Source organism: Thiomicrorhabdus immobilis (assembly GCF_021654855.1).
GTDB classification, from domain to species: Bacteria; Pseudomonadota; Gammaproteobacteria; order Thiomicrospirales; family Thiomicrospiraceae; genus Thiomicrorhabdus; species Thiomicrorhabdus immobilis.
Genome location: NZ_AP024202.1, coordinates 1,441,784 through 1,499,454 on the forward strand (window position 1 = coordinate 1,441,784; position 57,671 = coordinate 1,499,454).

General features: G+C 42.4%; 58 protein-coding genes (2 of these 58 running past the window's edge). 11 read left to right on the forward strand and 47 right to left on the reverse strand.

All coding sequences use genetic code 11. From position 1 onward, the window contains the following. The 3 genes from L6421_RS06525 to L6421_RS06535 form a co-directional block, all read right to left on the reverse strand. A protein-coding gene (locus tag L6421_RS06525) for a dUTP diphosphatase (protein ID WP_237260671.1) crosses the window boundary here: on the reverse strand, positions 1 to 633 show its 5' portion. The gene continues 66 nt to the left of window position 1, outside the view; 633 of the gene's 699 nt are visible here — the first part of the coding sequence; its start codon is at positions 631 to 633; its stop codon lies beyond the left edge, outside the window. An 89-nt stretch (positions 634 to 722) separates the two neighbouring features. Continuing rightward, positions 723 to 1,373, reverse strand: a complete 651-nt coding sequence (locus L6421_RS06530) for a hypothetical protein (protein ID WP_237260673.1) — start codon at positions 1,371 to 1,373, stop codon at positions 723 to 725. Between the two features lie 36 nt (positions 1,374 to 1,409). Then, positions 1,410 to 2,144, reverse strand: a complete 735-nt coding sequence (locus L6421_RS06535) for an MBL fold metallo-hydrolase (protein ID WP_237260675.1) — start codon at positions 2,142 to 2,144, stop codon at positions 1,410 to 1,412. Between the two features lie 283 nt (positions 2,145 to 2,427). Here L6421_RS06535 and L6421_RS06540 point away from each other — a divergent pair, with 283 nt between their 5' ends. Both L6421_RS06540 and L6421_RS06545 read left to right on the forward strand, forming a co-directional pair. Then, a complete protein-coding gene (locus L6421_RS06540; protein WP_311195297.1) occupies positions 2,428 to 3,579 on the forward strand; it encodes a flagellin N-terminal helical domain-containing protein in 1,152 nt (383 codons plus the stop codon). Between the two features lie 273 nt (positions 3,580 to 3,852). Next, positions 3,853 to 4,503 (forward strand): class I SAM-dependent methyltransferase, encoded by a 651-nt coding sequence (locus L6421_RS06545; RefSeq protein ID WP_237260677.1) that lies wholly within the window; start codon positions 3,853 to 3,855, stop codon positions 4,501 to 4,503. 108 nt (positions 4,504 to 4,611) lie between these two features. Here L6421_RS06545 and L6421_RS06550 read toward each other — a convergent pair whose 3' ends face one another. From L6421_RS06550 to L6421_RS06605, 12 genes are all read right to left on the reverse strand, one after another. Next, positions 4,612 to 5,076 (reverse strand): gamma-glutamylcyclotransferase family protein, encoded by a 465-nt coding sequence (locus L6421_RS06550; RefSeq protein ID WP_311195271.1) that lies wholly within the window; start codon positions 5,074 to 5,076, stop codon positions 4,612 to 4,614. 81 nt (positions 5,077 to 5,157) lie between these two features. Continuing rightward, positions 5,158 to 8,433, reverse strand: a complete 3,276-nt coding sequence (locus tag L6421_RS06555) for an EAL domain-containing protein (protein ID WP_237260681.1) — start codon at positions 8,431 to 8,433, stop codon at positions 5,158 to 5,160. Between the two features lie 259 nt (positions 8,434 to 8,692). Further along, on the reverse strand, positions 8,693 to 9,370 hold the full coding sequence (locus tag L6421_RS06560) for a potassium channel family protein (RefSeq protein WP_237260683.1): 678 nt from the start codon (positions 9,368 to 9,370) through the stop codon (positions 8,693 to 8,695). After that, positions 9,367 to 10,824: a TrkH family potassium uptake protein gene (locus L6421_RS06565; protein ID WP_237260684.1), complete on the reverse strand. Its 1,458-nt coding sequence runs from the start codon at positions 10,822 to 10,824 to the stop codon at positions 9,367 to 9,369. The genes L6421_RS06560 and L6421_RS06565 overlap by 4 nt, the downstream gene beginning before the upstream one ends. A 43-nt stretch (positions 10,825 to 10,867) precedes the next feature. Further along, on the reverse strand, positions 10,868 to 11,119 hold the full coding sequence (locus L6421_RS06570) for a GlsB/YeaQ/YmgE family stress response membrane protein (RefSeq protein ID WP_237260686.1): 252 nt from the start codon (positions 11,117 to 11,119) through the stop codon (positions 10,868 to 10,870). Between the two features lie 13 nt (positions 11,120 to 11,132). Next, complete coding sequence (locus L6421_RS06575; protein WP_237260689.1) at positions 11,133 to 11,324, reverse strand: DUF3185 family protein; 192 nt, start codon at positions 11,322 to 11,324, stop codon at positions 11,133 to 11,135. A 361-nt stretch (positions 11,325 to 11,685) separates the two neighbouring features. Next, complete coding sequence (locus L6421_RS06580; protein WP_237260691.1) at positions 11,686 to 12,543, reverse strand: GGDEF domain-containing protein; 858 nt, start codon at positions 12,541 to 12,543, stop codon at positions 11,686 to 11,688. Between the two features lie 305 nt (positions 12,544 to 12,848). Next, the gene (locus L6421_RS06585; protein WP_237260693.1) at positions 12,849 to 14,132 is read right to left on the reverse strand and encodes a TlpA family protein disulfide reductase; all 1,284 of its coding nucleotides are present in this window, start codon (positions 14,130 to 14,132) and stop codon (positions 12,849 to 12,851) included. Between the two features lie 256 nt (positions 14,133 to 14,388). Beyond that, positions 14,389 to 15,054, reverse strand: a complete 666-nt coding sequence (locus tag L6421_RS06590) for a rhodanese-like domain-containing protein (protein WP_237260695.1) — start codon at positions 15,052 to 15,054, stop codon at positions 14,389 to 14,391. Positions 15,055 to 15,390: 336 nt separating this feature from the next. Further along, a complete protein-coding gene (locus L6421_RS06595; RefSeq protein ID WP_237260697.1) occupies positions 15,391 to 16,740 on the reverse strand; it encodes a diguanylate cyclase in 1,350 nt (449 codons plus the stop codon). 17 nt (positions 16,741 to 16,757) lie between these two features. After that, on the reverse strand, positions 16,758 to 17,564 hold the full coding sequence (locus tag L6421_RS06600) for a substrate-binding periplasmic protein (protein WP_237260699.1): 807 nt from the start codon (positions 17,562 to 17,564) through the stop codon (positions 16,758 to 16,760). 357 nt (positions 17,565 to 17,921) lie between these two features. Next, positions 17,922 to 18,590, reverse strand: coding sequence for a response regulator transcription factor (locus tag L6421_RS06605; RefSeq protein ID WP_237260701.1), 669 nt, complete (start codon positions 18,588 to 18,590; stop codon positions 17,922 to 17,924). A 141-nt stretch (positions 18,591 to 18,731) separates the two neighbouring features. On the opposite strand from L6421_RS06605, the gene L6421_RS06610 reads away from it, so the two are divergent. After that, positions 18,732 to 19,298 (forward strand): diguanylate cyclase domain-containing protein, encoded by a 567-nt coding sequence (locus L6421_RS06610; protein WP_237260703.1) that lies wholly within the window; start codon positions 18,732 to 18,734, stop codon positions 19,296 to 19,298. Between the two features lie 118 nt (positions 19,299 to 19,416). Here L6421_RS06610 and L6421_RS06615 read toward each other — a convergent pair whose 3' ends face one another. The 16 genes from L6421_RS06615 to L6421_RS06685 form a co-directional block, all read right to left on the reverse strand. Next, complete coding sequence (locus L6421_RS06615; protein ID WP_237260705.1) at positions 19,417 to 19,629, reverse strand: hypothetical protein; 213 nt, start codon at positions 19,627 to 19,629, stop codon at positions 19,417 to 19,419. A gap of 57 nt (positions 19,630 to 19,686) precedes the next feature. Beyond that, the gene (locus tag L6421_RS06620) at positions 19,687 to 20,679 is read right to left on the reverse strand and encodes a sensor domain-containing diguanylate cyclase (protein WP_237260707.1); all 993 of its coding nucleotides are present in this window, start codon (positions 20,677 to 20,679) and stop codon (positions 19,687 to 19,689) included. A 285-nt stretch (positions 20,680 to 20,964) separates the two neighbouring features. Further along, complete coding sequence (locus L6421_RS06625) at positions 20,965 to 21,891, reverse strand: IS3 family transposase (RefSeq protein ID WP_237264432.1); 927 nt, start codon at positions 21,889 to 21,891, stop codon at positions 20,965 to 20,967. Next, positions 21,801 to 22,313, reverse strand: coding sequence for a helix-turn-helix domain-containing protein (locus tag L6421_RS06630; protein ID WP_237260710.1), 513 nt, complete (start codon positions 22,311 to 22,313; stop codon positions 21,801 to 21,803). The genes L6421_RS06625 and L6421_RS06630 overlap by 91 nt, the downstream gene beginning before the upstream one ends. A gap of 82 nt (positions 22,314 to 22,395) precedes the next feature. Beyond that, positions 22,396 to 22,524: a hypothetical protein gene (locus tag L6421_RS11505; RefSeq protein WP_255695475.1), complete on the reverse strand. Its 129-nt coding sequence runs from the start codon at positions 22,522 to 22,524 to the stop codon at positions 22,396 to 22,398. Between the two features lie 244 nt (positions 22,525 to 22,768). Beyond that, a complete protein-coding gene (locus L6421_RS06635) occupies positions 22,769 to 24,010 on the reverse strand; it encodes a DEAD/DEAH box helicase (protein WP_237260712.1) in 1,242 nt (413 codons plus the stop codon). Between the two features lie 98 nt (positions 24,011 to 24,108). Then, positions 24,109 to 24,318, reverse strand: coding sequence for a DUF3820 family protein (locus L6421_RS06640; RefSeq protein WP_237260714.1), 210 nt, complete (start codon positions 24,316 to 24,318; stop codon positions 24,109 to 24,111). A gap of 258 nt (positions 24,319 to 24,576) precedes the next feature. Then, complete coding sequence (locus L6421_RS06645) at positions 24,577 to 26,019, reverse strand: dicarboxylate/amino acid:cation symporter (RefSeq protein WP_237260716.1); 1,443 nt, start codon at positions 26,017 to 26,019, stop codon at positions 24,577 to 24,579. A gap of 325 nt (positions 26,020 to 26,344) precedes the next feature. Continuing rightward, positions 26,345 to 26,626 (reverse strand): hypothetical protein, encoded by a 282-nt coding sequence (locus L6421_RS06650; RefSeq protein WP_237260717.1) that lies wholly within the window; start codon positions 26,624 to 26,626, stop codon positions 26,345 to 26,347. Between the two features lie 209 nt (positions 26,627 to 26,835). Then, positions 26,836 to 27,294, reverse strand: a complete 459-nt coding sequence (locus L6421_RS06655; RefSeq protein WP_237260719.1) for a hypothetical protein — start codon at positions 27,292 to 27,294, stop codon at positions 26,836 to 26,838. A 297-nt stretch (positions 27,295 to 27,591) separates the two neighbouring features. Next, the gene (locus L6421_RS06660) at positions 27,592 to 27,828 is read right to left on the reverse strand and encodes a transposase (protein WP_237260721.1); all 237 of its coding nucleotides are present in this window, start codon (positions 27,826 to 27,828) and stop codon (positions 27,592 to 27,594) included. A 96-nt stretch (positions 27,829 to 27,924) separates the two neighbouring features. Then, positions 27,925 to 28,257: a DUF1840 domain-containing protein gene (locus L6421_RS06665; protein WP_237260723.1), complete on the reverse strand. Its 333-nt coding sequence runs from the start codon at positions 28,255 to 28,257 to the stop codon at positions 27,925 to 27,927. A 382-nt stretch (positions 28,258 to 28,639) separates the two neighbouring features. After that, positions 28,640 to 30,412, reverse strand: coding sequence for a dihydrolipoyl dehydrogenase (gene lpdA, locus L6421_RS06670; RefSeq protein ID WP_237260725.1), 1,773 nt, complete (start codon positions 30,410 to 30,412; stop codon positions 28,640 to 28,642). Between the two features lie 12 nt (positions 30,413 to 30,424). Next, positions 30,425 to 31,759 (reverse strand): dihydrolipoyllysine-residue acetyltransferase, encoded by a 1,335-nt coding sequence (gene aceF / locus L6421_RS06675; RefSeq protein ID WP_237260728.1) that lies wholly within the window; start codon positions 31,757 to 31,759, stop codon positions 30,425 to 30,427. Positions 31,760 to 31,886: 127 nt separating this feature from the next. Continuing rightward, entirely contained in the window at positions 31,887 to 34,547 is a 2,661-nt protein-coding gene (gene aceE / locus L6421_RS06680; RefSeq protein ID WP_237260730.1) for a pyruvate dehydrogenase (acetyl-transferring), homodimeric type, read from the reverse strand. A gap of 523 nt (positions 34,548 to 35,070) precedes the next feature. Then, complete coding sequence (locus L6421_RS06685) at positions 35,071 to 35,562, reverse strand: RNA pyrophosphohydrolase (protein WP_237260732.1); 492 nt, start codon at positions 35,560 to 35,562, stop codon at positions 35,071 to 35,073. Positions 35,563 to 35,783: 221 nt separating this feature from the next. Here L6421_RS06685 and L6421_RS06690 point away from each other — a divergent pair, with 221 nt between their 5' ends. Next, positions 35,784 to 36,437, forward strand: a complete 654-nt coding sequence (locus L6421_RS06690; protein WP_237260733.1) for a histidinol-phosphatase — start codon at positions 35,784 to 35,786, stop codon at positions 36,435 to 36,437. Positions 36,438 to 36,598: 161 nt separating this feature from the next. Here the strand turns inward: L6421_RS06690 and L6421_RS06695 are convergent, their stop codons facing one another. Beyond that, positions 36,599 to 37,114: a flavodoxin gene (locus tag L6421_RS06695; protein WP_237260735.1), complete on the reverse strand. Its 516-nt coding sequence runs from the start codon at positions 37,112 to 37,114 to the stop codon at positions 36,599 to 36,601. Positions 37,115 to 37,331: 217 nt separating this feature from the next. Between L6421_RS06695 and L6421_RS06700 the strand changes: the two genes are divergently transcribed. After that, positions 37,332 to 37,544: a uracil-DNA glycosylase gene (locus tag L6421_RS06700; protein ID WP_237260736.1), complete on the forward strand. Its 213-nt coding sequence runs from the start codon at positions 37,332 to 37,334 to the stop codon at positions 37,542 to 37,544. Between the two features lie 221 nt (positions 37,545 to 37,765). After that, positions 37,766 to 39,778, forward strand: coding sequence for a cache domain-containing protein (locus L6421_RS06705; protein ID WP_237260737.1), 2,013 nt, complete (start codon positions 37,766 to 37,768; stop codon positions 39,776 to 39,778). Positions 39,779 to 39,831: 53 nt separating this feature from the next. Here the strand turns inward: L6421_RS06705 and ampD are convergent, their stop codons facing one another. After that, entirely contained in the window at positions 39,832 to 40,428 is a 597-nt protein-coding gene (gene ampD, locus L6421_RS06710; RefSeq protein WP_237260738.1) for a 1,6-anhydro-N-acetylmuramyl-L-alanine amidase AmpD, read from the reverse strand. A gap of 150 nt (positions 40,429 to 40,578) precedes the next feature. On the opposite strand from ampD, the gene nadC reads away from it, so the two are divergent. Together nadC and L6421_RS06720 are read left to right on the forward strand one after the other, a co-directional pair. Beyond that, the gene (gene nadC / locus L6421_RS06715; RefSeq protein ID WP_237260739.1) at positions 40,579 to 41,427 is read left to right on the forward strand and encodes a carboxylating nicotinate-nucleotide diphosphorylase; all 849 of its coding nucleotides are present in this window, start codon (positions 40,579 to 40,581) and stop codon (positions 41,425 to 41,427) included. Between the two features lie 60 nt (positions 41,428 to 41,487). Then, positions 41,488 to 43,482 carry a cation:proton antiporter gene (locus tag L6421_RS06720; RefSeq protein ID WP_237260740.1) on the forward strand — a complete coding sequence of 665 codons (1,995 nt, stop codon included), beginning with the start codon at positions 41,488 to 41,490 and terminating at the stop codon, positions 43,480 to 43,482. Positions 43,483 to 43,576: 94 nt separating this feature from the next. Here the strand turns inward: L6421_RS06720 and L6421_RS06725 are convergent, their stop codons facing one another. From L6421_RS06725 to rluD, 6 genes are all read right to left on the reverse strand, one after another. Next, a complete protein-coding gene (locus L6421_RS06725; protein ID WP_237260742.1) occupies positions 43,577 to 43,981 on the reverse strand; it encodes a CBS domain-containing protein in 405 nt (134 codons plus the stop codon). After that, positions 43,978 to 44,328 (reverse strand): P-II family nitrogen regulator, encoded by a 351-nt coding sequence (locus L6421_RS06730; RefSeq protein WP_237260744.1) that lies wholly within the window; start codon positions 44,326 to 44,328, stop codon positions 43,978 to 43,980. Before L6421_RS06730 ends, L6421_RS06725 begins: the two co-directional genes overlap by 4 nt. Positions 44,329 to 44,383: 55 nt before the next feature. Then, positions 44,384 to 45,208, reverse strand: coding sequence for a DUF1538 domain-containing protein (locus tag L6421_RS06735; protein WP_237260747.1), 825 nt, complete (start codon positions 45,206 to 45,208; stop codon positions 44,384 to 44,386). Between the two features lie 14 nt (positions 45,209 to 45,222). After that, the gene (locus L6421_RS06740) at positions 45,223 to 45,957 is read right to left on the reverse strand and encodes a DUF1538 domain-containing protein (protein ID WP_237260749.1); all 735 of its coding nucleotides are present in this window, start codon (positions 45,955 to 45,957) and stop codon (positions 45,223 to 45,225) included. Between the two features lie 144 nt (positions 45,958 to 46,101). Next, positions 46,102 to 46,845: a peptidoglycan editing factor PgeF gene (gene pgeF, locus L6421_RS06745; protein ID WP_237260751.1), complete on the reverse strand. Its 744-nt coding sequence runs from the start codon at positions 46,843 to 46,845 to the stop codon at positions 46,102 to 46,104. A gap of 78 nt (positions 46,846 to 46,923) precedes the next feature. Next, on the reverse strand, positions 46,924 to 47,967 hold the full coding sequence (gene rluD, locus L6421_RS06750) for a 23S rRNA pseudouridine(1911/1915/1917) synthase RluD (RefSeq protein ID WP_237260753.1): 1,044 nt from the start codon (positions 47,965 to 47,967) through the stop codon (positions 46,924 to 46,926). 165 nt (positions 47,968 to 48,132) lie between these two features. On the opposite strand from rluD, the gene L6421_RS06755 reads away from it, so the two are divergent. Beyond that, complete coding sequence (locus L6421_RS06755; protein WP_237260755.1) at positions 48,133 to 48,999, forward strand: outer membrane protein assembly factor BamD; 867 nt, start codon at positions 48,133 to 48,135, stop codon at positions 48,997 to 48,999. A 134-nt stretch (positions 49,000 to 49,133) separates the two neighbouring features. Here L6421_RS06755 and L6421_RS06760 read toward each other — a convergent pair whose 3' ends face one another. From L6421_RS06760 to sucC, 3 genes are all read right to left on the reverse strand, one after another. After that, positions 49,134 to 50,765, reverse strand: coding sequence for an NAD+ synthase (locus L6421_RS06760; protein WP_237260757.1), 1,632 nt, complete (start codon positions 50,763 to 50,765; stop codon positions 49,134 to 49,136). Positions 50,766 to 51,029: 264 nt separating this feature from the next. Continuing rightward, complete coding sequence (sucD, locus tag L6421_RS06765; RefSeq protein ID WP_237260759.1) at positions 51,030 to 51,911, reverse strand: succinate--CoA ligase subunit alpha; 882 nt, start codon at positions 51,909 to 51,911, stop codon at positions 51,030 to 51,032. Positions 51,912 to 51,914: 3 nt separating this feature from the next. Then, the gene (gene sucC / locus L6421_RS06770; protein WP_237260761.1) at positions 51,915 to 53,078 is read right to left on the reverse strand and encodes an ADP-forming succinate--CoA ligase subunit beta; all 1,164 of its coding nucleotides are present in this window, start codon (positions 53,076 to 53,078) and stop codon (positions 51,915 to 51,917) included. Between the two features lie 371 nt (positions 53,079 to 53,449). Here sucC and L6421_RS06775 point away from each other — a divergent pair, with 371 nt between their 5' ends. Beyond that, positions 53,450 to 53,737: a PP0621 family protein gene (locus tag L6421_RS06775; RefSeq protein WP_237260762.1), complete on the forward strand. Its 288-nt coding sequence runs from the start codon at positions 53,450 to 53,452 to the stop codon at positions 53,735 to 53,737. Positions 53,738 to 53,811: 74 nt separating this feature from the next. Here L6421_RS06775 and L6421_RS06780 read toward each other — a convergent pair whose 3' ends face one another. The 5 genes from L6421_RS06780 to L6421_RS06800 form a co-directional block, all read right to left on the reverse strand. Then, positions 53,812 to 54,267, reverse strand: coding sequence for an FKBP-type peptidyl-prolyl cis-trans isomerase (locus L6421_RS06780; RefSeq protein ID WP_237260764.1), 456 nt, complete (start codon positions 54,265 to 54,267; stop codon positions 53,812 to 53,814). A gap of 51 nt (positions 54,268 to 54,318) precedes the next feature. Then, positions 54,319 to 55,467, reverse strand: a complete 1,149-nt coding sequence (locus tag L6421_RS06785) for a GGDEF domain-containing protein (protein WP_237260766.1) — start codon at positions 55,465 to 55,467, stop codon at positions 54,319 to 54,321. A gap of 209 nt (positions 55,468 to 55,676) precedes the next feature. Then, complete coding sequence (locus L6421_RS06790; RefSeq protein WP_237260768.1) at positions 55,677 to 56,102, reverse strand: hypothetical protein; 426 nt, start codon at positions 56,100 to 56,102, stop codon at positions 55,677 to 55,679. Between the two features lie 285 nt (positions 56,103 to 56,387). Beyond that, positions 56,388 to 56,714 carry a DUF5052 family protein gene (locus tag L6421_RS06795; RefSeq protein ID WP_237260769.1) on the reverse strand — a complete coding sequence of 109 codons (327 nt, stop codon included), beginning with the start codon at positions 56,712 to 56,714 and terminating at the stop codon, positions 56,388 to 56,390. A 102-nt stretch (positions 56,715 to 56,816) separates the two neighbouring features. After that, positions 56,817 to 57,143 carry a hypothetical protein gene (locus tag L6421_RS06800; protein WP_237260771.1) on the reverse strand — a complete coding sequence of 109 codons (327 nt, stop codon included), beginning with the start codon at positions 57,141 to 57,143 and terminating at the stop codon, positions 56,817 to 56,819. A 210-nt stretch (positions 57,144 to 57,353) separates the two neighbouring features. Here L6421_RS06800 and L6421_RS06805 point away from each other — a divergent pair, with 210 nt between their 5' ends. Continuing rightward, positions 57,354 to 57,671, forward strand: partial view of a glycosyltransferase gene (locus L6421_RS06805; RefSeq protein WP_237260773.1) — the start only. The gene runs 1,065 nt beyond the window's last position; only the first 318 of its 1,383 coding nucleotides appear in the window; it begins with the start codon at positions 57,354 to 57,356; its stop codon lies beyond the right edge, outside the window.

Genomic DNA, 57,671 nt, shown 5'->3' on the forward strand with positions numbered 1-57,671 from the left:
CATCTCGGCAATGATTTCAAACATCACCACATTATCCTCTTTGCCATGCCACTCTTTAATGTAAGTCCCCTCTTTATATCCGTGGTCTTGGCGGAATTGATTCAACACATTCTTGGCCATGTAGATTTGATACAGCTGTGTAAAGCTCAAGTCGGCCATGCTGCATGAATCGACAAAAGCCTTTGTCAAACGCTCTAAATAGCCCTCAGAAACCTCACCAGCTTCTAACGCGGTGGCCAGCATCTTTTCATGCACTTCTACTTGTTCAATCACCGACAAAGAAGCGGTATTTTGAGCTGGGTTCCCTTTTGAGGATAACACCTGCGCCAGGATGGTTGCGGCTCTCTCCAACTCAAAATGCTCAAGTACCAGGCTCTGCAGAAAATGCCAAATATCCACCAGCTCAACCCGCACGTTTTCCATATCGGTTTTTGCATCCACTGCCTTCCAGTGCTTCCAAGGGTAGCTGTCAATCAACTCTGCAGTCTCCATGACGATACAGCGACGCCAATTGATTGGTTTACCCAACACAGTCACACCTGAACGCCAATCCACGCCATTGGTGGCCTCATTTAAGGTATTTTGCATAGTGAGCATTTCATTGATTGAGTCTACGATTTGTGGGTTTTGCATAAAATTCCTGAGTATCTAGTTAACTGGCACACTTAAAATTTTAAGTGTGCTTCAGTGTGGTAATTCACCTTTGAGTGGATCAAATCGCATTAGGCTCTTAAGGGTTTTACATTCAGTAAAGAGACAAAAAGCGAGATGACAATCGTTCCAAACACAAAACAAAACATGCCTTGTGCGGTGGTTAACCACCAAGTAAAGAGGTTATCGGGTGTGAATGCGCCGGACATGGTAAATTGCACATTCAAGGAATGCACTAGGCCAGCCACTGGCCAAGCATTCTGCAAATAGTCAGGCGCATCGTTGAACACGCCGTTCATCTGATACAAGCCAGCAAACAGAAACATCGCGGTTAAAAAATTGACCATCGCCAATACGATGACTCGACCCGTGGCTGAGACCATCGAACCTTCGGTGATTTTACAAATGCCAAACAGTATCACCCCCAACTCTTTATTGACGATTCCAAAGATTCGCACCATCATCAACAGCATTATCCATTGCGGCCAATGAATCGATGGAAACAAGACGGTTGCCACCGTCACCACCACGGACAATCCCAACCAACCCACGATATAAAACTCAGACAAGAACAGACGTTTATCGCGGATTTTTTGCCATGCGTCAGATTCGGCAACAAACTCACTCTCTCGGCGTTTGTAATAGCTATCCAACCAAAAGTACGGTGAAAATGAATAGAAGAAACGAATCAGCTGCTTTACGAATTCTGCGGTATTTAACATCAAATTGACCTTTAAGAACTTTAGATTAATGAGTGATTAAAATGTGATACGTTGCGAGGCCACTAATAATGGCAAGGATAAAAATTCCTGTTGAACCTGCGATGCAGTCAACCCATGACCGATGATATAAGCATTGGCCTTAAGAACGTCTTTTAATTCAGCAAAACTGGCATGCCAGGTATTGGGCTTCAGCCTTGCATCGAAAATACAGACCTGGGCTTGTTGTATAAAATCATATAGACCGCTATCCACACAACTGTCTCCGGTGTAACCCAAGCGCGCTTGACCTTGCTGGTCGCGTAATACAAAACCATAACTCAGTTCAGAATGAAACCCCGGATAAAATTCAATCGTAAGACCATGACTTAATTCAACACTTTGGAAAGGTTCGATTTCAGGCCAATCCGCCAACTCTTCAACGGAAAGTTGTTGTAAGTGTTCCGCCATACGATAGGTTTGCAATCGCCTAGAAACCTCTTTAGCGGCAAAGACTTGCATCTTGTTACCACGGGCTTGCTCAACCCGCAACACCACAGGTAAATCACCAGAGTGATCAGAATGGTTATGGGTGATGATGACATTACGCGGAAATTGCGAAAACTGCGGAAATTGTGTAACCACTTCTCGTCCAACCCCCAGCCCCAAATCTACCAGGCAAAAAGGTGTTCCCTGATGTAACAACATAAAACTGCTACTGGCCAAGCCATCATAAATAGCCGACGCTCCACCACCGGTTCCCAATACCACTAATTCAAATTGACTGTCTTGCAAAAGGCTCTCTCTAAGTTAAAGAAAATATTAAATTTCAATGCAATTCTACTCGATTAATACCGCTCGGTCTTAAGTAATCCCCCCCATATCCATATAAAAATACTTAAAGAAATGTCCTTTTCGGCCGAAACAGAACTCAGGAATATCTAAATTATAAATAAACGGAACTTTTTTAACATGCCACTCATTATAAATACCAATGTACAATCCTTGAGTGCAATCAATGTGTTGAATCAGACTCAATCCGGCCTAAATCAAAGTATGCAAACCCTAAAGCACAGGTCTGAGAATTAATGCAAGCAGGGATGACGCTGCTGGGTCAAACATCATTTCAGGCCTGACCCGAATGGTGATGGGGAATCAACAAGCTCAAGTCAATACACTGCATGGTGTTTCCGTCGCCCAAACCATGGATGGCAGTGTTCAAGAAGTTAACACCCTCTACCAACGTATGCGAGAACTTGGCATTCAGTCGCTCAACGGCACCTACAGCAATGACGATCGTGAACAGATGGATTTAGAGTTCCAAGCACTCTATAAAGAGATTGGTCGAATTGGCAACAGCGTGACGTTCAATGGGCATAATCTACTCAATACCGATGGTGAAATAGGCATTCAAGTTGATTTTGAAGTTAGTCAAGGCAATAAAGTGCCGGTTAAAACCATCAATATCGGTAACTTAGACGCCCTATCAAGCAATCCGACACCGACTAGCTTTGCCAAAAGCCAAATCAATCAACCAACCGGCTTTGATGGGATAATCAACGTTCTCGGGATTCCATTAGGTGACAGTGTCAATATATCTTTGGCAGGTGAAACCTTAAACATCAGTTACGATATTGCCAATGGTTTATTGGCTCCCAATACCGCAACCGCCAACAATGGTGCTGGGTTTAATAGTGTCCTTGCCAACTGGGTCAATACCAACTCCGCATTACAAACCGCTGGTTACAGCGCTGCTTTCAATAGTGGTGATGGTTCGATTGTACTCAGTAATAGTAATGGCGATGTCTCCACTGGCGCGATGAGTTTTAGTGCGATTGATGGCCCATTGGGTGCACCGTTTAGTATTTCACAAACCTCAATTCCCGCTGGCACACCACCACCGGAACCTGAACCACCCGGTTCAGCAATGGATATCCGTACCCAAGCGAGTGCCACGACTTCAATCGATACCATCGATCGGCGTTTAGGGGTTTTGACCGACTTCTTAACTGAAACCGGTAGCACACTTAACCGCTTGCAGCAGGTTCACCATAGCTTACAAAGCAAAATCGAAATCGACAAAGGAGTTCGCTCAATAATACAGGATGCCGACTATGCCAAAACCGTGGCAACCTATACTAAAGAGCTGATCTTAAATCAATCCGCGACAGCGATGTTGGCTCAATCCAAAAACGTTCCACTCAACATAATCAATAACCTACTTAGATGATTGCCCAATGATGATTTATCAAGACCTTGATTCATAATCATCCTCCCCAAAAATCCGATTAAAATGCCAACAAAATAACAACCCTTTTCTATTTTGTTCGATACATTTTGTTCAATGCATTAGGGGCCGAGTTATAAATGACAAAAACACCACCCTATTTTCAGTTCCCGATTTTAATTTACACAAATTAAATCAATAGCGCGTATAGTAAATGCTTTGCCGTAGCGATTTTTAACCAGGTTTGTTGCGTTCTTTTCCCAAATAGAGGTTTAAATGCCAACACCGCGTATCCGCTACCAAACCATTGAATTCGATAACCAAGATATTCATTTACGTTGTCTTAGAGATAAACAGCAATTTTCTGACCCTTTAGGTGAAGCCCACTCTTTGGGTATCTCTTCCGCACAATGGTCACTATTCGGTGTGGTATGGGAATCCAGTCAAATCCTTGCCAATAAAATGCAAGACTTTGATATCAAAGGTAAACGAATCTTGGAACTCGGCTGCGGTATCGGTTTATCCAGTATATTGCTCAACACCCGCAATGCCGACATCACCGCAACAGACTACCACCCTCAAGCCGGTAACTTTTTAGCTAAAAACGTAACATTGAATAATGGTAAAGAGATTCCATTTTTACGAACCGACTGGAAAGACGAACATTTAGGTCTAGGGAAATTCGATTTGATTATTGGTTCTGATTTATTGTACGAAAGAAATCATATTGACCTATTATCTAAATTCATCAATCAACACGCCAATCCAAAGTGTGAAATCATCTTAGTTGATCCAGGTCGTGGCAACCACAGTCGTTTTAGTAAAAAAATGGTTGAATTCGGTTATAAACACAGCCAATACAAACCCGATATTTCCGATGAATCCATACCGTTCAATGGCTTTATTTTGAGTTATAAACGAGATTGAAAACAAAACTACCAGGCCTGGTCATTTCAGGTCATGTAGTTATAAAATCTATCGTTACAAAACCTATGGTTACAAAAATACCGATACCAACCTAACAAACACCACCAGTCATACCGTTTCGGTGTCAATGGCTTCATAACCGCTATACTGACTTTGAAAATGGGTTTTGCCATTTTTTAAAAAGTCATCGAAAGACCACTTTTTGTTATCTAACACATCGATAAACTCAGTGCGAATCACATAAGTCTCAGCCATTAAGGTAGAACCATTTTCAAGCTGCACTGCAACCCACTGCCGCTGATACTGTTCACCCTCAAAAACATCTAACCGCCGCCAAGCTTGTGATGAAACATCCAAATACAGGACTCCTTCAACTGTATCCTCGGTACTGGCGAGGATTCCAGGATAATACTCACCTTGTATACATCTGCGGCTAAAACCGGTTATTTGGCCTGGCACGGAGTGGAAGCTATCGCCACAGACTTCTTGCATAATCTCTTGGCACATTAAGGTGCCATAGGTAAAACAGTGATTCATAGGCGATTTGCAGGTAATGCGACCTTTTACCCTCATAATTCCTTGAACGAAATAAACCCTTCAATGGAGATTTTTAACCTAGTAACGCCTGTTATTCATAAACTTGGCAATAAGCGTTCATCTTTTAGAAAAATCTATCTCATTAAAAGGCAGCGGCTTACTGAAAAAGTAACCTTGGATATAGTGACAGTTATTTTGTTTTAAAAACTCGAGTTGCTCTTGGGTTTCGACCCCTTCGGCAAGTATTTCCAAGCCGAAATTTTGCGCCAAACCGATTACCGTCTGAGTAATCATCTCATCATCTTTATTACCTGGCACTCCTTTGATGAAAGACTGGTCAATTTTCAGTTTATCAATAGGCATGTGTTTAAGTCGTGACAAGGAGGAATACCCTGTCCCAAAATCATCAATCGAAAGTCGGATACCCAAGGCTTTAAATTCATGTAGCACCGAAATATAACGGTCTTCCTGCATAATGGTACTTTCTGTTATTTCAAGTTCCAAATAACGTGCATCCAACCCAGAAAAATTCAGCGCATCCCTCACCGTCCTAACAATATTTTTATCAGAGAGCTGTCTTCCTGAGATATTGACCGCTATATGCGATAACTCAATACCTTCAGAAAGCCAGGTTTTCATTTGTAGGCATGCCTTTTTCAATATCCAGGCTCCTAAAGGCACAATCAATCCAGTGTCTTCCGTCAAAGGAATGAACCGGTTTGGCGCAACCAGCCCGGTATCCGGACTCAACCAGCGTACCAGGGCTTCGGTACCGACTATTTTGCCTGTTAGGCTGTTTACCTGCGGCTGATAATAGAGGACAAACTCCTCATTCTCTAATGCCTTGCGTAAGGCACTATTCAAATACATCAATTCAAAGTTGGCGGTTGCCATCTCTTCCGAGAAGAACTCGTAGTTATTTCGGCCTTGTTCCTTGGCTCGGTATAATGCCGTATCCGCTTTCTTCAATAAATCGACCGATTGTGTGCCATCATCGGGACTTATTGCGATACCGATACTTGTCGTTACTCTGAAGTTATGAATATCGATACTCAATGGGGCGGAAAGGCGTTCTAATATACTTTGGGCGATTTGCGTTATGACAGGTATATTTTTAATGTCTTCCAAGATAACGACAAATTCATCGCCACTCACCCTGGCAACCGTATCCTGTTTACGTGTGGTTTGCTTTAACCGACTTGCGACCTCAATTAACAACTGATCGCCAACCGGGTGACCAAAACTATCATTAATCTCTTTGAAACGATCCAAATCTATAAATAAAATCGCCGTACTGGTATGAGAACGGTTGCTACGCTCTAAAGAGTGGGACAAACGCTCCTCCAACAACAAACGGTTGGGCAGTTTCGTCAAGGCATCATGATGAGCCATAAACCTTAACTCTTCTTCGGTTTTTTTGATGGAACTGATATCGGTAAACACCGCTACATAGTTAAGCACTTCACCTTTTGAGTTTTTGATGCTACTCACCGCCAGCCATTCATGATAGAAAGAACCGTCCTTACGGCGATTCAGCACCTCTCCTTGCCATTGACCTTTTAGGGAGAGTTCTTGCCACATCTGTTGGTAAAAACTAGAATCATGCAGACCCGATTGCAATAAATTCGGCGTTTGGCCTATCACCTCATCTAACGAATAACCGGTAATCCTGGTAAATGCCGCATTCACATTGAGTATTTTATTCGCCGTATCCGTTATCAAGATCCCTTCGGCGAGGTTGTCGAATATCGAGGCGTACTGCTGAAGCTGAGCCTCTTTTTGTTGCTGTTCGGTAATATCCTGAACCGTACCGAAAAAGTAAACGGGTTCACCTTGTTGATTGAATTCCGCTTCAACAGCCACGTTCACCCAGCGAATATCGCCATTGGGGTGCACTAAGCGGTACTGAAAAAATCCCAACTCCTCATTGGGTTTTAAATCCAATAAGTTCTGCATGTATTGATCATGGCTTTCCCTGTCGGCGGGGTGAAGCCAGGAGATGAGAGTTGGGTAATCTAAGAAATCCTTAACCGGTTGTCCGAAAATACGAAACAACTCCTCTGACCAAACAATCTTTTGGGTACTGACCTCGTAGGACCAGTTGCCTAATTTTGCGATTTTTTGTGCTCGGGTTAAATCTTGAGAGGTATGTTGCAGATGGTTTTCAGCCATCTTTTGAGCGGTAATATCCTGGACGGTCCCAATGGTCTTGATTGGTAATCCGGTTTCGTCAAAAGAGGTTTCACCACGCTCTTTTACATACTTGATGCTGCCATTATTCAACAATAAACGGTGTGTGAGTTCATAGATAGACCCCGTTGAGATCGCATTTTGATACTCTTGCTCCACACTCGCCCTATCATCAGGATGAACAAGGTCAAGAAAATTCTCGAACGATGGTTTGAAATGCTTTTGGTCACAATTGAAAATATTGAACACTTCTTTTGACCAATACAGCTCTTGCGTTCTATGGTTGAACTCCCAACTGCCAATTTTGGCGATACGTTGTGTCTCACTCAAGAGTCGCTGTAATTGGTTGGCACGTCTTTCTCGTTCCAGTTCTTTCTCAAGAACATTCACCGTCAAATTTTTTTTCTGTAATTGCTGCTGTAAAAACTCTATCTGGCTACTACGTAGACTTTCTACCACCTCATGCCTACTTAACAGACCAACCGCGTTTTTGGTATGGTCAACCACCACTAAACGGCGCACCTGTTTTTGGTCCATTTGTTTGATGGCATCAGACACCGAAGCGTTGACAAAAATAGTGCTGACTGGTGAACTCATCACCTCTTTTAGCGGACTTGAGAAAACCTCATCATAATGCTCATCAAGGTTAACCACATCGCGCTCGGTATAGATTCCGATAGGAATTCCGTTTTCTTGGATGACAACACTGGATATCTGCTGTTCCGACATCAAATTAATGGCATCAATCACGGTATCATCGGGCTCAAGCATCAGTACCCTAGCGTTCATCAGGCTTCCGACTTCCTTAAATTGGATGAGATATTCGGTACCAATATTTTTTAGGAAGTCACTTTCACTGATAATGCCGGCTAGTTTGCCGAGTTCATCGACAATAACCAAATGACGTAAACCGCGGTTTGACAACAACTCATAAGCTTCTAGATAACTCATGTCTTGAGTGACACAAAACAAATGTGACGACATTTGCGACTCGACGCTAATCTGTTGTAAATTCGGTTTTTGCTGAACTAAAAGAATGGCATCCCGTTCGGTGAAAATGCCGATTGGCTTTTCATTTTCGACAATAACGATAGAGCTGATTCTGTTCTTTTGCATCAGATGCATCACATCCGCCATACAGGTGTCTTTCGCAACCGTTGTGACTTGAGAAGTCATGATTTGACTAACAGCTAACGCCGACATAAATTTCCTTCCTTGTTTGGCAACCCTGCTTACAGAATAGTGTTCATAACAATCACCACCTATCGCAAAGTACTTTAACAATCAAAACACGCTACAATCCATCTTGAATCCAATTTGCTGAAATCATTCTAAATCATTCTAAATTATAACGATTTATAACAAAATCATACTCTTTAATACTTAAACCTACCAGGCCTGATCAATGTGACATGAATCAAAATTCACTCTAACACCAACAATTCAACGTTTCTTGTGGGGATTATTCAGGAGACACTTTTTTCTTATTACTGCTATCCAAATCTAGCTGGGCATGCAACTCTTCAAGGTTTTTCTGGTAGGTAATGACAATCACCTCATCCCCCTCTTCAATCTCTTCAGCTTCTTGAGGAATAATCAGTTTTTCATTTCGGTAGATGCAAATTATCCGACTGGATTTAGGTAGTTCTAATTCGTTAATTGCTCCAGCATGCTGTTGCCGCGCAACAAATGAAATGGTGGATGCATCGTAACGAAACATGGTAGAGAGTTCAAACGAGTCACGACCTTCAAACATGTCGGCCAAGTGGCGACTAATCGTACGTGAAGGAATTATGGTGGCTTCTAGTCCCAGCTCTATGCAGATATGTTCATAACTCGGGTCTTCAATTTTGGTCACCACTTTGTCAAACCCTAATGAACGGCCAACCAAGCTGGCAATAATATTTGTCTGATCATGACCTGTCAGACAGAAAAGCATATCATCTTCTTGCGGATTGGTTTCCCGTAAAATTGACGGTTTACTGCCATCTCCGTGTAGGAAACCGCAGTCGAATTCAGTGGTTAACGTATCGATTTTTTCTTTATCTCGTTCAATAATAATCACTTCATGGTTTCGTGCTAGCAGAGATTTTGCCGTCATGATGGCCGTCGGGCTTGCCCCAACAAAAATTGCTTTCATACTAATTCCTTACGTTTACCAATCCAATTTGGAAGATACAAGACGACGAGCAAAGCAATAATTTCCAGTCGTCCAAACAACATATCCAGAGATAAAACCAACTTCAATACCTCTGGCATGTCCGCGGAGGTGATACCCGAACTTAACCCCACCGTGGCCGTGGCCGATACTACTTCAAACAAAGCATCCATGGGCGGGTAGCCATACAGCAAAAAAAACAACCAAGAAACCACAATGACACCGATGAACAACAAGACTAGCATAAGCACACGCTGTATATCTGAACTTTCCAGTAACTTGCCACCTAACCTAGGCTCGTTTACCGCATGCGTCGGCATCGTTGTCCGTTGCAACATAACTTGAATGAGTCTAAATAAAATCACTAAACGTAATAGTTTTATGCCACCGGATGTAGAGCCCACACTACCACCAACTAACATGGAGATAATCATGCCCAATTTGGCGCTATCGTCGATTGTGCTTAGATCTAGAGTACTAAAACCGGTTGTGGTTTGTGCGGAAATCCCAAGAAAAAAAGCATGGCCTAATGCCTCTTGTGCATCCATCCCCGAACGCATATAAAAAGAAAAAAAGAGTAGAGAAGTTATCAAAAAAATCGCTATAACCAGCGCCAGTAACTCTGTATCTTGAATACCTTTTCGCCAGTTTTTGGAAAAAATCACCGCATAGAGCAACAAAGGTAAAGCGCCACACAAACTTATGCCAATAATTGTGAACCGAATAGACCAACTGTCAACACTTTGCAAACTCATGTCAAAAGAAGAAAAGCCACCGGTTGATACCGCTGCCAGCACATGGTTGATTGCCAATAAGAAATTACCCGATAGCATCCAAACAACCATAATACCGACTACTGTCATTACACCATAAATCGCCAATACACGGCGTGCATGGCTACGGGTGGTGGTTGCTAAGGATTCACCACCCAAAGGCTCACTAAGGCTGCGGTTAACAATCTGATTGCCCATCATAATAGCAACAGACAACACCACAATTCCCAAGCCGCCATACCATTGCATCCAAGCACGAGCAAATAAAAAGGTTTCCGGCCTGTTTGCCAAATCAGTGGTCATAGACAAACCGGTGGTTGTAATGGCCGATACCGCCTCAAATAATGCATCGGAAAAGGATAAACCGCTGCCCATAAAAGCAAAGGTCATCAACAAGGGTGAACCGATAAAAGCCAACGCAACAATGGTTAGCGCCTCATTTTGTTGAATTTGCCTAGGTTCTTCAATAGTGCGTGAAAGCCCCCAAAAAATAATGAGTACCGCAATAACAATCAAGTAACGTAATGTAATTTGGTAATCTTGAAAAAGCACTGAAGCAATGAGCGGTGCAAGCGTCAGTAACGCCAACATAAACGCCAGTAAACCAAGGTATTTCAATAATACCGGCATACGAACGGCATAGCTCATTTTAGATGAAAGCATAGATAGCTAGACTCGGCATCAATGGATTATCTTGATTTTCTCTTTAGGCTTTTTTAAGTATGCGAATCAAATACAATAAAATAACCGCACCAATAACGGCCATAATGATAGAACCTACAAATCCACCGCTTGTGATACCCAGCAAACCGAACAAAAAACCACCCAAAACTGCACCAAAAACACCGACAATCATATTGCCGATAACACCAAATCCACCACCCTTGGTTAAGTTACCAGCAATCCAACCGACTAACGCACCTACAGCTAAAAAGATTATTAAACTTATGATATCCATGTTTCCTCCAGTTTTAATTTTTAATGGTAAGGTATAAACCTACAAAAAAACTAACCGCACCAACAAGGTATAAAGTCATTACTTTATCCGTATCGGAACCGGTAATGGCTTGTGTTATTTCTGATTCGACTGAACCCGATAATTGAACTCCCCATAACCCAAGACCAACACCTATAACCAACAAAGCAATCCCTATAATTTTCATCCTATCCTCCTAGTTTCATATCGTAGTTCACTCTATGTTCACTACAGAATAACTTTTAAGATTCCCCTTACGGGGTCATTTACTTAAACCATATCATCAAGATGATATTAGTTCTGATTTGTATATAGAGCAATCTCTTCTTAGCTGAAATAAACATCCAATGAGTATTTAACAACCCAGCGGCGGCTGATTTTTGATAAAAAACCCGCTTAAAAACCGGACTTTTTGGGTTAGTTCTTTTAAAGAAATAAAACCGACCAGGCCTGGTAAATTTACAATGGTTTTCTCCCTCACTTAAGAATACATTTAAATATTAGAAAAACATTTAATATTGGCTGGAATCCTATTTTGGAAAATGACCTTATTTGGCTTTAGCTTTATACATATCAACATCGGCTGTAGTAAGTAAACGGTCGATTGTTGTGCCATCTTCAGGATAGATTGCAACACCGATACTACAACTGATTGCAAGCTTTTCACCATTGAAAATGAACGCTTCATTTAAGGCCTTGGCGATGTTTTTAATGATTATCGAGACATCATTCTTGTTGGAGATGTCTTCCAATAACAGGACAAACTCATCACCACCAATTCTGGAGACCATATCTGAATGACGAATGGACTGTTTAAGACGGGAAGCGGTTTCAATCAAAACATAATCGCCGCATGTATGGCCTTTGGTATCGTTGATAACCTTAAAATCGTCCAAGTCAATGAAAAGTAATGCGAAGTGACTTCCAGCCCTTTCTGATTCTGGAATCAAACTTTCAAGACGCTCAAGCAAAAGAAAACGATTGGGAACTTTTGTAAGGTAATCGTAATGAGCCAACTGTTCCAGCCGCTCGGTTTCCTTTACACGTTCAGTGATATCCCGGTTGATTCCTAATGCACCTATCATCCGTTCATTTTCATCATAAATGGGTACACACATCGATTCGATCCAACCAATATCACCATTTTTATGCAACATCCTGATTTCACCGGACCATTTTCCAAATTCCTCAACCGCCGAGATAACTTCAGAGGTAATACGTTCAGAATCTTCGGGAACATGTAAAATGCTAACGAGTTGACCAATCGCCTCATCTTTAGAGTAACCATACAGGGCTTCAGAACCTTTATTCCAGTCGGTAATAATGCCTTGTAAATCCGTTACTACCACAGCATCGAACAGGTAGTCAAAAGCCTTAGCGCGTTGTTCAAGTATACCTAAACTCATAATATTGCAACCATCAGAATATATTCATCATTGTTAATAAAACCCTGTTCTTCGAGTCCATTTTCCAGGCACCATAAAATTTAAAACGCTGACCACTCACCTTTAAAAATTTCGGGTATTTCATAAGAATAAACCTAATATACGCTATAACCGGTCAGATTAAACAATAAAACGGCTGTTAACCGAAATCCTAAACAGGTTTCTATCAACATGACCAGGCCTGGTGAATTGAATGTTTTTCAAACTATTTATTTTCATTTTCTTATGTAGAACACCATCCTTGAACCGGTCACTTATTGATGCATCTATTTAACCATTGAATCTAGAATCCCTTTGATGTTCGGGTCATCCCATTCAATCGCCGCATTCACCGAATAACGCAATTGACCTTGTGCATCAATAATGAAAGAGCTCGGAAAAGAAAAAATCTCATATTGGTCGGAGACCTTGCCGTCTAAATCGATGAGCACAGGAAAATCCACCTGCACTTTTTTTAAAAATGCGGCGATGGTTTCCGGGCTTTCTTTGAAGTTCACAGACACAATTTCAAACTGATTCGCATCGAACGATTCTGCAAGACGGTTCATAGAGGGAATTTCTTTGACACAAGGTGTACACCAACTCGCCCAAAAATTCAGTAATATCACCTTGCCCTGTTTCTCTTGTAAATTAATCGACTTGCCCGCAATATCGGTCAATTCAAAAATGGGCGCTGGGCGTTTATCAATCGGAACCAACCCTTTTACACTGACGGTTGCCTGTTTACTTACCAAAAATTCAACAGGCTTAAAAGTCGTTTTTTCTGAAACCTGCCCCGCTTTCAACCAAAGTTCAAACTGTTCTGCAATCTTGTCACCTGCCTGCTTCTCTAACTCGGTCGGTTCGCGCCTTAAAAAATACCCATCTCTAGCATTTGCTACAGAAACGATGGCCACTTGGCTCTGTGAATTTTGCAAAGCGTCAATCATCTCGGGTAATTTCCACTTATAAGTCCCTTCGGTGGGTTGTACGATGGTAATCGGCAAACTGCTTGCCGAAACGATAGGAAACAATTTCGGTGCATCTCCGGCTTTTTGCGGCGCATCAAACACATTGGGGAAAAACACCAACACTTGCTTAAGCGCACCAACCCCATTTTTTGGGTTATGATCAAGCTGCCATAAACGGCTACCACGCAACAACACCAAACTCATGCGCCCCGAGCTAATCGCTACAAACATTCTGCCTTGTTGATTGCTTTTTCGAGCCACATATTCATTTGCCTTTTGCAATACTGCCGCAACACCTTCACCCGTTAGACCACGAATATTGATTGGTGTACGTTCAATAAAATAAGACTCCAATAAATCGACTTGCCAAAATTCATAGCCTAAATCATTGAATTGGGAAATGAGTTGTTTATAGGGTGTTCGGCTGGCATAGCCTTCGGTAAACCAAATCAATAGCGGCTTTTCAGGTTCAGCAAAAGTCGCTGGATAGACGGTAACCGAGACCTCATCTCCCGAATCGAGAGATAAATTAAAACCCTCACTTGCCTGTACGGAAGAAAGGCAGAAAAAAATCCCAATAAAACCAAACCAAATACGCACAAATAAACCCTTTAAGTAAAGAGAAACAACAATCATATTATCGTTAAAGATTCTATCTTGAAAGCGGTATTTTTAACGCACAGAATCACACGCTCTAACCCCTTGCCTCCCTAAATAAAAACCCCGTTTAACAAAATAATAGCTAAACGAGTTATTTTGGCGGGTTCTTTGGGGCAGTTACGACAGCCCTCAAAGTGCGATAAAAGCCTGGTTACTTTTTAATTAAGGTCAGAAGTACCGTTTTTTAATGGCCTGATTATGGCTGGACGGTGGTCAGTCCAAGCGCATTCCAAGCTTGCATACCACCGCGATACCAATGAATTTTATGCGCAGGATACCCCATATTGACCAAAGCTTTAATATTGGTTGGAGACTGGCCACACCAAGGCCCGTTACAAAAAAACACCAACGTTTTGGCTGATCCGAAATCCCAAATATTATCGCTCACAGAGGCACCGAATTGTAGCGTTAGAATTCCTTCCACCTCAAGCGGCTCATAAGTTGAAGATTGTGGAAACAGCTTTGTCCAAGGGATATTTATCGCGCTGGGAATAGTCCCTTTCTCCACCCAATCAGATGTACGTGAATCAATAATCAAAATAGGTTCACCTGCGGCCTTGCGCTTGAGAAAATCCAACATCTCCAATTCACCAATGGTTTTCACGCCCGGCAATAAATCCATCGGTTGAATACAGAACGGCGGGCAAGCACGGGAGGTTAAAGCGAAATCCTCAGCAATGGTATTGGCTTGGTCTTGATTGCGCTCGATAGTAACGGTTTTACCATTGTGCTTAACGGTAATCCCAGTCAAATCATCGGTGATTTTCACTTTCAGGTCATTTTTGGAATTTTCTGCAGACCAGGCTTGAACTGAGAAAAACATTAACACGGTGGTACATATCAATATGATTTTATGAGTCATTTTATTCTCCTTAATGAGATTGGTTTGACTATAAGTTCAATAGTGATATTAACAGAGCTGGATGAAAAACCAAATTCCTGACACTCAGTAAAAAAGTCAACCACCCGCTGTTACCGAGAAAATCAGGTTAGGTATTCGATTCTTGGTAAAGTTGGTGTGACATTAATCGGCAACATCATTAACACCATACAAACACAAGAAAAAACCCACCTAGCTGAATGCCGAGCAGGTTCCATACAAAAGATTAACTTCCAGGCCTGGTAGGTTTGAAAATCAATTAGGTTTGTCCAATTAAATCTGTTCAATTGATTTGACCTATTGATTTCTATTGGATATTCAAGCCTCGGAGTTAAGCTCGCTGTAACAGACTACCTGGTTCCGACCTTTGTGCTTCGCGGCATATAAAGCTTGATCCGATTGAGCTAAAACATCTTCCAAAGTAAAGGTTTCTGGATCGGCTTCAATTACACCAAAACTAGCACTACTGGTAATGATTTGTCCTTCGTAGTCCACCTGAACGGTCATAAATGCCTGACGAATTTTTTCCGCTAACAACCTAGCTCCTTGCTCGTCTGTCCGGGCTAGAATGAGGGCAAATTCTTCGCCGCCAAGTCTTCCCGTCAAATCCGAACTACGAACCAGCGATGAAATCGTTTGGGCAAAAGTTGCAAGCACTTTATCTCCAGCCGAGTGACCATAGGTATCGTTAATGGATTTAAAGTGGTCTATATCCATCATAATCATACTCAAACGATCACCACTACGTACGGCTTCATTGAAGAGATGATTGCCAATTTCAAAAAAGGCACGCCGTGTATTCAAGTTGGTCAACATATCTGTAGAAGCGAGTAATTCAGCCTCATCTTTAGCCTTTTCAAGCTGCTGCGTGCGAACTTTGACCATTTGATCGAGCTCGGCATTAAGTGTCACCAACGCTTGTCGTTTAGCATTTAGCTCTGCAATCATTTGGTTATAACTGTCTTTTAGAACCTGTATTTCATTTTTATCGGACCAGGGCAGTTCTAAAGTAATGGGTTTAGGTTCGTTTATATCTTGATTCTTGATTTTATCGGTAAACTCATTCAGAGGTTTTCCCAAATAGCGCTTGATAAAATAAAAGATGATCAACCAAAGTGCAAAGGTTTTGACAACCGAGTTAATCAGAATCAAAAAGAAACCGTATTTCACCCGTTCAAAAACCAGACGTTCATTAGAATAGAGAGTCACTTGCCCCAAATATTGCGGATCTTTGAACGCGGGCCCGTTATAAGTGATTGGAAAAGTGTGGCCGAAGAGCGATGATGAGCCCAACCCGGTCTCAGTTGGTTGTGAAATCCTTCCTTGACTGTCATAAAATAGTGGACGTGATTCATTGTCCAATACCGCACCGATTTTATAATCCATTTTGTGATCGGCAGATTTCACTTCAACTCCGACCACAATCGGGATGTTGTAGACACCTTTTAGAATGGATTCAAGCAATTCTTGATTATAAGTCCAGACAGAGTCGCTGATCCCCTGGCTAAAAGTAGCCGGCAATAACTGGATTTCTTCATAGAAGATTTTTTTAGTGTTTTCGTACTCTTTATAAAGCTGAATGGTCGTAACCAATAGCGTCACAATAAAATAAAAACCGAAAATAACCACCAATAAATGTAGTGCAATGGAGTGGCGAAATTGGAACATAATCGTCTAACTAACGCTTAAGGTTGCCAATCTTGTATACCATAAGCCGACAAGATTTTTTGCAACTGACCACTTTGACGCATCTTTTCAATTTCCTCTTCTAAAATCTGGGCATAATGCTTAGATTTTGGAAGCGCTGGCGAGAATCCTGAGTAAACATTAATCACGGCGGAAGTCGAGCCAGAGACCACAACCTGATCGGCATGTCCCATCTGCTGTATTTTGTATTCCAGAACCATTTTATCGTCAATAACCGCAGTCAAACGTCCCGACAATAACATCTGCAGCAGTCTTTCCAGAGGCTTTTCGCCGGTAATTTCCAAAACGTTGCTCGGGTGTTGATTAATATAATCCATGACCACAGGATCGACATAGTCATAACCTTTAATCACACCAATCATTTTAGCTTTCTTAAGAGAGTCTAGCCCTTGATAACGCCAAACATTGTCTTTACGACTAAAAAAAGTACTATTGCTTATTCCTTGAACCGCATTAGAAAAGACAAAATCGGGCGCTTCCTCTCTAAAACAAGCCATCGTAGCATCCAATTTGCCTTCTCTGACCAGTTCCAAACCTCTGGAATAGGAAACCTCTACAAACTCAACTTGATGCCCCCTATTCTGCATGGCGGCGACCAAAAGATCGCCCATATAACCGACTTTGCCATCATTCTGGGCGGCAATACAGTCGTAAGGACACCATTCATCCGTTGCGATTCTTAAGGTATCCGCCATGCTTTGTTGCGGCACAAATAAAATCAAACTGAAAATAAAGGTTATAAGGTGTAATTTGAACATTCTCTGCAAGGTAGCAATCTGGCTCATCATCGCCTCTTTAATGTATTTAATTTAAAAAAATTATTCATCCTATCCTAAACAACACTTAGTTACAAACAAACTGAATCACGCCGAGAAAAGAATACATGAGTTCGTAGAACAATAGGTTAGAGCAATGAAGTCGAATCGAAAATCAACCATCTCTAACCCTATTGATTTGTTATCCACCATAAAGTGTTCTAAGTGTCCCTTTTCCAAAATTCTACCCCTCTTGCAAGAGGAAAATAAAGGAAAGTTCACCCTGGTCTATACATTTGTACATTTTGAATTCATAGAAAACAACCAGGCCTGGTTACTTTAAATAAGTTAAGCCCAACAAACCCGACCAGTCTGGTTTTTGGAAGCTTATTTTGGAAGCGAAAAACGATACCCGCGTCGTGGCACGGTTTCGATTGAATCAATGCCGAGCCGTTTATCGATTTTTTGGCGTATCTGGTTTATCGCCGCCTCAATCACATTGGGGGTCACCAGCTCGGGTTCTTCCCAAATGGCATCCAGAATCTGTTCCTTAGAGACGATCTGTTCTGGTCGCTGCACCAGGTAACACAATACTTCCAACGGCTTACCGGCCAATTCTGCTGTATTGCCGTTATAACGGACTTGTGCCTGCTCTATATCAATCTCTAAACCCGCGTAATTTAAAAATTGGTTGCCAATACCTAACCGTTGCAAAGAGTGTTTGATCCTTGCCATCAAGACATCTTCATTAAATGGAATACGCAGGTAATCATCCGCGCCTTGCTCAAGCGCGGCTATTTCGATTTGGCTATCATCGGTTGCCGCCATGACAATCACTGGGCTTGGTTTGCGGTGGTTCTGTGTCATCTCAAGTAGACCGTCATCTTTGGCAAACTGCCACTGCGCAAGAATCAAATCGTAACGTCTTATATCTAAGTAATAGGCCGCATCTTCAGCGTTAGACACCAAATCATACACATAACCTTCTGAATTCAATCGGTTACCCAGTTGATTGGCCAATTCACCCTCTTCAATCACAACCAGCATTCTCATCATGTTGTCCCATATCCCCATCGTTCAATATCTTCTTCAAAAATCTATCTGTCTAGAATCTTACCAAGCTTGCAAATAAAGTTGTGTAATTATGCTTAGTATTCATTAAAATAACAGCCCATCTTATGCCGCTAGGAAAAAACCTTGCAAGAATTCCTCAATCTACTCACTGCCGACCTTGTTAATTTGATTTTCCTGATTATCGCCATGATTCTCATGGTGCTTACTTTCAAACTAAAGGACTGTATTTTTAGAAACAAGTTCATCGCCTTTTATAAATATGATTTTTTAACCAATTTAGAACTCAGACAAGATTTAGACCAAAAAATCAGCAGCTTATTTAACACTCAAACACCTTTCTTTTTCACGCTCATTGACATCAACAATCTGCATATCATCAATAAAACGCAGGGTTACCGAGCAGGCGATAAAGTCATACAAGAGGTCGCAAACGAACTCAAACTGCTGATGAAAAAGCAAAAGACCAGTCATATCTACAGAATTGGCGGTGATGAGTTTGTTATTATCTCCACCCAGGACATTTCAAATGCTTTAAACCCACTTAAAAAAGCCTCTTTTTGTAGTACCTTCTATAACAATGATAAAACCTACAACGACTTATTTGATGAAGCCGATAACCAGCTCATGCAAATCAAGCAGAAAAAGATTCAACAAGGCGAGTTCCTAGACAGACGTAAGTCTTACCGTTGATGTTGGAAATTGAGAGTTTATAGAGATTGATTTGAATATGAAAAACCCGCTAAAAAGCGGGTTCTTTGTTTTGCTGAAGTTACCAGGCCTGGTTGATTATCTTTATAAAGCGTTAAACTTAAGCCTGTAATAGAAGTCCGATAACAAGATAAACCAAAAAAGCCAAACCGCCGCCGTAGACGATTAACCAAGCAATACTACCAAACCATAATGCAAGTTTTGAAGGCGGCTTAGCGTTTTGGCTTGAAATGCTTTTTGCCAACTCTAAAAAGTCTGTTTTTTGCGAATTCAATTTATCAATCGATTCATGACTGCTATATTCATCTTGCATATCTGACGTTAGAACCGATTATTACAAAAAAGGCTCTGCCCTCTTTTCTTGACCATCTTACTCAAACGTGAAATTGTCTTTGCCTTTATTTTTCGATTTATACAAAGCTCTATCCGCACGTTGAATGATTGAATCTACATCATCGGATTCCTTATACACAGCACCACCAATACTCAAGGTTAAAAGCCCAACCTTTTCAAATTCATGTTGTTTTATATTCTTCTGAAGGGTGTTTACCAAGTGCAAAATGGTCTCTCTGGAAGCTTTAGGCACAATAATCAAAAACTCATCCCCTCCCCATCTACCCGCAATATCGGTTTGACGGATGGACTGTTTCAAAACATCGGCAAATTCCACCAAGACTTTATCACCAATAACGTGACCTAAAGAGTCATTAATAGTCTTAAAATTATCGACATCCATTAAAATCAAACCAAAGCAATTACCATAACGTTTAGCAAAATTAATCTCATTAGTTAACTCATCATCTAACTTATGGCGATTGTAAAGCTTAGTCAATTTATCGTAGATTGAAATCTTCTCCATTTTTTGGAGCGCTTCTTCCAGCTCTTTAGTTCTGGCCTTGACTTTTTCTTCAAGCCTTTCATTAGCCAGCTTCAATTGCTCTTCTATACGTTTAAGTCGGGTAAACTCACGCGAAATACCAAAAACACGTTGCTCACCAGTTTGTTCATCAATAATCGGAAGAAGCATGGTTTCCCAATAGCGAACTCCACCAGAGTCATCAAGAACATGACTTTCCTCATAATGAACAGCAGCGTTATTTTGTAAACAATCGTTATACCGTTGCGCAATTTTTTGAAAGGCCTCTGCGGGAAGTAGCGCTTTTAGAGAGGAGCCCGACGCCTGTTCAGGAGTGAATTGAAAAAGCTTTACCAAAGCAGGATTGGTACGTTCGGTAATAAAGTCCCCATCCTCTGTTTTCAAGACGATGAAAAGGTTGTCTTCCGAATTATTCCAAACGGCTTTAAAAAACCTAAGTTCATCTTCACATGAAACCGTCTTATGTTCGTTAACCTGCTTTATCATTAATCCGCTTTTTTATAAATGTTTTTTAACCAATACCAACTGGTTTAAATAGTCATAAATGACAATCAAAGAAACTACATGATAAAACAAAACAACCTAGTTAAGAAATGATTTTACAATCAGGAAATAATAGGTAGCATCCCCTTTACTTTAAAGACAACCAGGCCTGCTAGGTTTTGAAAGAATGGTTAGCTTAGGTTAGGGTAGATGAATTCAATTGCAAATTAAAAAAGCCGAGTTACCTCAAAAAGATATGAAGTGACCCCAAAAAGTTGGACATTTTAGTTAAGCGGCACTTAAGGCCTGATTTCGATATTCTATCGGAGTCAGGCCTTTTAGTTTCACCTTGATTCGTTTTGTATTGTAATACTCAATATAATCTTTAATCTCTTCCATCAGATGCTCAGCACTATTGAATTTCTTGCGATGGTACATCTCTGTTTTTAAAATCCCAAAAAAGTTCTCAGCAACTGCATTATCTAAGCAGTTCCCTTTTCTTGACATACTCTGAGTTAATCCATTTTCTTTCAGTAGCTTCTGTACATCACTATGCTGATACTGCCAGCCTTGATCACTGTGGAATATGGGTTTGACTTTGCCTGTTAACTTATTGATTGCTTCTTTAAGCATGTCGGTCACCAGTGGTAGCCGTGCACTCTTAGCCACTCGATAACTAATCACTTCTTGGTTAAACAGGTCAATCACCGGGGATAAGTAAACTCGCTGTTCTCCGACTTTAAACTCCGTGACATCGGTGACCCATTTTTTATCCGGTGCATCAACATGGAAGTTTCTTTGAAGCACATTCTCGGCAATTCGGCCTACTTGACCTCTATAGGATCGGTAACGCTTTGGCCTGACGAATGACTTCAAGTTCAGTTCTTGCATTAAACGTTGAACGGCCTTCTTGTTTAAAAAGTGACCTAAGCGTCTTAACGCATAGGTCATGCGTCGATACCCATAACGACCTTTATGTTCATTAAAGAGTTGTTGAATCGCTCTTTTAACGTCCGCATAACGATCAGGCAGCGCACTGCGCGCCTGATGGTAATAAAACACACTTCGTGCAAGCCCTGCGGCCTTGAGAAGATGTTTAAGTGGATAGAACTTTCTAAGCTTATCTATGAGCCCTGCTTTTTCTTGCTTTGGCGTTCTTTTTCCTGAAGCAGGGCATCGAGCTTTTTTAAATAGGCATTCTCCGCTCGACGGTATTCGAGTTCTTCTCGTAACTCTTCTAGGCTCATTTGTTCGGTTGGTTTAATGGTTTCTTGCTTTTGGTTTTTTTTCATTTTTCTACCCTGCTTTTTAGGTTGTAAGCCTGAAAGGCCGAACCGTTCGAATTGAGTGAGCCAAGTAGAAATCGTACCCGCAGAACTCATGTTATAGACAATACTGGTATAACTAATAGACCAGTGATTTTCACGCATGTGTTTTAGGATACGATATTTGTCTTCAAAAGAGTATGGTGTGTTACGTTTGATAAACGCATTTTGACCATGGAAACGATAGACTTGTGTCCAGTAACGGATATAGCGATCTGGAATACCGAGTCGCTTGGAAATGGACAGACTGGATTCATGAGAAAGGCATTGCTTAGCAATCGCCAGTTTAAATTCTCGATTGTATTTGGACATGAAAAACCCCCAAAGTTGGTGTCCAACATTTGGGGGTCACTTCAATAACCCGGCTTTTTATAAGCATTATTCAAATAAGCAACTAAGCAGTTGCTATTGGCAATACAATTTGACTAATCAATGTAATTGGAGCCAGCAAAAGCAATGCACCAATAATGCCATATTTAATCCATGAAGCCGCTTTAATTTTGTTTTGATTTTTATCAGACATTTTTTTCACCCGTTTTTATTTCGGGCAGAATCTTATAATATTTTCTTATCCAACTTAATCATAATAATTTATGGCCGAACAAAAATAACCAATACCTTGATTGTCGACTTTTATTCCCTTAAAGTAAAAAACAATCAACATATCACCCCGTTTTACCTGCTTCCCTAACCGACAGGGTACATAAAACCACACCGATATGCACCGCTGGAAGTTCAGGATGTTTTCTTTTACTTAACGTCAATTATCATCTTCGTCTCTTGGATTTACCTCGTCCTCGGCGATGATGCTTGGGTTTGGCATTTGGCTCAAAACTTCCGTACTCGGAATCATCAAACACACTTGCTGGCGCTTTCTCGGTCGGCATAAATCCACGCAGAATCTTGCGCTCAAACTGCATCCCAATAAACTCCTCAATAGACTTCAACTGTTTATATTCATCCTCACTCACCAATGAAACCGCTAAACCAAAAGTGCCAGCACGACCGGTACGACCAATGCGATGCACATAGTCTTCTGCCACGTAAGGCAAGTCAAAATTCACCACGCAAGGCAGTTGGCTTACATCAATCCCTCGGGCGGCAATATCCGTGGCGACCAAGGCCACCACCTTACCATTTCTAAAATTCTCCAAGGCCTCGGTACGCGCGTGCTGGCTTCTATCGGCATGGATGGATGCGGCACGAATACCCACTTTTTCCAGCTCGCTGACCAAACTATCCGCCCCTCTCTTAGTACGACTAAAGACCAACACTTGATGCCATTTATTCCTTTTAATCAATTCAATCAACAGCTCGCTCTTACGATCCTTGTCAACGGGATGAATGACCTGTTTGATCGAAGCCGCGGTAGTATTGGCGGCAGCCACTTCAATCAAAAACGGGTTATTGAACATGCCTTCCGCAAGTGACTTGACGGCTTCAGAAAAGGTCGCTGAAAACATCAAGGTTTGGCGTTTTTCCGGCAGCAACCTTTGGATATGACGGATATCGTCGATAAACCCCATATCCAACATGCGATCCGCCTCATCCAAAACCAATATCTCAAGCTGATCAAAGTTAATCGCCCCTTGGTTATAAAGATCAAGTAAACGACCCGGTGTGCCAACCAGCACATCTAAACCGGCCTGCAACTCAGCAATCTGCGGCTCAATCCTCACCCCGCCAAACACCGCAGCACAGCGAATATTCAGATGGCAGCTATAGTTCTGAACACTTTCGGTCACCTGGGCAGCCAACTCACGGGTTGGCGTAATCACCAACGCACGCACCTGCAAACTCTGAGGACGAGCGCCGCCCGACAATCGCTGCACCATAGGCAAGGTAAAGCTCGCCGTTTTGCCCGTACCGGTATGCGCCGCCGCCATCACATCACGCCCACTCAACACCGCAGGAATCGCTTCAAGTTGTATCGCCGTTGGCGTGGTATAACCTTGTTCGGCAATCGCTTGCAATAGCTCATCACACAAGCATAAAGAGGCAAATGACATAAAAAACATTCCTTGGAATTGTTACTAGAAAATAGATAAAAAAAGATGAGAATAAAGGAAAATAAAAAAGTGTAGAGTCCCGTTTTCTAATGAAAATCTTATTTTCTTAACGGACCAAGAAGGTGCTTTAAACCATTGTGATCTAACTCCTGCATTAGAGCCAACAACTGCCCTAAATTACCCGAAGGAAAGCCTTCACGCGCAAACCAGTTAAGGTAATTTCCTGGCAAATCAGCAATAATCCAACCCTTATATTTTCCATAAGGCATCGTGACTTCTGTAAGTTTTTTTAAGTTCTCTGGATTCATAAGTTAACGTATAGAGATAAGCATTTATTTAAGCATTTTGACCTTTAGTATACAGATGCATCTTACAGTAGAGTTTAAGGGTAGCGTAACCAATAATCCAATTAACCAAAAGTGAATATCACTCTTTGGTTTCAAACCTACCAGGCCTGGTAACTTTTAATTGGAGTCAGAGTAAAGTAATTTTAAATTAAAACTGTATTTTCAACAGGTTATGGATTTAATTTTACTCTGATCCCTTTAATTTTAAGAACCGCTATTCTAGACCTTTACATTTTCTGGAGTCAGTACATCTAGCCCTGTTTTTTCACGAATATCTTCATGTAGCGATTCCTCTTTCAGCTCTTCTTTAAAAGTTAACTTTGAGCCTACCCATCGATCCATAAGTTTCGCTGCAACTAGATCACCCGTGACGTTAATCGCAGTACGGCTCATATCAAGAATTCGATCTACACCCATAATTAGAGCAATACCTGCTGGTGGTATCCCAACCGAGTTAAGAACCATTGCCAACACAACTATTCCAACCCCTGGTGTGGCAGGAGCACCGATAGAAGCGCCGACTGATGTCAATATAATCAACACCATTCCACTGAGCCCAATTTCAATGCCAAACACTTGAGCCAGAAACAATGCCGCAACACCTTGATAAAGAGCTGTACCATTCATATTAATTGTAGCCCCCAAAGGAATCACAAACTGAGAAACCGATGGCCGGACATGTAATTTTTCTTCTGCCGTTTTAATTGAAAGCGGCATTACCGCAGCAGAACTGGATGTTGAAAAAGCTAACAACATCACATCTCGTATAGAGCGAATAAAACTCAACGGATGCTCTCTAGCAATAAAAAATATCATAATTAAATAGGTAATAAACAATATGAATAACGCAAGTAATACCGTCCCAACATAAACGGCCATCCCCAACAACGCATCCATACCTAATTTTGCAGTTAATTGTGCTAATAAACCAAAAACCGCAATAGGCGCCAGAACCATAGCCCAGCGCACAACGGTCATACAGACTTCTTGCAAAGAGCCCAATAAGTCAAGCATCGGCTTTGCTTGTGCTGGTGCCATCATGACTAATGCAACCCCTACAACCATTGCAAAAATAACCACCTGCAACATATTGCTTTCAACCATAGAATTTAAAGGATTTGAAGGCAAAAGAGAGACTACCTTTTGCGGTAATTCTGAAATATTAATACCCTGAGAAGAGGCTTGCTCTACCACTACAGGCGCAATGGACATATTTGCTTGCAATAACTCGCTATCAATATAAGTACCAGGTTTTATAATCGAAGCTACAGTCAGACCAATAATAATTGCCAGTGCCGTCGTAGCGACAAAAAACATGACAACACGCAATCCCATACGGCGAAGTTGTTCAAGATCCTCTGTGGCAGCTAACCCTCGTATAATAGATGCAAAAATGAGTGGTATCACAATCATCTGAATCAATGCTAAAAATAATTTACCAGGAAAAGCCAACCAATCTCCCACCAAGGTTGCAATAGCAGGCTCAATCAATCCAACCGAAGGACCAATTATAACTCCTGTAACAATACCTAAAATCATTCCAATCAAAACCTTGAGCCATAAACGACCACGCACCATAGATTGAAGATAGCTTGTCAGATACTTTAGAGAGCGAGGATATAATGAATCCATCGAATAAGTTTGTTTGGTACTTTCTTTCATGACTTAACCCTACATTAGTCAAAACTAATCATAATTAAACATAATTCCAGAAAAAAACATAGAAAAATCATTAAGCTTAATAAAGGCCTTAATAGAAATGAAATAACTTTAAATAAATAAAAGAGGGGGTCAGAGCCAATTATTACGACCACGCTGAACAACATGGTTAGGTACATCTGGCAAAAAGAAGCGCTATTTTCTAAGCATAAAAACAACTTAACAATACATTTTCAAATAAAAAAGTTATTCAACATTAAAGGACACTGACCTTTTAATTTCTCTAACCATAATTATTCAGAACAGCCCTTTTCAGGGCTAAAACAGCCTAGCGTTGTGATGCTTTGATATACTCACGAGCGCGCTCAACTTTATCGATACAATTTGGATATTTGCCGAATTGTTGTTGAATTTTTGCTGCACCTAACAAACTTGCAGCCTTGGTGTATTCGACCGTTCCATCGAAACCATTAGTCTTAGCATAATCGAGTTCTTTATAGGCAATATTCAAACCGTTTTCACACTGCATCGCTAACGAAGTATTAGGGGTACCAGCACAACCGACCATTAAGAACGTAAACAAACTGACTATCAGCATTTTTGTGCGCATATTAACTACCTCGACTTAATATTGATAAATTTTTAATGTAAATCACTTTAATCCTAACCCACTCACGCAAAACATACAATTAGTCTTTTATGATTACAAAGTACGGTAAGTTTTACACTGAAAAACATACTAAACCTTGTTATCTCACATGTATGAAATCCAAACCCAGACTACGATGATTGTTTCTTTCTCTGAATATTGGCCATGATTTACTTACCTTCTCCCTGAGTCAGCTTTTGATAAATTCCCAAACCAACCACTACCAAAACAGCAGCAATTAATAAGAATGTTGGGTAGATCAACTGGCTCACATCTTTTTTCCCTGCATCAAAAATAAAGACCAATGCTTCCAAACTGACCGCAATAGCAATGATGACAAGAAACTTTAATAACGTCATCCTCTGTTTTGCTGGTGATTTCGTCCCACCACTGCTAAAAACTTCTTCTTCGAGCAAGAATTTAGAAACATCAAAAACCGCCATTCCAATCACGATCAAACCGATGGCATCGAGAAGTGATTTTACCAGCAAGGTTTTTTCATGTAATGAAATCCAAACCTCCCATAATGCTGCGGCCATCATGGTTAAACTGATAATACCCAAACTAAAACTGATAAGACCATACACAATCCGCCCCACACAATCAGAGTAATTTTTTACTTTATTCATCAACCCCTCTCTTTTTAGGTTTAAATTGCTGTCTCAGACTAATCACGATAGCTAATCATCAATCATGTCAAATCCATTGACTAAATAGAAGCATACTTGATATTAACATGGAACTTGAATAATACGTTAGTCCCTAATTTTTCAATAAGTTACATACGGACTCTACATAAAAATAAAAGGGGGCAGAGCTAATTAATGTTAGTAATTCTAATCAGAAACTTTGCCCCCCCCCCTAAACACTGCCCGTAAATTCATATTTCTTATTAACATAGGGGGGACATAAAAACGCCCGATATACTACATGACTTGGCTAACACCTCGTTCATCTTTAGCCGTCATTAACAAGTGAATATGATTCGTCATCAGAACATAGCTATGCAAAAAAACATCATATTTCGATAAAACTTCACGTAATTTTTCTAAATAGAATAAGTAATCGGTGGATTCAAAAAAGACAGGCTCACGACTACGACGACCACGCTGAACAACATGGTTAGGTACATCTGGTAAAAAGAAGCGAGATTTTCTAAGCATAAGAACACCTTAAAAAGGAATATTCAAATAAACACGTTATTCATATTAAAGGACTCTCCCCCCCCCTTTAATTAGAACAAACTCAATCAGATATAATCAAATTGAAATTCCAGGCTCAGTAGCCGCAGCTTTATCCCACATAACATCGCAGCCTTGCTCAGCAGCGGCCTTTAATAATTCAATTAAAGGCATAGCTCGACTTTGCTGACTGACACTCTGATCATCCCAAGCATTTTTCTCGGTCTCGGTGCTTGTACCAGCTTCCGTTTTAATTGCATTGGTTAAACGATCAAGCACAGCGGGAACATCCTCAGCAAGGATTGCACCGGGTATTGTTTCACTGTGTCCCATCTTTTTCAGCATGAGTTTTGCAACGTCACCAAACATGGTTATACCTGCATGAGCTTCCGTTTTAAAAGTAACTAGCATTGATTTTCTCCTTGTCCAATTCTAATAATTAAGAACAGAGTAAACTTAAATAACCCTAAAGCTATTCAATCATCATACACTCAAAGGACGTAATAAAATTATTAAAAAAACACATAAAATAGGCTTAATTAAAACTACCAGGCCTGGTAGGTTTTAAAAGAAGAGTTACTTTTTCTTTAGCAAACTCAAGACACAAAAAAACCGCCAAAAGGCGGTTTCATCAGATTAAGAATAAAGTTTTAGACACAACCCAAATTACTTACATTAGTAAAAAGAAAAATTTCTGAGAAAAAAAGCCCAAATTCAAGGCTATGAAATGTGAGGCTACAATGAGTAGCTGACCATTTCAATAACGAAGAAGTTGGGCTTTTTAGCCAGAAATTTACTTTTTACGCTTAGGTGGCATTAAGTCGGTAATTGTCCCTTCCGCCATCTCTGCCGCAAAACAAAGCGTTTCACTTAGCGTAGGATGCGGATGAATCGTCAATCCGATATCTTGCATATCCGCACCCATCTCAATCGCCAACATCGCTTCTGCAATCAGTTCACCGGCGTTTGGCCCGACCATTCCACATCCTAGTAAACGGTGTGTTTTGGCACAGAACATCGCTTTGGTTAGCCCTTCGTCACGTCCTAGACTTAAGCTACGACCTGAAGCCGCCCAAGGGAATGCGCCTTTTTCGTACTCAATGCCTTCGGCTTTAAGCTCTTCTTCGGTTTTACCTGCCCAGGCAACCTCTGGATCGGTATAGGCAACCGATGGAATAGACATTGGGGTAAATGCGCTTGGCATGCCGTTAATGACTTCTGCCGCGACTTTACCTTCGTGTACCGCTTTGTGCGCCAACATTGGCTGACCAACGATGTCACCGATAGCATAGATATTAGAAACATTGGTTTCTTGGCGTTCGTTGACTTCAATGAAGCCCCAATCGTTGACCGCCACACCAGCTTTTTCGGCATCAATCAATTTACCGTTGGCGGCACGACCCACTGCAACTAAAACACGGTCGAATAGATCCGTTTCTGGGCAATCTTTACCTTCAAACGTGACCAATAAACCTTCTGGTTTGGCTTCAACGTTAGTAACTTTTGATTTTAAGAAAACGTTTTCATACTTTTTCTTGATTTTCTTCAACAGTGGCTTAGTGATGTCTTTATCCGCACCTGGAATAATGGTATCACCTAGTTCAACCACAGTGATTTTTGAGCCTAAAGAGTCATAAACCTGCGCCATTTCTAAACCGATGATTCCGCCACCAATAACCAATAGACGTTCTGGAATTTCTTCTAAAGCCAAGGCATCGGTTGAGTCCATGACACGTGGATCATCATGTGGAATGAACGGTAATTTGATAACACGTGAACCTGCGGCGATAATCGCTTTTTCAAACGCAATGGTCTTTATAGAGCCATCGTCAGCTTCTACAGAAACCGTATTACCTGAAGTGAATTTACCGTAACCAGTGACCACTTCGACTTTACGTGCTTTGGCCAGGCCTGATAAACCACCCGTTAATTTGTTGATCACACCGTCTTTAAAAGCACGAATCTTATCAATATCGATTTGTGGCTCGGCAAAAGTGATTCCGTGAGCGCCCATCTCTTTGGTTTCGTTTAACACCACCGACATGTGCAATAACGCTTTAGACGGAATACAACCTACGTTTAGGCACACTCCACCGATATTGCTGTAACGCTCAACCATGGCGACCTTTTTACCCAGGTCAGCCGCACGGAATGCCGCGGTGTAACCACCAGGGCCTGAACCTAGAACCAAGACTTCACATTGGATGTCGGCTGGCGGTAAATCGCTTGCCGATACAGCCTGCGGTGCTGGTGTTTCAGTTTTTGGTGCTTCTACTTCAGCAGGTGCAACACTCTCTTCTACGTTCGCTAAAACGGTATCGTGAGCGGCAATTTCCATTGTGCCTAAAATAGAACCTTCTTTGACCTTATCGCCCACTGTGGCTGAGAAAGAGACAATCTTTCCAGCAAACGGTGCAGGGATTTCCATAGTGGCTTTATCTGATTCCAATGTCACTAAAGAGTCATCTTGCGCGACCTCTTCACCAGCGGCAACCAATACTTCGATAATATCGACTTCAGCGAAATCGCCGATGTCTGGAACTACGATGTCAATAATCTTACTCATCTTAAGCTCCTATTAAAGAATCAACTGACGTAAGTCAGATAGGTAGTTGCCAACCGTGGTGGTGAAACGTACACCTTCTGCCCCATCAATGGCACGGTGGTCGTAAGACACACTGAACGGCATGATTAGACGCGGAATGAATTCCGAACCATTCCAAACCGGCTGCATTTTGGCTTTAGACAGACCCATAATCGCCACTTCTGGCGCGTTTACGATTGGCGTGAACTGCGTGCCACCGATACCACCTAAACTCGAGATGGTGAAAGTGCCACCCGCCATATCGGCAGGCCCTAACTTACCATCACGCGCTTTAGCGGAGATTTCCATTAGGTCGCGAGAAAGCTCATAAATGCCTTTCTTATCCACGTCTTTGACCACTGGTACCATTAGGCCATTTGGTGTGTCTACCGCGATACCGATATTGTAGTAGCCTTTTTTGATGATGGATTGACCATCCGCAGACAATGACGCGTTGAAACTTGGGAAGTCTTGTAAAGCCTTAACCACCGCTTTCATAACAAATACCAGCGGCGTTAATTTGATGCCCTGCTTCTCAGCCGCGGCTTTTTGGTCTTTACGGAACTGATCCATCTCGGTGATGTCACTTTCGTCAAACTGGGTAACGTGAGGAACATTCAACCAACTGGCGTGTAGGAACTTGCCGGAAATTTTCTTGATTCTGCCTAGCTCTTCAGTAGTGGTTTCACCAAACTTGCTAAAGTCCACTTCTGGAATTGGAGGAATACCCGTGCCACTCATAGCGGCTTGTCCAGGAGCGGCAGTAGCACCTGTCATCACCGCTTTAATGGCCGCTTCAACGTCGGTCTGCAGAATACGCCCTTTAGGACCATTACCGCTCACATTCGTTAAATCGACCCCTAACTTACGGGCAAACGCACGCACCGATGGTGAGGCGTGTGATTTAGCACCCATGTCTTGTGCGTTAACCGGTATGTTTGCCGCAGCCGCCACAATCGGAGAGGTTTCAACAGAAGCATGGTTTGTTGCTGGTGCTTGAGGAGCAGAAGCGCTTTCAACTTTTGGCGCAGGTGCCGCTTCGGCAACCGGTGCTGGTTGAGATTTTTCTTCTGCTGGAGCAGATGCATCATCCGCAACTTCGATATCTAGAACGTAATCGCCTTCCGATACACTTGCACCCATTTCAACGGCGATTTTAGTCACGATTCCGGCAACCGGAGATGGAATCTCCATGGTCGCTTTGTCCGATTCCAATGTTAATAAAGAGTCATCCACTGCGACGGTATCGCCAACAGAGACTAAGATTTCAATGATTTCAACTGCATCGAAATCACCAATATCAGGAATAGTAATTTGCTGTATAGCCATTTCAAAGTTTCCTTTGTATAGAGGAATTAACCTCTCGAATTCTGTTTAGAGGGTATTCTGTTTTCTGTTTGAATACCCTAATGAAAAAGCCGTTAGACCATTTTATGAGGACTAACAACTTGTAACATCACGCGTGTACTGGGTAGGTTTTTTCGCTATCAATACCATATTTTTCAATGGCTTGCTGAACGACGTCTGCCTTGATTGTACCCGCGTCGGCTAAAGCTTTTAGCGCTTCAACCACAACATATTCGCTGTTTACTTCAAAGAATTTACGTAGCTGTTCACGTGTATCCGAACGACCGAATCCGTCCGTACCTAATACATAGTATTCACCTGGAACGTATTGACGAATACGCTCTGGGTAATCACGGATGTAGTCAGTCGCAACAATAAACGGCCCTTCGGCACCTTGAAGTTTTTCAGTTACAAAAGGTACTTTTGGTGTTTCAGTTGGGTGCATGGTATTCCAACGTGTGGTTTCAATACCATCGCGACGTAGCAAGTTGAAACTTGGTACACCCCAAATGTCAGCCGCCACATCCCAGTCGTTTTCAAGCATTTCAGCGGCCTTGATCACTTCACGGAAGATGGTTCCTGATCCCATTAACTGAACACGGTTTTTGTGTTTCGCTTCAGAATCTTTAAGCTTGTACAGACCTTTCAGAATATCGTCTTCTGAACCTTCTGGCATGGCCGGGTGAGTATAGTTTTCGTTCATCGCAGTGATGTAATAGAAAACGTCCTCTTTTTCATTAAACATACGTTTAATACCGTCACGAATAATCACCGCCATTTCAAAGGCAAACGTTGGATCGTAGGTCATACAGTTAGGCACGTGGTCATACTGAATCAAGTTATGACCATCCTGGTGTTGAAGACCTTCACCTTCTAAAGTTGTACGGCCTGCCGTACCACCAATCAAGAAACCACGTGCACGCGAATCACCCGCAGCCCAAGCCAAATCACCAATTCGCTGGAAACCGAACATCGAGTAGTAGATGTAGAAAGGAATCATGCTTACACCATAGTTGGCATACGCCGTAGAAGCCGCAATCCAGTTTGCCATCGCGCCCGCTTCGTTGATACCCTCTTCAAATACCTGACCGTTTGAAGACTCTTTGTACCACATCAACTGGTCGTTATCCATCGGCTCATAAAGCTGACCGGCTGGATCATAGATACCCACTTGACGGAATAGACCTTCCATACCGAAAGTACGCGCCTCATCCGGAATGATTGGCACAACACGCGGCCCGATTGTCTTATCACGCAACAGGATAGACACTAAACGCACAAACGCCATAGTGGTCGACATTTCACGGTCGCCGGTACCATCGGTCAACATTTTGAAGGTTTCTAAATCAGGAACCGGTAACGGCTCTGCGTTATCTTGGCGTGCTGGTAAAGAACCACCTAAGGCTTCACGACGCTCTCTCATGTACTTCATTACGTCAGAATCTTCATCTGGCACGTAGAACGGTACTTGCTTCTCTAAATCATCATCTGAGAACGGAATCGCAAAACGGTCACGGAAGTACTTATAGCCTTCGTAATCCAGTTTTTTCTGTTGGTGGGCGGTGTTAGCCGATTCACCGTAAGGCCCCATTCCGTAACCTTTAACCGTTTTAGCCAGGATAACACTTGGCTGACCTTTGGTTTCTTCGGCACGTTTATAGGCGTTGTAAATCTTACGAGGCGAGTGTCCACCACGAGAAAGTTTAAAAATTTGGTCATCGGTCATATCTGCAACCAATGCAGCGGTTTCAGGGTATTTACCAAAGAAGTGTTCACGTACGAAAGCACCATCTTTGGCTTTGTAAGCCTGGTACTCACCATCAACCACTTCACCCATACGCTCAATCAGCTTACCGGTAGTGTCTTTTTGTAATAGACGATCCCAACCTGAACCCCAAATGACTTTAGTAACTGCCCAACCAGCACCACGGAACACACCTTCAAGCTCTTGAATGATGCTGTCATTACCACGAACCGGACCATCTAAACGCTGTAAGTTACAGTTGATCACAAACACCAAGTTATCCAATTTTTCGCGTTTGGCCAACTGTAGAGCACCACGTGATTCTGGCTCATCCATCTCACCATCACCTAGGAACGCCCAAACCTTACGGCCGGCAGTCTTGGCTAACCCTCGAGCTTCCATGTACTTCATGAAACGTGCTTGGTAGATGGCCATTAAAGGCCCTAGACCCATAGATACCGTTGGGAACTGCCAGTAGTCACTCATCAACCAAGGATGAGGGTAAGAAGAAAGACCGTTACCACCGACTTCTTGACGGTAGTTTCTTAACTGCTCTTCCGTTAAACGGCCTTCCATAAATGAACGGGCATACATTCCAGGAGCCGTGTGCCCCTGGAAGAAAATCATATCAGCGCCTAATTCGTGCTTAGGACCTTTGAAGAAGTGGTTCATCCCTACTTCATATAAAGTACAGCTTGATGCATAAGAGGCTATGTGGCCACCTACACTGGTGTTTTTGTTTGCACCCGAAACGATTGCCATTGCGTTCCAACGCAACATGGCACGAATCTTCTGCTCTAAATAGGTATTACCAGGGTAGTGAGCCTGCTCTTCTTCAGCAATGGTATTGCAGTAAGGAGTATTGGCTGCATAAGGAATATCAATTCCGTGAACACGCGCTTTTTCAATTAAAGTCGCAATAATGTGCTGTGCTTTATCAGACCCTTCATAAGAGACAATGGCTTCTAATGCATCTAGCCATTCTTGGGTTCCTTGTGGATCTTGGTCGACGAAATTTTCGCTCATATTGTGATTTCCTCATGGGTTGGATCAATTTTCTTTAGGTGCTGGGTAAGCCTAAAGGGTTCGGTACAAGTAGGTCTTACCTGTACCGCCAACATTTGTTTACTCTGGGTTCCAGCTACTTAGTATTTCCAAAGCATTCTCTTTTTATGCGTTACGCATGAACGAGCGCAATTTAGACTCAAAAAGAGACAATAAAATTCTGTGAATAATAACATTTTTTGATTAAAAATACATTCTAACCAGGCCTGGTTAAAGCTTTGCAAGGCAAAATCAAAGATAAGCCATTGAAAGCTAATCATTTATGGCCATTCGTATTTTTATCCAAAACCTCAAAAAAGCCATTTCAACAGCTGGTTCAAGCAATCTGAACATCCTAAAAGACATCTAAATCCAAATCGTAAGCCGATGTATTTCAGACATAAAAAAACCCATGTTTTAAATGGGTTTTCAAAGCTTTAATCTCTTTTGATAAGAAGTCCGTCATGTATTGACGATTAACAGCAAAACTACCAACAAACCAAGCTTAGGCTCGGTTCAACCAAAAGGTATTAATAGATTCTTCCAGTTCGGTCAATGCTTGGTGATAAACCGCTTGTTTAAAACTCACCACCTCTTGAACCGGACGCCAATAGTCAACCCAATCCCAATCTTCAAATTCAGGCGTTTCATGCTGATTGAGATTAATGCTCGATGCATCACTCTCCAATCCCAGCATAAACCAGATCTGTTTTTGACCGACACAAATCGGCTGGCTATAGTGGCGGATAAGGTGTTTCGGCAAATCGTAACTGATCCAATCTTGCGTACGCCCTAATACCCGGACATCGGAGGGCTCTAACCCCACCTCTTCTTTTAACTCTCTAAAAACGGCTTGCTGTGGTGTTTCATTATCGCGAATACCGCCCTGGGGAAACTGCCAAGCATCTTGTTGAATGCGCTTTCCCCAAAACAACTTACCCTCTTTATTGACGATAATGATACCGACATTCGGCCGATATCCATCTGAATCTATCATGTGAACCTTGTACTAAATTTTTTGATTAGCCTAATAGTGCCTAAAATTTGTGGTTTTTTCAATCTATAAAGAAGGCTTTATTAATATTTAATTACAAATTGTGAATTTCAATTCTCGTTTTAAGCGCTTCTTTCTTGTTTGCGAACCCGGTTTGGATTAGGATTACCCGCTTAAGCGAAACCACAGATTATTCATAAAAACAGAATTGAGATTAAAAGATTATGGCACTAGCAATTTTTGATTTAGACAACACCCTGATTGGCGGTGATAGCGATTTCCTTTGGGGGGAATTTCTAGTGCAAAACGGCTATGTGAATGCCGAACACTTCTCTGAACAAAACGCCCAATTTTATGAGGATTACAAACGCGGCAATCTCGATATCATGGCCTATCAACGTTTTGCTTTGAAGCCGCTCAGCAAACAGAGCATGCAAACCCTGGCGGTTTGGCACAACCAATTCATGCAAACCTTTATCGAACCGATTGTTTTACCTAAAGCGCTAGCCTTGGTTGAGGAACACAAGGCCAAAGGCGACCGAGTCATGATTATCACCGCCACCAATACTTTTGTGACCCGCCCGATTGGCATGCGTTACGGAATTACTGAACTATTGGGTACTGAAGGTGAAATCAAAAACAATCGTTATACCGGTGAAGTGGCGGGAATCCCGACTTTTCAATCTGGCAAAGTGACCCGTCTGAATGAATGGTTACAGCAAGAACACGAAACCCTCGAAGGCAGTTATTTCTATTCAGATTCTTTTAACGATTTGCCGCTGCTTGAAATAGTAGACAATCCGGTCGTAGTAGATGGCGATGACAAACTGCTCGCCATCGCCAAAGAGAAAAACTGGCCAAGTATTTCATTACGTTGATTCTTTAGTAATTTAAAACAACCAGGCCTTTATACCTTTTTCAGACAGTAGCAAGATTTAAAAATCAGCCTGTAATTTTCTTAACTTCTGAAAAAGCAAAAAGCCGTTTATATCTCAATGGATATAAACGGCTTTTTATTGGAAAATCCGAAGCTTTTGAATTATAAATCCATCTCTTCTTTGATTTGCTCAACCCAGTCATCCACACGACTTGCAGTCATTTCTGGTTGTTGATCTTCGTCAATACCTAGACCGACAAAGAACTCTTCATCTTCGGTCACCGCTTTTGACTCATCGAACTCAAAACCATCGGTTGAAGTATAACCCGCTGGGGTTGCGCCGTTCTCAATAGCGATGTCGTGCATCAGACCCATCGCATCTAAAAAGTATTCAGAGTAATCGGCTTGGTCACCCAAACCAAAACAAGCTACAGTCTTACCGGTAAAGTCGATACCTTTGAAGTCATCCCAAAAGTCATCCCAGCTACTTTGAAGCTCACCGTAATACCAAGTCGGCTGGCCTAAAATAATCTTGTCGTATTTTGCAAAATCATCTGCACTGGCAGAAGCGATATCATAAACATCGACGATATCCGCGCCGATTTTGTCTTTTATCATATCTGCCACACGTTCTGTATTACCTGTATCCGTTCCGTAGAATAGGCCAACTTTGCTCATTTTATTACCCTTTTGAAAACCTAAATAATTTTAGTAGAATTTGTTTTTAGTAACTATTACATAACTTGTTTACTTTTTGAACACGTCAAATCAAGTTTTGAGTGCTTAAATGTCAAAATAGCATTTACTTGTGCTTAATAATAATTACTTATGACTTGTGTTTTGAATAATAGCACAGTTTAATAATTTGAGAATTTACTTATTTTTATACCGAAACATGAAAAAAACTAATCCAATCGACTGTTTTAAATGCAAACACTTCTTTGTCACTTGGGATACAAACGCTCCCCGTGGCTGCAGGGCATTCGGATTCAAAACCCGACGCATGCCAAGCGACATCGTATTTGAAACCTCGGGTGACGAGTGTCTGAAATTTACCCCTAAAGACACGCCTAAAACAGAAACCAAAAAAACAGGTTGGATTGCCTAACATTTCGCCCGGTCAACTTCATAACGCACCCAATTAGTGCACTGTTTAAGTGCATCATCTAGCAACACCGTTCTAGAACTAAAAATCGCATACAATTTCATTCTCCACTACCATTGAAAAGCATTTGAATTTTAAGGCATATTTCTTAATAAGAAACAGTTGGAATACTGTTTGCTTTAAAGGCTTCATTAAAATCATTTTATGGAAAAAGTAACTCGGATATGTCTACACAAAATAAGTTAAAAGAATATAACGCATTCATTCAATACCTTCCTGAAGTAAAAGCGTATATTGCCGAATTGGAGCATCAAGACTTATGGTGGTCGACAGTTGGAATGGTTGGCAAAATCAACAATGAAAACATTGATAGCCAATTACTTGAATCTATAGTGGAAACCCAAAAGGAGTTTCAAAACCTACGTGACATCATGATTGAAGAACTGATTGGTCGCTACTTGAACCAAGCCAATAGCGAAATCATGCTCAAAGCGCAAACAACCATCGATATTTTAATCCGCAACCTGTTTGAACGAACGGCGGATGTAGGATTTTTAGCCACTGACGATGATATCGTCGAGTATATGGCGAATACGGACTCCTCCCCTTCAGACGCAGCATTTATTGACCAGCGCATTCAAGAGTATGTGGCTAAGTACAGCGTTTATAACGATATTTTATTAGTCACCCCTACTGGCGACATTAAAGCTAAATTAAACAAGTCAAACCCGGTTGAACACAGTTTAGACCCGCTCATCAACCACACCCTAAAGACAAACGATGATTATGTGGAGATATATCGATATTCAGACCTTTTTCCAAACCAACCTGTAAGCCTCATTTATGCCAAGAAAATCACCCAGGTAAGTGAATCTGGTGGCACGAAAGACGTTGGTGTCTTATGTTTAAGTTTTAGTTTTGAGGATGAAATGCAAGGCATATTCAACACCTTAAACATCAATAGTGAGCATGGACTGATGCTTTTGAATCAGAACGCCGAAATCATTGCCTCAAATAGCCCTAAAAAACACCCCGTAGGTCAAAGAATCCGTGCGTTGAGCGATACCACAAAACCTGAAAAAAACGGTAACAACCTACGTTTTTCCATAAAGACGACCGGCTATCAAGAGTTCTACGGATTACCTTGGCAAGGATATGTGGATATCGATGTCAACCAGGCCTTCGCAAAACGCACCACCAATGATTTAGGGGTCAAGATTCCCAAAGAATCGCCTTTGTATCTACATGCGTTAGAAGAGGTCAATATCAAGGTAAGCACGCTATTATTAACCGTGATTCTTAACGGTAAAATAATGTCGCTTAAGCGCAAGGTACAATCCTTCTTACCCATTTTGGACCGTTTCCAAATCATCAGCTTGGAGATTCAAGAGATCTTCTCTCGCTTTATCCACCACATTCACCAGGTTTTGGTGGATACCATCCAATCAAAGGTTGCCTTTAGCGCCACCCTAGCGGTTGAAATCATGGATAGAAACCTTTACGAACGAGCCAACGACTGTCGATGGTGGGCATTGAACAGCAGCTTTAGAAAAATACTGTCTGACAAACATAATAACGGCTCTATCAGCCATACTCAAAGCCAAAAACTGACGGATATACTTGAATACATCAACAGCCTATATACGGTGTACACCAATATTATCTTATACGATGCCAATGGCGAGATTCTCGCTGTTTCCAACAAAGCCGAAAGCGATTTGGTCGGTACGCTATTGCCGCGCAGAAACGATACCACCCGCTGCTTATCGTTACATGACACCCAAAGCTATATTGTGTCAGACTTTCATAAAACCGAACTTTACGGTAATGACTATAGCTATATTTATCATGCGGTGGTTAAAGACTGGGAAAACATGGAGAAAAACGTCGGCGGTATCGCTCTGGTATTTGACTCCACCCCAGAGTTCAAGGCCATGTTAGATGATACCGAACCTAAATACTTGAACGACTCAATCAACAAAACCACTTTCAGCGCTTTTGTTGACCGCGATGGACAGGTCATCTCCAGCACGAGCCAGGAATTTGCCATCAATGACATTATCGACATTCCCAAAGAGGTGTTACTTGCCCCGAACGGTCAAAATGACTGCTTTGCTTGGAAATGGAACAACACCACCTACTTGGTAGGCTACAAGGTCAGTAGCGGTTATCGGGAGTACAAAAATGGCGATGGTTATACCAACGATGTGATCGCCTTAGTTTTCACCGGCATCTAAACATTGTTGGGTTAACCGTTTTTGAAACCACCGCTTGGATAGATTGAATTTGCCTACGCCTCGGTTTCTGTCAAACGATTCAAAGAACTCCATAAAAAATAGTCTCCTGGATCGGTTTTTCTGCCGGGAGCGATATCACTGTGACCGACCACTTTCCGATCTTTTAAAGATGGATAAGCCTGCCAAAGCGCTTTTATGAGACCGGCCAAGGCATGGTATTGGGAAGCGGTGTAACAAGTTGAATCGGTTCCTTCAAGCTCAATCCCGATTGAAAAATCATTGCAACGCTCACGGCCTTCATACTCAGAAAGCCCGGCATGCCATGCTCGCTTATGGAATGGAACATACTGAATGATTTGTCCATCGCGTCTAATCAAGGCATGAGCAGAAACGGTCAAATGCTGAATCGTTTGATAATAAGGGTGTTCTTTTGGATTCAGCGTATTGGTAAACAATTGGGTTATCCCCTCGCCTCCAAACTGGTTTGGCGGTAAGCTAATACCATGAACAACCACCAGGCCTGGTAACTCATCATTTGGACGCAAGTCTTGATTGGGACTTTCAATAAATTGTCCGCCCTCAATTAAGCCTGTTTGATTATCCACCCTTAATTTGAGGGTCTGGAATGAGTTAAGCGAGTTGTTTTGCATTTTTATACCGTTTTATGAAGCGATTGAACTGATTTCATAGTGAATTTGGGGATTGGTTTCGTACTGAAAAACTATTTGGGTATAATACCCTCCATTAATCAAATTACGCAATTTAATGCGTAACTTCACCCTAAATAGACCAAAACCATTATGAATGATATCAACTACTTTGAAAACATTGAAACGACTGTAGCCAACGCCCTTGACGAAGACATAAAAACCGGGGACTTAACAGCCGGTTTGATTCCTGAAAACATACAAGCCACCGCCAATATTTATTGTCGTGAAAAAGCGGTAATATGTGGACGACCTTGGTTTGATGAGGTTTTAAGGCAAGTGGATGAAAATGCTCACGTAGAATGGTTATGCGAAGAAGGCGAAACCGTTGAAAAAGATCAGCTTATTTGCATCATCACCGGTTCGGCACGCAATATTTTAACCGCAGAACGCACCGCCTTGAATTTCTTACAAACCCTTTCTGGCACAGCGACAACCACCTCAGAATATGTGAAGCCGTTGCAAGGTAGCAAAACCAAGCTGCTTGATACCCGTAAAACTTTGCCTGGCTTAAGATTGGCGCAAAAATATGCGGTAGCCTGTGGTGGCGGTCAAAACCACCGTATCGGATTGTATGATGCTATCCTTCTTAAAGAAAACCACATCATGTCTGCTGGCGGAATTGCTGAAGCGATTGGCATAGCCAAGTTTCAACATCCAGGAAAAACCGTAGAAGTGGAAACCGAAAACCTGGAAGAAGTACAAGAAGCGTTAATGGGTGGCGCGGATATCATCATGCTGGATAACTTCACCTTAGAGATGATGTACGAGGCGGTCGATATCGTCAATGGTAAAGCGAAGTTAGAGGTTTCAGGTAATGTCGAAATCGGCGATTTGGAAAATTTGGCGAAAACCCAGGTAGACTTTATCTCTACAGGCGCAATCACCAAACACTTGCGCTCGATAGATTTATCGATGCGTTTTAAAATGAAAAAAGCCTAAAACCTTATTTGAAACAGTTAGACAGAGTTCAACCTTTTAATTTTCCATGAGATACCCATTGTGACCGAACACATATTACTGCATGTTGTTTTACTGCTAACCATTGCCGTCATCACGGTATCTCTGTCTAGAAGATTGCACTTCCCGCCCATTCTTGGCTATATCATTGTCGGTATAATCGTTGGTCCGAACGGTTTCGGCTGGATTCAAAAAGAAGAAAACATCGAACTGCTAGCTGAGTTTGGCATTGTTTTTCTGTTATTCGCAATTGGTTTAGAGTTCTCTTTTTCGCAAATGTATGCCATGCGCAAACAGGTATTCGGTCTGGGCACGGCTCAGGTTTTCACCACCGCCGGGGTAATCTACCTAATCGGCACTTTAGCAGGCCTGGATACCAATACAACAATCGTCATTGCCGGTGCTTTTGCTCTATCCTCAACGGCGATAGTCATCAAGCAGCTCACCGAGCAATCTGAAATCCAATCAAGACATGGGCGCTCGGCAGTCGGCATCTTGATCTTTCAAGACATCATGGCCATCCCTTTATTGATTTTGATTCCGACTTTGGCGTTAAGTGGCGGTGATGATGGCGTACTGACCTGGGCGTTGACCATGGCCTTTTTAAAGGGTGTTTTAGTCGTCGTGATTATGCACCTGATTGGTAAGTACCTTTTAAGACCTCTTTTTCATGAAGTCGCATCCGCTAAATCACAAGAACTCTTCACCCTGACCGTCTTAACGGTAGCGTTGAGTGCCGCCGCATTTACAGAAGGAATGGGACTATCCATGACCTTAGGTGCTTTCTTAGCGGGTATGATGTTGAGTGAAACCGAATACCGCCACCAAATCGAATCGGATATTCGCCCTTTCCAAGACATTCTGTTAGGACTGTTTTTTGTAACGGTTGGTATGCTCATCTCGATTGAGATTCTAGCCAGTCACTTCTGGATGGTCATCGCGGTCACCCTAGCCATTTTCATTATCAAAGGTGCCATACTCTATTTAGTCTCCAGACTATTCAAGAAAGAAGGCGGGGTTTCTCTACGCATCGCCCTCTCGCTCTCCCAAGTAGGGGAATTCGGGCTGGTGTTGATGACCCTGGCCTTCACCTACAAATTGCTACCCGAAGAGATTGGCAATATCCTACTGACAGCAGCGGTGTTAAGCATGTCGATTGCGCCGTTCTTAGTGAAATTCAACGGCAAAATCGCCAAAAGACTGCACAAGTCCTCTTACACAATGAGTCATCACGAAATCGAAAACACCATCGCAGAAGACAACAAGCACATTCAAGATCACGTCATTCTCTGTGGTTTTGGGCGTGTAGGTCAGACCGTGAGTCGTTTTTTACACAACTCAAACAATCGTTTTATCGCTTTGGATATGGATATCAAACGTGTTCACGAAGCTCGTGCTGCAGGGGAAAGTGTATATTATGGAGACGCCTCTAAAGAAAACATTTTAAATGCGGCCTCCTTAAGTAAAGCCAAATCGGTGATCATCACCTTCAGTGACTTCCATGCCTCAATGAAAATTCTGAAAACGGTTCGTAGACTTGATCCCAACATCCCTATTTTGGTGAGAACGTTGGATGATCAGCATGTTAACGAGCTCACTGAAGCGGGTGCCAATGAAGTGGTACCGGATACCTTCGAATCCAGCATCATGCTGGCATCGCATCTGTTATTGATGATTGGCGAACCACCTAGCCAAGTATTAAAACAGACCCGAAACATCCGTAAGAACCGCTACAAGACCTTGGAGAACTTCTATCCAGGGGAAGATGATAACCCGTTAGAACAACACCAGGTTATGAAAGGGATCATTCATACGGTATTGATTGAAGGCTCGATGTTTTCGGTTGGCAAAACCTTGAAGGAATTGAAGCTTACCGACTTTAATGTCCACGTGGAGGCGATAAAACGCGGGCATATTCGTGGCGAAAGGCCATCCGTAGAGACCGCTTTAAGACTAGACGATCATTTGGTATTGAGCGGTTTACCAGAAGATATTGAACGCGCGGATAAGTTTCTTAAAACGGGCAGGCAAAATTAAAAAAGCACCTTAAAAGTCTAGGTGCTTCTCTAAAAACGTTTATGGTAGTGAAATAGCCATGAATCGAACCATCAAGTGCCTATTTACAAGGCTTCTAGCAATACTTTTGACAAAGCCCTTTCAATACCAGGTCGGTTAAACTCACCATACCGACGATTTTTCGGTTCTCCATCACAGGGGCACGAGATAAACCCAGACGTTTAAAAAGTCGAGCACAATAACGAATATCCATTTCCGGGTCGACACTCACCACGGGCTTGGTCATGATTTCATAGACATTCACCCGCTCTGGTGAACGGTCTTTCCCCAGTACTTCGGTGGCAATATCATTCAACAAGACAATGCCATATTCATCATTTTCATCACGACGCTGCACGATAATCGATTTATTCTGTTTATGCTCCATCGTCCTTAAAACATCCGAAACAGTCATCATGCCGTCAACCACGTCAACATCCACCTTCATGACGTCCTTGACTTTAATTACCTCTGAACTCATATCTCATCCTCTACTAATTCAGTCAACTTTTGCACCTGATGGCCAAGCCCTACAGCATCTTCAACATCGACTTGAATGGCGATACCCGTGCCAGGCGAATCATCAAACTCACCCACTTCGGCAATCCGTTCCAAAATCTTTCGGCTAAGATGTTCTTCGACCAAAAACAGCGCAACTTCACGTTGAGTTTCCAAACTCAAACCAAAAAAAGTAACCGGTGAATCCAAACCTTCACCACGAGCATTACTAATCACCGTTGCCCCTGTTGCCCCGGCATCTCTGGCACCAGCCATAACCGCTTCTATTTTTGAGTCTTCCACAAACGCGATAATCAGTTTAAATTTCATCTCTCTTCCTCCGAGTGATTGAAAGCCTATAAGGGATATTCCGTTTAAAAATAAGTCATTCTTTGGACTGGCTGCCAGCCAAAAGTTGTTGCTGTGTTCGTTGCTGTTTTATTGCCCGATATTCGGCTATTTGCGCATAAGCCATGACCGACATGATTGGGAACAAGCTCGCAAACGCAATCAGACCAAAACCATCAATCAGAGCACTTCTTCCCGGCACTGTTTCAGCCAATCCCAGGCCAAGCGCAGCAACCAACGGTACCGTTACGGTCGAGGTGGTCACCCCGCCAGAGTCATAGGCTAAGGGCACTATCATGCGCGGTGCATAAAAAGTTTGGATTACCACCACAATATACCCTGCAATAATAAACCAATGTATAGGGTAACCGGTAACAATTCTAAAGGTACCCAATGAAATCCCTAGCGCCACACCTAAAGCGACCGCAATACGTAACCCCCAAGTACCGATGGCACCCCCGGAAACCTCTTGAGCTTTAAGGGCAACGGCTAACAATGAAGGCTCGGCGATGGTGGTACTAAAACCTATAGCAAAGGCGAAAATATACACCCAATAATAATCTTGCCAACTGAACACAAAACCTTCTACCAGGGTTTTACCAAAAATGAACTCCGGATTGGTGAGCTGCTCAGCCATTAATCGTCCAATTGGAAACAGGGTTTGCTCCAAGCCTTGTAAAAAGAAGGCTAGGCCAACCAACACAAATACAAACCCGGTCGCCACTTTCTTCAGATTAGGAATCTTTTGCTTTAACACCAACACCTGAAAACCGAGCAAGATGCCTAGAATCGGCAGAACATCAAAAACGGTATCAAACAGAATGCTGATAAAACGCGCTACATAGAGTAATAAGGTTTCCAATCAGTTCACCATACCTAAATAGCCATTCCATAGGCCATAACAAAAATCATCGGTGTCAAGGAAGCAAAGGCAATCAGACCAAAGCCGTCTATCATCGGGTTACGCCCTTTGATGGAGGATGCCAACCCAACCCCTAATGCCGTCACTAAGGGCACGGTGATTGTTGAGGTCGTCACTCCACCTGAGTCGTAAGCGATACCGATAATCTCTTCTGGAGCGAAGCTGGTCATAATCACGACCAGGATATAACCACCGATAATAAACCAATGGATTGGCCAGCCTTTTAAAATCCTCAAAACGCCTAAGACTATCGCAAAGCCGACCGATAACGCCACGGTTAGGCGTAAACCATCCGCATAACCTTGTTTGGCGGCGGTAGCATTGGCTATGACCCCACCGGTTGCAGCTACTTTAGCGGCTTCATCAGCCACCGCTATCAGAGCGGGTTCTGCCACTGTCGTACCAAACCCCAATGCAAAAGCAAACAACAGCAACCATAAGACCGAGCCCTTTTTTGCGAAGGCATAAGCCATGGTTTCGCCAATGGGGAAAAGCCCCATTTCCAGACCGTAGACAAAAAAGGTCAACCCCAACACCACAAAAAAGGTACCGAACAATAGGTCAAGCATATTGGGTAAAGGTTGTTGCAGTACAAGCAACTGAAAGAAAGCGATAACGACAATAATCGGTAATAGATCTCGTAGCGATGAGACCATAGAGTGAAAGAGTGCAATCAAGGATTTTTGCATTTGCTCAAAAGCTACCGAAGTTGGGAAGAATGAATTTAATTAGAGTTGAATTTAACTAAAAACCATACAAAAAGTATATAGAAAACCCTTCATCGCTTTGATGAGAAAGCTTGTAAATTGAATAAAACTTAACTGAAAACAACTTCAGTTCTCAATCCAGATCATCGAGGCCATACGCCCTGTTTTACCGTCTCTTCGATAAGAGAAAAACTCCGTTTGATTTTCAAAGGAACACAGCTGGCTAGCGTAGATTTGCGACACGCCTAAATTTTGCATTTCGAATCTTACCAGGCCTGGTAAGTCTGCCAAGTATTTGGCTTTTTGCTGCGGCTCAGCATGGAAAAAACGTTTATTTTCAATATTTTGATTGACAAAGGCATCATAAACATCTTGCCCTACTTCAAACTGTCTGACCGAAATGGCCGGGCCAATCCACGCCATCAACTCACTAGACTGCACGGGCATGGCTTGAATGGTCTTGCTCACTATCTTATCCGCCAACCCTTTCCAACCCGCATGAATGGCGGCGACACAACTACCCTGTTTATCGGTTAACAAAATCGGCAAGCAATCTGCGGTCATGACCACTGAAACTACGTTTACGGATTGAGTCCAGCTGGCATCGGCAATGGGCGGCTCGTCAAAAACGGTGGTTGAGGAGAGCGGCAAAGCGATATCGGTATGCTGTTGATTGAGCCAAATTGGCTCACTCGGAAGATTAGCTTGCCGTTTGATTATGGCGCGGTTCTGCAACACATGCTGAAGATCGTCTTCAACATGGGTCGCCATATTCAGAGAATCGAATGGCGGCTGGCTGACACCGCCTTGTCTTGTAGTGCATAAAGCTTGGATATTATCGGGTTTTGGCCAATTTGGGGTGATAAACAAAACAGAAACCTTTCATGTTCAAGCGTGTTTTTTAACAATGCTTTGTAACAAGCTTGTTAGATGCATTGTTAAGCGTCATTAATCCGGGATGTCTTCATCGGTTACCCACTCCACTTCAACCCCATAATCGTAATCAAAGTCATCGTAACCTAATTGAGCATTTTCATACTCTTCCATATCTTCACGCAACACATCGACCAGCTCGAACAGGTCATCTGGCATCGGTGCCTTCCATTTCATGGTTTTACCGGTCACAGGATGGGTTAAGCTTAGAGCACCCGCATGCAGGGCTTGGCGATGGAAACCACGCAAGAAATGCACAAACTCCTCATTCATGCGTTTTGGGATTCTAAAACGTGAACCGTAAACGGGATCACCGACCAACGGAAACCCTAAATAGGCCATATGCACACGAATCTGATGGGTACGTCCGGTTTCCAGTTTAACGCGGATACGGGTATGCTCTCGGAAGTGTTCCAATACACGATAGTGTGATATCGCTTCTTTACCCCCCATCGCACGCACAGCCATCTTTTTTCTGTCCGCAGGACTGCGACCGATTGGTTTATCGATTGTTCCGCCGCGAGCCATCTTACCGACAACCACCGCGTCATAAATACGCTCCACCGCATGACGCTGCAACTGCTCCACCAAGCTGGTTTGCGCAGGAACGGTTTTGGCAACCACCATCAAACCTGAAGTATCTTTATCCAGACGATGCACAATCCCCGCTCTAGGGACTTCTCGCAGAGCAGGATTATAGAACAATAAGGCATTCATCAAAGTTCCGTCTGGATTTCCTGCACCTGGATGAACCACCAGGCCTGGTGGTTTATTAATCACCATAATCGCATCGTCTTCGTAAACGATTTCCAGATCGATGTCTTGCGCCGGAATTTCCGTGGCATTTTCAAGTTCCACCAATAGCTCAACCTTTTCTCCACCCAATACCGATTGGCGCGGCTTTTTCCAAACCTCGCCATCGACCTTTAAATTACCGTCTTTAATCCATTGCTGGATACGGTTACGAGAATAGTCTGAAAATAACGGGCAGATAGCAACATCCAGGCGTTCACCTAAAGCGTCATGCGGGATGGTTGCGGTAAGAATTTGTTGACTCAAAAGATAACCTTTTTTAACTAAGTGGCTTTACGAATTTAATCCATAAACAAACCGAAGTTGTTTGATGGCTTTTTATGCAAAGGCAGTCATTGAATATTCAATATTTGTGATACAATCGTTTGCAATTTATTAAACGTATATTGTACCTAAGAGTACCAAATAAACATGAAAAAAACGCTACTATCCTTAATGTTAGTTTCAGGCCTTGCTTTACAAGGCTGTTCAACACTTAATGGCTTGATTGAAAAGCCGGATGAAGATAAAACAGTAGAAGAGTTTTACACCGATGCCACCGATGCTTTTAAAGACCAGCAGTGGGACACCGCGATTGAAAACTACGAAAAACTCAAAGCTTACTTCCCTTATGGCCGTTACGCGGAACAAACACACCTGGAGTTGGCTTACGCCTATTACAAGTACGACGAACCTGAGTCAGCCATCATTGAACTGGATGAATTCATACGCCTGTTCCCGAAACACAAGCAGTTGGCTTATGCCTACTACTTAAAAGGCTTAGCTGCGGACTCGGTTATTCGCAGTTGGTTGGATAACTATATCACCGACCCTGCTACCCGAGACGTAAAATCGGCCAAACGTGCTTACGGTTACTACAGTGAGCTGTTAAACCAGTTCCCTGACAGTAAATATGCGGTTGCGGCCAGCAAACGATTGGTCATCTTGCGTAACCAGATGGCTAGACACGAGCTTAAGGTAGCCAAGTTCTACTTTAATAAAGAAGCTTATTTAGCCTCGGCTAACCGTGCAAAATACATTTTAGAAAACTATCCGCAAGCCTCTTCTACCGTTAAAGCACTTAAGATGCTGAAAGAGTCTTACACTAAACTGGGTATGACCGAAGCCGCAGAGAATGCCGATAAAGTGTATGAGTTGAATAAAAATGCCACCCAAGAAGCGACCGATGTCTCTTTTGGCGCCCAAGCTAAAAAAGCAGAGACTTCTGACCCTAAGGCGAAAAAAGATGACTCTTGGTGGTCAAGCGTCACCAGTATGTTTGATGGGATTTTCGACTAACCTTTAGACTAACCTCTAAAATTTTATCCCCTCTGACAAAAAAGCCGATTTACCAGGCCTGGTAAATCGGCTTTTTTATTGCTTCCACAAACAGGTTATTGTCGTTTTTGATCAGTATTGAGAAATGCCGTCGATCAGCATTCCGAATAGTGACTCGTTATCGGATAACGTCTATCTCGTCCAAAGGCACGCTGGGTAATCTTAATCCCAGGAGCCGATTGACGGCGTTTATATTCGCTACGGTCGATTAGACGAATCACCTTATGAACCTCTTCGGCATCAAAACCGAGTTCGACAATCTCTTGTGGTGTTCTGTCCAGTTTAACGTAATGTTTGATGATAGCATCCAACACATCATAATCAGGCAAACTATCTTGATCTACCTGGTCAGGCCTTAGCTCCGCCGAAGGTGGACGAGTGATGACTCGCTCGGGAATGCATTCAGAAATCGAGTTACGGTATTGTGCCAAACGATATACCAACGTTTTAGGGATATCTTTCAATGGCGAAAAGCCGCCGACCATATCACCATACAAAGTGGAATAACCTACCGCCACTTCACTCTTATTGCTGGTCGCTAACACCATTCTACCGCCCTTGTTTGACAGAGCCATCAACAAGGTTCCTCGGATACGGGCCTGTAGGTTCTCTTCGGTTAAGTCGGTGTTGGTACCTTCGAAGCTACTGGCCAAAGCCGCTTCAAATGCGGCATACATGCTCTCAATCGGAATCGATTGATACTGGACACCCATGGTCATAGCCTGCTTGGCGGCATCTTCCTTACTGATTTCAGCGGTATAGCGAAACGGCATCATCACCGCCTCAACCTTATCCGCACCTAGAGCATCGACCGCGATGGCCAAGGTCAAAGCGGAATCGATTCCACCCGATAACCCTAAAATCACCCCAGGAAAGCCATTCTTTTCAACGTAGTCTTTCACCCCCATCTTCAATGCTTGGTAAATTCTGGCTTCACCTTCATATAGTGGCGCTTTAGCACCGTCAAGCATAATCAAAGAATCGGCTTGTTTAACCAACTGCACAGCGGTTAAATCGGTTTTAAACTCTGGGGCTTGCACACAGACCTCACCATCGGCACTTATCGCAAAAGAGCCGCCATCAAATACTAAATCGTCCTGCCCTCCAACTTGGTTGACATAGACAATCGGCAATTTGATTTCGTCAACACGGCGTTGCAAGGTAGCGATACGATCCTGATGCTTCTCTTCAGAGAAAGGCGAGGCATTCAGATTGAGAATAACCTCCGCACCGGCTTCTTTGGCTTGCGTACTGGGGGTGATTTTCCAGATATCTTCGCAAATCAAAATCCCGAATTTGATTCCTTTGAACTCCACCACACAAGGCTGATGGCCGGCAGTGAAATAACGCTGCTCGTCAAATACGCTGTAGTTCGGCAAATTCTGTTTGATGTAACTGGCTTGAATCATCCCATCCTCTATCCAAGCCGCCATATTGAAGCGTTCGCCAAGCTCATCCATCATGGGATAACCGACCACACAAACAATATCAGTAACCGCTTCACAAATCTGGCTTAACGCCTGATTCACTTGAGGATACAAACCTTCACGCAACAATAGGTCTTCTGGAGGGTAACCGGTAATGGTCATTTCCGGAAAGACGATGATATCCGCCTGCAAGGTTTGCTTTGCTCGTTGGGCGGCTTCAATAATTAATTCCACATTGGCGCGAATATCACCCACAATCGGATCAATCTGCCCCATAACGACGGTTACATTTTGTGTCATTGCGTGTCTCTCTTTAATCAACGAGGAGTTTTGAACACCTAAAAGACCTTGAAAATAGCCATTCTCAAGACTTATGAGACATTCATTTCAGGTGTTCATCAATTTGATTTAAGCATTTTAAACAGGCCTGGTACAGTTGATTTGTCAACAAGCCTCTAAAAATGCTCAATAGAATGATTTGAATTAAGTTCGTTTAAACAATCCAACGATAGTCATCGTAGTAATCGTTCAAACCAGTGTTTGAATAAATCCGAGCAAGTCAAATCAGCCCAACTGAGCCTTCATCGCTTCTCCCAAATCGGCAGGCGAACGAACCACGGTGACTCCGGCTTCTTCCAAAGCCGCAAACTTAGCTTCCGCCGTTCCCTTACCGCCACTGACAATGGCTCCGGCATGCCCCATACGTTTACCGGCTGGAGCGGTAACACCCGCTATATAAGCCACTACCGGTTTGGTCACATACGCTTTAATGAATTCAGCCGCATCTTCTTCTGCCTGACCACCGATTTCGCCCACCATGATAATCCCTTCGGTCTGAGGGTCTTCTTGGAACAAGGTTAAACAATCGATAAAGTTCATCCCTTGGATCGGGTCACCACCAATTCCTACACAGGTTGATTGGCCCAAGCCATTTTGCGTGGTTTGATGTACCGCTTCATAGGTTAAAGTTCCCGAGCGTGACACGATGCCGATTTTACCTGGTAGATGTATATGTCCCGGCATAATCCCGATTTTACAACCGTTGCCGTCATTGCCTGGGGTAATTAATCCTGGGCAGTTTGGACCAATCAAATAGGCATCCGACTTTTCTAGAACCGCACGCACTTTCAACATATCCGCAACCGGAATCCCTTCGGTAATACAGGTAATCACCTTGATGCCTGCGGCAATCGCTTCGATGATTGAATCCGCAGCAAAAGCAGGTGGAACATAAATCATAGAAGCTTCCGCTCCAGCCTCGGCAACCGCTTCAGCTACGGTATTGAAGACCGGCAGACCTAAATGGGTTTGCCCGCCTTTCCCCGGTGTGACCCCACCCACCATATTGGTTCCATAAGCAATCGCCTGCTCAGAGTGAAAGGTGCCTTGTTTTCCAGTAAAGCCTTGGCAGATAACCTTGGTATTGCTATCGATTAAAATACTCATCTATTATGCTCCTGCCACTTCAACTACTTTACGCGCCGCATCCGCTAAACCATCTGCGGTAATGATGCTTAAACCACTGTTTGCCAAAATTTGTTTACCCAGTTCAACGTTAGTACCTTCTAAACGCACTACCACCGGAATATTCAAGCCCACTTCTTGTACCGCCTGAATGATCCCTTCGGCAATCAAGTCACAACGTACGATTCCCCCAAAGATATTCACTAAAATCGATTTCACCTCTGAAGAAGATAAAATCAATTTAAAGGCTTCCGCCACACGTTCAGGGGTTGCACCACCGCCTACATCCAGGAAGTTAGCCGGGTTACCGCCGTTTAATTTAATTAAATCCATGGTCGCCATCGCCAAACCGGCACCATTGACCATACAACCGATATCACCGTCTAACGCGATATAGTTCAGTTGATGTTCGGAAGCTTTAGCTTCACGCTCGTCTTCTTGAGAGAAATCACGCAATTCAACCAGGCCTGGTTGTCTGTATAGCGCGTTTGAATCGATATTCACCTTGGCGTCTAAAGCGATTAGCTGATTATCCGCTGTTCTGACCAAAGGGTTAATCTCAACCTGAGAAACATCCTTATCTAGAGCCAGCTTATAGAAACGACTCATGAGTTGGCCGATTTGTTTGAATGCATCGCCAGTCAACCCTAGAGCAAAACCGACTTCACGACATTGATATGGCATCACCCCCACTGTCGGGTCGATATGGACACTTAAGATTTTCTCAGGAGTCTCTTCGGCCACCGCTTCGATATCCATTCCACCTGCAGCAGAAATCACAAACGTATGGGTACGTGTAACACGATCCACCACCAAACTCAGATAAAGCTCTTCTTCAATCGCTAAAGTTTGCTCAATCAAAAGGCTGTTGATAGGTAATGCTTTACCAGCGGTTTGAATAGTCGCCAAACGGCTACCCAACAATTCGCCGGCAACTTGTTTGGCTTCTTCACGGCTAGTAACCAATTTGACACCACCCGCTTTACCGCGAGCACCTGCGTGAATTTGCGCCTTAACGACCCAAGCATTCTCTCCTACCGCATCCAATGCCGCATCAAGTTCTTCAAGCTGAGTGATCAACTGACCTTGAGGTACACCAATGCCATATTCTGCAAACAGGGCTTTTGATTGATATTCATGTAAATTCATGGAAAACACTTCTCCAAAGAGTTATCTTAACCATTAGAAAATGGTCTAAGATTTTCTAAATAGGGATAATTTTTAATTGCTAAAAACAGGGTGAATTCTTTAGGTTTTATTTAAAGAATAAAATTGCTTTTATTGTATGATTTTTAGACTGCGAATGCATTAATTAATGGCGTTTATTGGCTGAAAAACGCATTTAATTTTACTTTGAAGCTTACTTGAAACTGTGGGCAAAACGCTTAGCCAATCAAACCCGTAAACAGCACGCTAAACCTTCAAAATTTTAGAAGTGCTGATTTGTTTAGGGTATCATGCTAATCATTGAATTTAACAAAGGGTCTCTACCAAAGTAGAGGTTTTACAGAGGAACGCTTGTGAGAGCAATTGTCTTTTTATTATTTGTTGTCTTGATCTTTTTAATCGCCCGTTTTGTACTGAACCGAGTGATTGAAATCAGAGAAAAGCAACGCCAACAGGATTTGCAAAATCAAAAGGCGCAGCAAGCCAAAACCAATGACAATCCAGAAGAGATGGTGCGCTGTGCCGAGTGTGGTGTACATCTACCGCAAGCCGAAGCATATTTTGATGGCAAACACACTTTTTGTAGCGAAGGCCACATGCAAAAATATCACTCCGAACATCAAAACGACAATCAAGAATAAAACCAACCAAGTCTCGGCTCATCTCAATAGACTCGGTTATCGCTCTAAACCCGTGCTTTTCATGCTTTTCAATTTTAAGAAAAAATCTCTTCAATCTTCGCGCTAAAAATCACGGTTGCATCAGCTAATGGATGGTTGAAGTCAACGATTACCTTATCACCCTCTATTTGATGGATGGTACCTGGAATTTCATCGCCTGTCGGTGTATTGAAACCAATGACATGCCCTTTTTCCAAAGCCATTTCTTCCGGAAAATCGGCCTTATCCATGGTTTGAAAGTTGTTTGGGTCAGACAAGCCAAAAGCTCGTTCTGGCGATAAGGTTAACTTGGCCGTAGTGCCTAACTCCAAACCGACCAGTAAGTTTTCTAAATTGTTAATAAAGGTTCCATCTCCGATTTTAAAACGGAATGGCTCATTCTCTTGAGTCTCTTCAACCAGAGTACCATCAGCCAATTCAAGCTTAAAAGAAATCGCAATCTCACTATTTTCTTTGACGACTGGCAGTGAAGATTTTGGCGAATCTGACATAGTTTTTCCCTTTAAATAGTTTCAATATTTCTTTGATGTTATGAATATCGCCTAAGCGCTTTTTTTGGCGCGTGTTTTAGGTGCGGCTTTTGCGGATTTGCCCATAGAACGAACCAATTTGTTCCTACCCAAACGCTTAGCTTTGTAAAGACCTTCATCGGCAAACTTCATCACTTGTTCTGGAGTCGTATGCTGTGCGTCCGGTTCAGCAACCCCTAAACTAATGGTAATACTCACGACTTTTGAAGATGCTTTTTTAGCTTTATTCGAACCCACTTCAGCCTCATTCAGATAAATGACATGATTGGCCACCTCCTCACGTAAACGTTCGAGTTCTTGCGTCACCTGTTCAGCAGATTTTCCTGGAAACACCAAGGTGAACTCTTCACCACCATACCGATAGGCTTTACCGCCGACCACCGTATCCAAAATCAAGGCAACCATCTTGAGCACCTGATCCCCCATATCATGCCCATGGGTATCATTGAAGTTTTTGAAGTGGTCGATATCCACCATGGCAATTGCATAACGTTTGCCCAAACCCATAAAAAATTCATTTAATGCCCTACGCCCTTTAATCCCGGTCAACTCGTCCATGTAAGCGATGTGGTGGGCGTCTAAAACTAATGAAAGGATGACAATCAAGCCAACCATCGATGAGACCCAAGCCAAAACGCCAACCTGCAGATACTGGTTTAAAGCAAAGGCCATTAACAACAGAACAAACACGCCAGCATGACTAAAAACACGTAATTGTTTTTGGCCATTGAGCTTTAAAGAGAGAATGAAACCCGCCAATAAAAACCCTAAGGTACTGGCAAAAGAGAGATGGTAAAAATCCAATCCTGGAAAGATTGGCAACGCGATCGTTTCAATCCACTGCAGGTTCAACTCCCTCATCACCCAATAAATCAAAACGCCTTGGGCAACAAAAACCGCTAACACAAAATTGTTGAATGCTGTGTTTTGAATCCCTTTTTCAGATAAAACACTCCACAACAACAGGTTTAGCGGCAACAGAAAACTCAGCAGGGTAAAAAGAACCGATTGTGCGATTGAGACTTGTTCCGATGGTGCAAAAAAACTAAATATCACATTCACCATAAACACACTCAACAACACTAGAAAAGGTTGCAATCGGTTAAGCCACAAGCTGATAAAACCGGCAATCAACATTACGGCATAAGGGGCATAGGCCACAAGTTCAAGCCAGGATTTAGGCCATTGCGATATAGACAGCGCTTGCCATACCGTAAAAACGGATAAGGTAATCAGCCAAAGATAGTGTCGAGTTAAAATAGTAATAGCAATCTCTCTAGTAAGACGTATTTACATTGATTAAATAACGGTTGGTTTAGATATAAAAAAGCCACAAACAAATGTGGCTTTCAATTAAGACTTCAATCCCATTAGGTTTTACCAAATAAACTAAACGGTTCATTAGGTACATCTTCACACTTAATACGCCATTCTAAAGCGTAGCCACAAGACATCTCTGCTTCACATTGTGCATCTGAATAAGCAAAACCACCGGTTTTTCTAGCGTTTCTAGAAAGGTAGACATAACCTTTTGGACAAACTTCCCTTGCTTCAATTCGCATAGCCCAACTGTCTAGGTTTTTAACCGGTTCATGAAAGTTCACTGACAGATTGAAACGCTCATCATCCACCTTTTCAACCTTCACATCCGTGGTCACTTTCTCTATGCTTTCACCCACATAGACAATCCCTTTACCAACCGATTCAACCCCACTCGATATAGTGGAACAACCACTTAACGCGAGTAAACTCAGCCCCAAAGCGACCAGGCCTGCCTGCATTGAAAATTTATACATTTGTGTACCTTTTTTGGAACTTGTCATTGGCATTATTCTTTTCACCGTGATGCAATTTTTATGGCTCAATTCAGTGTTTGACGACTCCAGCTGATAACCGGTGCAATATGCCAGACCAAACAATCAATAAGCTCAATAATGAATGCCAAACATAATATCAGAATTTTTTTGAAAATAGCATCGTTTTGCAAAGATAAAAGCGGCTTTATAGCGTTCTCAATCGATTTTGATGGATTTGTGAAATTCTAGAAAACACCAAAAATAAAGTAAAAAACAAATTTTGATTTACTTGGTCACTATCGGCTCTTCTTTTGTGCCCACTTCAGCAATAACAAAACAAAGATTGGTGTGAACCTTTTTACCATCAATCAATAGTGATGTGCCATGCACATCCTCAGGATTTAGACGCACATCACCACGATACACCTTAACCAATTTACCAGTCATGCAACTATACAGTTCAACGGTACGGTTTAACCCTACCCAGTCAGATTGAATGTTTTTGGCGCTATTCGCTACCTTCTCACACCCCGTTAAAGAAAACATTGCCGTTAATCCAAGCAAGCCAATTAGCAATATATTCAGCAAGCCATTTTTCTTAAAATTTTGCATATTCAATTCCTTTTATAGCAGCAGATTTGAAGCCCTAGATATCAGAATACCTTATTCCGGCTCGGCCTTTTCTAGGCCTTTTTTAAACATTTTAGGTTTGGGTTATTTAGGCACACCATTTTCATCTACATTAGGCTCAGAAGGGTTTTTGGCACTCTCTTTAATCTCTTGCCAGGCTTTGACATAGGTCTCTTTATCACCCAGCTTCTTTATATCTGAAAAACTTCCGGTTTCTTCAGATGATCCAGATGAATTCATCTCTTCTTTGACTTCATGCCACTTATCTACCGCACTGTCTTTCAAGTCGACAGAAGTTTCTTTAACTTTTTGCCAAGCATCTGCTGCCACTTGTTTGCTATCATCCCACAAGCCCGCATAAGCACTGCTTGCAACAGCCATAAAACTGAATGCCAATAAAATCTGTTTCATTTAAATCCTCGTAAATGCCATTAACGCCAAGTAACACTGTTTAGAAAATAGTTTTAAGAACCGCTTCGGAGAGACCTCATAAATATCTACCAAGCACATTCTATACATTTAAAAACCCCATATGCACAACAATACAGTTTTTGGCATCATTCAGGCTAACATGATTACAATATAAGGATTAAAACCGAGCATTCAAGCCAGTCGCCTAGATTGCATAGTGTAAATAAAACCGAAACCGAAACCCAAATCAAGCAAACAGAGTCTATTTTGAACAACCTTGTAAAATCTAAAAACCTATTAATCATTGGATACGTTTGGCCTGAACCCAAATCGTCTGCCGCTGGCACACGCATGATGCAATTGATTAAATTATTTCAAGCCAATCAATGGCAAATCACTTTCGCGAGCCCCGCTAAACAAGGTGAACACAAAGAAGACTTAACTCAATTGGCCATCAATGAACAGAGTATCGAATTAAACAATAAAAGTTTTGATTGTTTTTTACAAAACTTACAACCCGATATGGTC

Coding starts and splice junctions, on each gene's coding strand:
- L6421_RS06530 (WP_237260673.1), bottom strand. CDS start 1,373: ATGTTAAATACCGCAGAATTCGTAAAGCAGCTGATTCGTTTCTTCTAT.
- L6421_RS06545 (WP_237260677.1), top strand. CDS start 3,853: ATGCCAACACCGCGTATCCGCTACCAAACCATTGAATTCGATAACCAA.
- L6421_RS06550 (WP_311195271.1), bottom strand. CDS start 5,076: ATGAGGGTAAAAGGTCGCATTACCTGCAAATCGCCTATGAATCACTGT.
- L6421_RS06555 (WP_237260681.1), bottom strand. CDS start 8,433: ATGTCGGCGTTAGCTGTTAGTCAAATCATGACTTCTCAAGTCACAACG.
- L6421_RS06560 (WP_237260683.1), bottom strand. CDS start 9,370: ATGAAAGCAATTTTTGTTGGGGCAAGCCCGACGGCCATCATGACGGCA.
- L6421_RS06565 (WP_237260684.1), bottom strand. CDS start 10,824: ATGCTTTCATCTAAAATGAGCTATGCCGTTCGTATGCCGGTATTATTG.
- L6421_RS06570 (WP_237260686.1), bottom strand. CDS start 11,119: ATGGATATCATAAGTTTAATAATCTTTTTAGCTGTAGGTGCGTTAGTC.
- L6421_RS06575 (WP_237260689.1), bottom strand. CDS start 11,324: ATGAAAATTATAGGGATTGCTTTGTTGGTTATAGGTGTTGGTCTTGGG.
- L6421_RS06580 (WP_237260691.1), bottom strand. CDS start 12,543: ATGAGTTTAGGTATACTTGAACAACGCGCTAAGGCTTTTGACTACCTG.
- L6421_RS06590 (WP_237260695.1), bottom strand. CDS start 15,054: ATGACTCATAAAATCATATTGATATGTACCACCGTGTTAATGTTTTTC.
- L6421_RS06595 (WP_237260697.1), bottom strand. CDS start 16,740: ATGTTCCAATTTCGCCACTCCATTGCACTACATTTATTGGTGGTTATT.
- L6421_RS06600 (WP_237260699.1), bottom strand. CDS start 17,564: ATGAGCCAGATTGCTACCTTGCAGAGAATGTTCAAATTACACCTTATA.
- L6421_RS06605 (WP_237260701.1), bottom strand. CDS start 18,590: ATGATGAGAATGCTGGTTGTGATTGAAGAGGGTGAATTGGCCAATCAA.
- L6421_RS06615 (WP_237260705.1), bottom strand. CDS start 19,629: ATGCAAGATGAATATAGCAGTCATGAATCGATTGATAAATTGAATTCG.
- L6421_RS06620 (WP_237260707.1), bottom strand. CDS start 20,679: ATGATAAAGCAGGTTAACGAACATAAGACGGTTTCATGTGAAGATGAA.
- L6421_RS06630 (WP_237260710.1), bottom strand. CDS start 22,313: ATGTCCAAATACAATCGAGAATTTAAACTGGCGATTGCTAAGCAATGC.
- L6421_RS11505 (WP_255695475.1), bottom strand. CDS start 22,524: ATGTCTGATAAAAATCAAAACAAAATTAAAGCGGCTTCATGGATTAAA.
- L6421_RS06635 (WP_237260712.1), bottom strand. CDS start 24,010: ATGTCATTTGCCTCTTTATGCTTGTGTGATGAGCTATTGCAAGCGATT.
- L6421_RS06640 (WP_237260714.1), bottom strand. CDS start 24,318: ATGAATCCAGAGAACTTAAAAAAACTTACAGAAGTCACGATGCCTTAT.
- L6421_RS06645 (WP_237260716.1), bottom strand. CDS start 26,019: ATGAAAGAAAGTACCAAACAAACTTATTCGATGGATTCATTATATCCT.
- L6421_RS06650 (WP_237260717.1), bottom strand. CDS start 26,626: ATGCGCACAAAAATGCTGATAGTCAGTTTGTTTACGTTCTTAATGGTC.
- L6421_RS06655 (WP_237260719.1), bottom strand. CDS start 27,294: ATGAATAAAGTAAAAAATTACTCTGATTGTGTGGGGCGGATTGTGTAT.
- L6421_RS06660 (WP_237260721.1), bottom strand. CDS start 27,828: ATGCTTAGAAAATCTCGCTTCTTTTTACCAGATGTACCTAACCATGTT.
- L6421_RS06665 (WP_237260723.1), bottom strand. CDS start 28,257: ATGCTAGTTACTTTTAAAACGGAAGCTCATGCAGGTATAACCATGTTT.
- lpdA (WP_237260725.1), bottom strand. CDS start 30,412: ATGAGTAAGATTATTGACATCGTAGTTCCAGACATCGGCGATTTCGCT.
- aceF (WP_237260728.1), bottom strand. CDS start 31,759: ATGGCTATACAGCAAATTACTATTCCTGATATTGGTGATTTCGATGCA.
- aceE (WP_237260730.1), bottom strand. CDS start 34,547: ATGAGCGAAAATTTCGTCGACCAAGATCCACAAGGAACCCAAGAATGG.
- L6421_RS06685 (WP_237260732.1), bottom strand. CDS start 35,562: ATGATAGATTCAGATGGATATCGGCCGAATGTCGGTATCATTATCGTC.
- L6421_RS06690 (WP_237260733.1), top strand. CDS start 35,784: ATGGCACTAGCAATTTTTGATTTAGACAACACCCTGATTGGCGGTGAT.
- L6421_RS06695 (WP_237260735.1), bottom strand. CDS start 37,114: ATGAGCAAAGTTGGCCTATTCTACGGAACGGATACAGGTAATACAGAA.
- L6421_RS06700 (WP_237260736.1), top strand. CDS start 37,332: ATGAAAAAAACTAATCCAATCGACTGTTTTAAATGCAAACACTTCTTT.
- L6421_RS06705 (WP_237260737.1), top strand. CDS start 37,766: ATGTCTACACAAAATAAGTTAAAAGAATATAACGCATTCATTCAATAC.
- ampD (WP_237260738.1), bottom strand. CDS start 40,428: ATGCAAAACAACTCGCTTAACTCATTCCAGACCCTCAAATTAAGGGTG.
- nadC (WP_237260739.1), top strand. CDS start 40,579: ATGAATGATATCAACTACTTTGAAAACATTGAAACGACTGTAGCCAAC.
- L6421_RS06725 (WP_237260742.1), bottom strand. CDS start 43,981: ATGAGTTCAGAGGTAATTAAAGTCAAGGACGTCATGAAGGTGGATGTT.
- L6421_RS06730 (WP_237260744.1), bottom strand. CDS start 44,328: ATGAAATTTAAACTGATTATCGCGTTTGTGGAAGACTCAAAAATAGAA.
- L6421_RS06740 (WP_237260749.1), bottom strand. CDS start 45,957: ATGCAAAAATCCTTGATTGCACTCTTTCACTCTATGGTCTCATCGCTA.
- L6421_RS06755 (WP_237260755.1), top strand. CDS start 48,133: ATGAAAAAAACGCTACTATCCTTAATGTTAGTTTCAGGCCTTGCTTTA.
- L6421_RS06760 (WP_237260757.1), bottom strand. CDS start 50,765: ATGACACAAAATGTAACCGTCGTTATGGGGCAGATTGATCCGATTGTG.
- sucD (WP_237260759.1), bottom strand. CDS start 51,911: ATGAGTATTTTAATCGATAGCAATACCAAGGTTATCTGCCAAGGCTTT.
- sucC (WP_237260761.1), bottom strand. CDS start 53,078: ATGAATTTACATGAATATCAATCAAAAGCCCTGTTTGCAGAATATGGC.
- L6421_RS06780 (WP_237260764.1), bottom strand. CDS start 54,267: ATGTCAGATTCGCCAAAATCTTCACTGCCAGTCGTCAAAGAAAATAGT.
- L6421_RS06790 (WP_237260768.1), bottom strand. CDS start 56,102: ATGTATAAATTTTCAATGCAGGCAGGCCTGGTCGCTTTGGGGCTGAGT.
- L6421_RS06795 (WP_237260769.1), bottom strand. CDS start 56,714: ATGCAAAATTTTAAGAAAAATGGCTTGCTGAATATATTGCTAATTGGC.
- L6421_RS06800 (WP_237260771.1), bottom strand. CDS start 57,143: ATGAAACAGATTTTATTGGCATTCAGTTTTATGGCTGTTGCAAGCAGT.